The organism is Sulfitobacter sp., assembly GCF_036960155.1.
Classification (GTDB): domain Bacteria; phylum Pseudomonadota; class Alphaproteobacteria; order Rhodobacterales; family Rhodobacteraceae; genus Sulfitobacter.
In genome coordinates this window covers 1-57,671 of sequence record NZ_JBALWB010000001.1, presented here as the reverse complement: position 1 = coordinate 57,671, position 57,671 = coordinate 1, and the positions used below count along the sequence as shown (strand labels likewise).

General features: G+C 53.5%; 36 protein-coding genes (1 of these 36 running past the window's edge). 23 read left to right on the top strand and 13 right to left on the bottom strand.

The features are described from left to right. The 10 genes from V7775_RS00180 to V7775_RS00135 form a co-directional block, all read left to right on the top strand. A protein-coding gene (locus V7775_RS00180; protein WP_335749835.1) for a calcium-binding protein crosses the window boundary here: on the top strand, positions 1-17,569 show its 3' portion. Its footprint begins 12,416 nt before the window's first position; 17,569 of the gene's 29,985 nt are visible here — the last part of the coding sequence; its start codon lies off the left edge, out of view; the stop codon is at positions 17,567-17,569. A gap of 99 nt (positions 17,570-17,668) precedes the next feature. Beyond that, positions 17,669-17,965, top strand: coding sequence for a DUF3467 domain-containing protein (locus V7775_RS00175; RefSeq protein WP_335749834.1), 297 nt, complete (start codon positions 17,669-17,671; stop codon positions 17,963-17,965). Next, a complete protein-coding gene (locus tag V7775_RS00170) occupies positions 17,962-19,851 on the top strand; it encodes an efflux RND transporter periplasmic adaptor subunit (RefSeq protein WP_335749833.1) in 1,890 nt (629 codons plus the stop codon). The genes V7775_RS00175 and V7775_RS00170 overlap by 4 nt, the downstream gene beginning before the upstream one ends. 51 nt (positions 19,852-19,902) lie before the next feature. Next, positions 19,903-21,999 carry a PqqD family peptide modification chaperone gene (locus tag V7775_RS00165; protein WP_335749832.1) on the top strand — a complete coding sequence of 699 codons (2,097 nt, stop codon included), beginning with the start codon at positions 19,903-19,905 and terminating at the stop codon, positions 21,997-21,999. Continuing rightward, on the top strand, positions 21,992-24,007 hold the full coding sequence (locus tag V7775_RS00160) for a preprotein translocase subunit SecA (protein ID WP_335749831.1): 2,016 nt from the start codon (positions 21,992-21,994) through the stop codon (positions 24,005-24,007). Before V7775_RS00165 ends, V7775_RS00160 begins: the two co-directional genes overlap by 8 nt. Next, a complete protein-coding gene (locus V7775_RS00155; RefSeq protein ID WP_335749830.1) occupies positions 24,004-24,780 on the top strand; it encodes a hypothetical protein in 777 nt (258 codons plus the stop codon). Before V7775_RS00160 ends, V7775_RS00155 begins: the two co-directional genes overlap by 4 nt. Continuing rightward, entirely contained in the window at positions 24,777-25,667 is an 891-nt protein-coding gene (locus V7775_RS00150; RefSeq protein WP_335749829.1) for a hypothetical protein, read from the top strand. Before V7775_RS00155 ends, V7775_RS00150 begins: the two co-directional genes overlap by 4 nt. Beyond that, complete coding sequence (locus V7775_RS00145; RefSeq protein ID WP_335749828.1) at positions 25,654-26,667, top strand: radical SAM protein; 1,014 nt, start codon at positions 25,654-25,656, stop codon at positions 26,665-26,667. The genes V7775_RS00150 and V7775_RS00145 overlap by 14 nt, the downstream gene beginning before the upstream one ends. Before the next feature lie 103 nt (positions 26,668-26,770). Continuing rightward, a complete protein-coding gene (locus V7775_RS00140; RefSeq protein WP_335749827.1) occupies positions 26,771-27,541 on the top strand; it encodes a SapC family protein in 771 nt (256 codons plus the stop codon). 9 nt (positions 27,542-27,550) lie between these two features. Continuing rightward, positions 27,551-29,023: a tryptophan halogenase family protein gene (locus V7775_RS00135; protein WP_335749826.1), complete on the top strand. Its 1,473-nt coding sequence runs from the start codon at positions 27,551-27,553 to the stop codon at positions 29,021-29,023. A gap of 239 nt (positions 29,024-29,262) precedes the next feature. On the opposite strand, the gene V7775_RS00130 is transcribed toward V7775_RS00135, so the two are convergent. The 9 genes from V7775_RS00130 to V7775_RS00090 form a co-directional block, all read right to left on the bottom strand. Then, positions 29,263-30,036: an SDR family NAD(P)-dependent oxidoreductase gene (locus V7775_RS00130; protein ID WP_335749825.1), complete on the bottom strand. Its 774-nt coding sequence runs from the start codon at positions 30,034-30,036 to the stop codon at positions 29,263-29,265. Further along, positions 30,036-31,397, bottom strand: a complete 1,362-nt coding sequence (locus V7775_RS00125) for a TRAP transporter large permease (protein ID WP_335749824.1) — start codon at positions 31,395-31,397, stop codon at positions 30,036-30,038. The genes V7775_RS00130 and V7775_RS00125 overlap by 1 nt, the downstream gene beginning before the upstream one ends. Beyond that, the gene (locus V7775_RS00120) at positions 31,385-31,921 is read right to left on the bottom strand and encodes a TRAP transporter small permease subunit (RefSeq protein ID WP_335749823.1); all 537 of its coding nucleotides are present in this window, start codon (positions 31,919-31,921) and stop codon (positions 31,385-31,387) included. The genes V7775_RS00125 and V7775_RS00120 overlap by 13 nt, the downstream gene beginning before the upstream one ends. 50 nt (positions 31,922-31,971) lie before the next feature. Further along, positions 31,972-33,006, bottom strand: a complete 1,035-nt coding sequence (locus tag V7775_RS00115; RefSeq protein WP_335749822.1) for a TRAP transporter substrate-binding protein — start codon at positions 33,004-33,006, stop codon at positions 31,972-31,974. A gap of 28 nt (positions 33,007-33,034) precedes the next feature. Next, positions 33,035-33,880, bottom strand: coding sequence for a hypothetical protein (locus V7775_RS00110; protein WP_335749821.1), 846 nt, complete (start codon positions 33,878-33,880; stop codon positions 33,035-33,037). Further along, positions 33,880-35,448 (bottom strand): acyl-CoA synthetase, encoded by a 1,569-nt coding sequence (locus V7775_RS00105; RefSeq protein ID WP_335749820.1) that lies wholly within the window; start codon positions 35,446-35,448, stop codon positions 33,880-33,882. Before V7775_RS00105 ends, V7775_RS00110 begins: the two co-directional genes overlap by 1 nt. Next, positions 35,445-36,626, bottom strand: a complete 1,182-nt coding sequence (locus V7775_RS00100; protein ID WP_335749819.1) for an acetyl-CoA acetyltransferase — start codon at positions 36,624-36,626, stop codon at positions 35,445-35,447. The genes V7775_RS00105 and V7775_RS00100 overlap by 4 nt, the downstream gene beginning before the upstream one ends. Positions 36,627-36,630: 4 nt before the next feature. After that, positions 36,631-37,500 (bottom strand): IclR family transcriptional regulator, encoded by an 870-nt coding sequence (locus V7775_RS00095; RefSeq protein ID WP_335749818.1) that lies wholly within the window; start codon positions 37,498-37,500, stop codon positions 36,631-36,633. 474 nt (positions 37,501-37,974) lie between these two features. Further along, positions 37,975-38,898, bottom strand: a complete 924-nt coding sequence (locus V7775_RS00090; protein ID WP_335749817.1) for a LysR family transcriptional regulator — start codon at positions 38,896-38,898, stop codon at positions 37,975-37,977. A gap of 207 nt (positions 38,899-39,105) precedes the next feature. On the opposite strand from V7775_RS00090, the gene V7775_RS00085 reads away from it, so the two are divergent. The 3 genes from V7775_RS00085 to V7775_RS00075 all read left to right on the top strand — a co-directional run bounded on the left by V7775_RS00085 (position 39,106) and on the right by V7775_RS00075 (position 41,853). After that, the gene (locus tag V7775_RS00085) at positions 39,106-39,480 is read left to right on the top strand and encodes a hypothetical protein (protein ID WP_335749816.1); all 375 of its coding nucleotides are present in this window, start codon (positions 39,106-39,108) and stop codon (positions 39,478-39,480) included. Between the two features lie 51 nt (positions 39,481-39,531). Next, a complete protein-coding gene (locus V7775_RS00080; RefSeq protein ID WP_335749815.1) occupies positions 39,532-40,545 on the top strand; it encodes a zinc-binding alcohol dehydrogenase family protein in 1,014 nt (337 codons plus the stop codon). A gap of 285 nt (positions 40,546-40,830) precedes the next feature. After that, positions 40,831-41,853: a helix-turn-helix domain-containing protein gene (locus tag V7775_RS00075; protein ID WP_335749814.1), complete on the top strand. Its 1,023-nt coding sequence runs from the start codon at positions 40,831-40,833 to the stop codon at positions 41,851-41,853. Positions 41,854-41,878: 25 nt separating this feature from the next. Here V7775_RS00075 and V7775_RS00070 read toward each other — a convergent pair whose 3' ends face one another. Then, on the bottom strand, positions 41,879-42,445 hold the full coding sequence (locus V7775_RS00070; protein WP_335749813.1) for a hypothetical protein: 567 nt from the start codon (positions 42,443-42,445) through the stop codon (positions 41,879-41,881). 178 nt (positions 42,446-42,623) lie between these two features. Beyond that, on the bottom strand, positions 42,624-43,052 hold the full coding sequence (locus V7775_RS00065) for a GNAT family N-acetyltransferase (RefSeq protein ID WP_335749812.1): 429 nt from the start codon (positions 43,050-43,052) through the stop codon (positions 42,624-42,626). A 795-nt stretch (positions 43,053-43,847) separates the two neighbouring features. Between V7775_RS00065 and V7775_RS00060 the strand changes: the two genes are divergently transcribed. After that, entirely contained in the window at positions 43,848-44,360 is a 513-nt protein-coding gene (locus V7775_RS00060; RefSeq protein ID WP_335749811.1) for a hypothetical protein, read from the top strand. Positions 44,361-44,725: 365 nt separating this feature from the next. On the opposite strand, the gene V7775_RS00055 is transcribed toward V7775_RS00060, so the two are convergent. Next, the gene (locus V7775_RS00055; protein WP_335749810.1) at positions 44,726-45,703 is read right to left on the bottom strand and encodes a GlxA family transcriptional regulator; all 978 of its coding nucleotides are present in this window, start codon (positions 45,701-45,703) and stop codon (positions 44,726-44,728) included. An 81-nt stretch (positions 45,704-45,784) separates the two neighbouring features. Here V7775_RS00055 and V7775_RS00050 point away from each other — a divergent pair, with 81 nt between their 5' ends. From V7775_RS00050 to V7775_RS00030, 5 genes are read left to right on the top strand one after another with little or no spacing between them, the layout of a single operon-like run. After that, positions 45,785-46,483, top strand: a complete 699-nt coding sequence (locus tag V7775_RS00050) for a GntR family transcriptional regulator (RefSeq protein WP_335749809.1) — start codon at positions 45,785-45,787, stop codon at positions 46,481-46,483. Continuing rightward, entirely contained in the window at positions 46,473-47,381 is a 909-nt protein-coding gene (locus V7775_RS00045) for a dihydrodipicolinate synthase family protein (protein WP_335749808.1), read from the top strand. The genes V7775_RS00050 and V7775_RS00045 overlap by 11 nt, the downstream gene beginning before the upstream one ends. Continuing rightward, positions 47,378-48,850: an aldehyde dehydrogenase gene (locus V7775_RS00040; protein WP_335749807.1), complete on the top strand. Its 1,473-nt coding sequence runs from the start codon at positions 47,378-47,380 to the stop codon at positions 48,848-48,850. The genes V7775_RS00045 and V7775_RS00040 overlap by 4 nt, the downstream gene beginning before the upstream one ends. Continuing rightward, entirely contained in the window at positions 48,847-50,397 is a 1,551-nt protein-coding gene (locus V7775_RS00035; RefSeq protein WP_335749806.1) for a trimethylamine methyltransferase family protein, read from the top strand. Before V7775_RS00040 ends, V7775_RS00035 begins: the two co-directional genes overlap by 4 nt. A gap of 1 nt (position 50,398) precedes the next feature. Further along, complete coding sequence (locus V7775_RS00030) at positions 50,399-51,736, top strand: NAD(P)/FAD-dependent oxidoreductase (protein ID WP_335749805.1); 1,338 nt, start codon at positions 50,399-50,401, stop codon at positions 51,734-51,736. A 25-nt stretch (positions 51,737-51,761) separates the two neighbouring features. Here V7775_RS00030 and V7775_RS00025 read toward each other — a convergent pair whose 3' ends face one another. Beyond that, positions 51,762-52,613 (bottom strand): LysR substrate-binding domain-containing protein, encoded by an 852-nt coding sequence (locus V7775_RS00025; RefSeq protein WP_335751034.1) that lies wholly within the window; start codon positions 52,611-52,613, stop codon positions 51,762-51,764. A 144-nt stretch (positions 52,614-52,757) separates the two neighbouring features. Between V7775_RS00025 and proX the strand changes: the two genes are divergently transcribed. From proX to betC, 4 genes are all read left to right on the top strand, one after another. Then, entirely contained in the window at positions 52,758-53,714 is a 957-nt protein-coding gene (proX, locus tag V7775_RS00020; RefSeq protein ID WP_335749804.1) for a glycine betaine/L-proline ABC transporter substrate-binding protein ProX, read from the top strand. 66 nt (positions 53,715-53,780) lie between these two features. Then, complete coding sequence (locus V7775_RS00015) at positions 53,781-54,800, top strand: quaternary amine ABC transporter ATP-binding protein (protein WP_335749803.1); 1,020 nt, start codon at positions 53,781-53,783, stop codon at positions 54,798-54,800. A 9-nt stretch (positions 54,801-54,809) separates the two neighbouring features. Next, positions 54,810-55,727 (top strand): ABC transporter permease, encoded by a 918-nt coding sequence (locus V7775_RS00010; RefSeq protein WP_335749802.1) that lies wholly within the window; start codon positions 54,810-54,812, stop codon positions 55,725-55,727. Positions 55,728-55,733: 6 nt separating this feature from the next. Then, a complete protein-coding gene (gene betC / locus V7775_RS00005) occupies positions 55,734-57,254 on the top strand; it encodes a choline-sulfatase (protein ID WP_335749801.1) in 1,521 nt (506 codons plus the stop codon). The last annotated feature ends 417 nt before the right edge of the window (positions 57,255-57,671 follow it).

Below are 57,671 nucleotides of genomic sequence, written 5' to 3'. Positions count from 1 at the left end.
CGGAATTTCCGTGGCGATCAACAACATCGCAAATAATGTTGCGGCCTTTGCCGATACCGGAGCCCAGATTACGACTTCGGGTGCTGACGGCATGACCATCAGCGCTTCGACGCCTGAATTGCTGCTGGGCGGTTCCAACGCTCCCGCAGTTATCTCGGCTGTCAACGCCACGCAGTTGGATGATGCGGGCACCGAAGACATGACCGAGGACAGCAATGACAACGAGATTCCAGATGCTGGTGACGCTTTGGCCGATGCTGCGATCCTTCTGAGCCTCAAGTCCAATCTGAATGCGCAAGGCTTTGGCCTGAGTGGGAACATTCGGGTCAGCACCGTGGAAGAATCCGGCAGCTGGACGGTTATTGACGCCGAAGGCACAGTTGTTGCTTTGCAAAAGAACGGTGGATCGATCAACGCGACACGGGCCAATATCAACGCCGTGTCGGGCGCTGCGGCACTTGCCGTTGCTGCGGGTCAAATCGGTGTCGGGATTGCTGGTGCCGGTGCGGTGGCACTGAATGCGATCCAGACCAACGTGCAAGCCTATGCCGACAGTGCGACACTGGTCGCAAACGGTGACGGGGATGTAGTCATTGATGCACGCTCTGAAAGCGAAATTAACGCCTCGGTTCTGGCTGTTGCAGCTTCGGTTGCTGTGGGTCAGGTTGGCGTGGGTGTTGGGATCGGTATTTCGGTCGCGCGTAACTTTATCGGGCGCGATCTGACGGGTGATCCGGTCACCGATGCGGGGAAGGTTTCTGCCTTTGCGCGTAATAGTAGTATTGATGCGCAAGGTGATCTGAGCATTACGGCTGATAGCGCGCAATCCATTCGCGCGCTGACCTTTGCTGGTGCAGTTGCAATTGCGGGCGGCCAAGTGGGCGTAGGCGTTGCTGGTGCGGGCGTTTACGCCGAGAACGTGATTGACGCCACGACCGAAGCATTTATCGACGGTGACGGTGCAACAGGCGTGCGCGCAGATTCAATTCTGGTAGCCGCCACAGACACCTCGCGGATCGATGCAGTAGGTGCCGCAGTGGCCATCTCTGCCGGGTTTGGCATGGTGGGTGTTGCCGTATCGGCAGGTATTTCAATCGGCTTCAACGCAATTGGCAGCGACGTGCATGCCTATATCGCCAATGCCAATACAGAAGTTGAATCGCGGGCTGGTGATATCAGCGTGCAGGCAGACAACACAGCAACCATTCAGGCCGCCAGCGCGGCCGCAGCAGTAGCGATATCGGCCGGTTTGGTCGGGGTTAGCTTTGCTGGCGCAGGGGCGTTTGCAGAAAACGAAATTACCAGCAGCACCAAAGCAGAAATCAACAACAGTCAGATTGATGCCAATGGCGGCGGCGACGTGTTTGTACAAGCGGACGGCAGTGTCACCATCGACGCATTGATCCTTTCAACTGCGGTTGCATTTGGCGCTGGCGCAGTTGGTTTGGGTGTCTCGGTTGGTGTCTCTCTGGCTGAAAACCGGATTGGCAACGGGGATGGATCGGGCGTATTTGCCCTGATCACAGGCAGCACTGTGAACGCCGAAGGCGTTGTTACTGTCGAAGCAACCATGGAGCAATCCAACATCACGGCCAATGTCATTGCTTTGTCAGTGGCGATTGCAGGTGGCGTCGTTGGTGGCGCTGCGGCGGGCAGCGGTTCAGACGCGCTCAATGTCATTGATTACGCGGTCATTGCCGATATCAGTGATAGCAACATTACTGCGGTAGGGGATCAGGTCAGGGTTGCTGCAGAGGATAACTCGGTCATCAATGCCTATGTTGGTGCTGCTAGTGTCGCAGGGTCAGTCGGCTTTGTCGGTGGCTCGGTTGCTATCGCGATTTCACTGTCAGAGAACACAGTAGACAACACAATCTCGGCGACCGTCACCAACAGCACTGTGACAGCAGGCAGCTTGATTGTGGACGCGGATGATCAAAGCTCGATCAATGGTACGTCAGAGGCAGCAGCAGTTGCTGTGTCGATCAGCCTTGGTTTCGCCATTGCCGGATCCGGTGCCTCGGTCCAAGCGTCCAACACCAGCCGGACCAGCGCCAAAATCTTGGGCGTTGGCAATAACGACTTGATCAACCTAAGCGGCGACCTCACGGTTAATGCAATGGCGCGCCCACAGGTGAGTGGCACTGCTGGTACTGCCTCTGTGTCCATCGGGCTTGCCGCTTTGGCAGCGTCTGGCGGGGTGGTCAATGTAACGGCAGCCCCAACAGTTGAAGCCAGTATCAGCGCCATCACAGTTCAGGCTGACGACGTGTTCGTCGTCGCCGAAGGCAAGCCACACGCCAAGGGCTACGCCTACGGCATGTCTGTTTCTACCGGTTTATCTATGGGTGCCAACGATGTACGCGCCATCAGCACGCCGATTGTCACGGCATCTGCGGGCGGGACATATATCGTTGATGATCTGACCGTTCAGGCCAAGACGTCTCAAAATGGTGGCCTGCGCAACGCAGATTCCTACGCAGAATCCTCTGCGGGCGGTTTGCTCTTGGGTGCGACATCTACCTACACAAGCACCACCGCACGCGATGACGTTTCGGCGACGTTGGGCGACAACACACAGGTTACATCAACGGGCCACGTTACCATCGACGCAGGCAGCGCGCTGACCCAGTATTCTGAAGCGAATTCTGCGGCGATCGGGCTTGTCGGGGCAGGGGCATCGACATCTTTGGCGATCTCAGAGACCACCATCGCTGCCCGTGTTGGCGCAGGTGCAAATGTTGTGGCTGAGCGTCTGTCGGTTCTGTCCACCGGAACGGCGAATAACACTGCTGATACCACCGCCGGTTCTGGAGGTTTGGTTGCAGGGTCAGCCGCTGCACCAACAACCACAACACGAGCAAATGTGTCGTCTATTATTGGCGATGGGGCTCAGGTGACGCTTGGTACAGGGCTAGGTTTACTGACTGTAAGTGCGGCGCATACCGCCAATCCCAACACTTTTGTTGTGACGGATTCATTTGGCTTGATTGGCGGCTCGGGCGCAAAATCGGACAATACGATAGATGTTGATGTGACAACCCGTTTGGGGGATCAAGACGGCGACGCAACGGGAGCCAACGTGACGGCCAAATCGGCGAATTTGGCGGCGACGAGCACAGTTGTGAAAGCTGCAGCACCCGTGAACAACATCGACGGTGATGCTGGCGGTCTTGCAAGTGGTGCGGAAGCGCGCAGCCTTATCACCATCGATTTGGCGACCATCGTCGACATCGACAGCTATTCACAGCTGATCACCACCGATGCGGGTGGCACGCTCAAGGCTAAAGCCTTTAATGCACTTGATGTGACCGACGATGTGGCGCTGTTCACAGCAGGTGCTGTGTCGGGGGCAGGAGCCTATATTGATCTGGTGACGCCACAACTTTTGGCTCAGGTCGAAGTTGGCACAGGTGCGCTGGTTGATGCGGGTGGCGAACTGGTACTGGAATCGAACGGTGAGTTTATCGCCGATTTGCACTCAAAATCAGAAACTTACGGCATTGGTACGGTGGCTATTGGCCACGCGAAAATGAGCATCCTGCCTGATAATCTGATTGATATCCGCGGTACGGTTGTCTCAGACCGCGATGCATGGCTATCAACGGGCACGGACCGCTACCGCGACATCGCTCAGCATGAGTTGACGGCTTATGTGGACAATATTGCAGGCTCAGCAATTCCAATTGATGACTTGGAAACCGAAGTTATCATCATCGCCGACAATACAATTCATGTACATGACGGAGCGCTTTTGCAGGGCAACGCAAACATCGCGCTTATCGCTGAGGAAATCGGCACAGCGGACATTGATGTACTGGCAAAAGGGATCAACTGGGTCTCTATCGTGGGAGATGCTGTTGATGCTGCCCTTGGCGGGAATAACGCTAACTTGGGCCCTGGCGACGCAACAGCCAAGGCGCGCGGTTCTGTCATAAACGATGGTACTGTGCGGACAGGCCAAGAGCGCCAGAAGGATTTGGTTATCACTGTTGACGATGAGACCGGAACAGTTACCGGCACGTCTACGATCAGCGATGGTGCAAACGTGATAACGCAGGGTGTGATTACCTATACGCTGGATCCGTTACCAACAGTGACCGATCCTAACGATGCGCCGGATGTAAATGCGGCACGCACCTATACCCGTACGGATAACGGAGAGGAATCTTCGATCACGTTTACTGTTTCTCAGGAACTGGTAGAAACAGCGCGTCTGACACAATACAATCTCGCGCAGAATAATCTGACCGAGTACGGTATCAAAGTCGGAGCAGACAATCCCGATGCAAGAGCTCAACTGATTGCCGCTGATCCGACCAATACAGAATATTACGTCAACTTTGATCTGGTCAAATTCTATCAGGCACAGGTCGAAAGACTGCAGACCGAAATGTTGGCCGCGGGCGAAGCCAAGTGGTACGATGTAAACAATAATGGCACCATCGATGATGGTGAACTGCTGCCGCTACTGCCAACGGTCCAATTGGTAACCGTTGATCCCGTGTTTGCCCAAGCAGGCGAAGTCGAAGTGTTGGCAGATCAGCTGTATGGCAACGGTGTCTTTGACACTCCACGAGATTCTAAGATCGAAATTACAAACAATTCAAACGCTTATTTGCGCATCTTGGGTGCCGAAATTCCAATATCCAATGGCGGCGTTTACTTTAACGGGCGCGATATGTCCGTCGAAGCCGATCCACTGGCGCGCATCTATCAAGAAAACCAGTTAGTTGAAGAATTCGATAACGGTGTGTTCTTTATCTGGGCACCGATTACACCGAATGTCAGCTTTACTGACGCGTCGTTGGCGGTGTCTGGTGGAGTGCCAGAAATCAAGATCGTTCTTGACTATGATGCGGTTCTTGCGACCCTCGGAACAAGTAATCTGCCGAAATGGCCCGACATCATCGTCGATGGTCCTGTGACCAACGAACGCGGCAGCGTGCTGATTGACAATAACTCGGCCAACGGGTCTTCAACCGGGTCGGTCTTTTTGAACGCCACTGTTACTGGTGAAGACGTCACCGTCCTGAGCGGCGATACAATCTATATCAATGGCACGCAGCCCAATACGGCCGGCGATCCATTTGCCAAGTGGAAGACGCCCTTCCTGACCGGTGACAACTTTGCCAACCGCACGGCGGGGACGCAGGACGCGAGGGCTACTGAAGACGCAATCGAGGACTTCCTTGAAGTTGGGCCATCACAGCCAAGTGTTCAGGCCAACCGCGTTATTGTTGATGCAGAGTATTTCAACGTCAACGGCCTGATTCAGGCTGGTAAGGCCGATTTTGTCGTCAATCTGAATGCTGAAACACAGGCCGAAATAGAACGCCTTCGTAAAAGCAATACGGGCAGCATCACCAAATTACCGAGCACGAATGATGACTACCAGATCTACTATGATCCAGCTGCGAATAACGGCAAAGGTGCGGTGCTTGTCACACCACTGACACCGGGCGGCGGTTACGTCGATATCAGGGCAAATGTTGTCAACACCCGCAACGGCAAGATTGTTGTTTACGGCGGCTATCCGGAAATCGAGATTAACAACCTAATGACGTTCTCCGATGCAGACGCACCGGAGTTGATCATTCAGGGCCTTGACGCCACCACGCGCGGTGAGGGGGAATTGATCATCAAGGATCTGGCCAAGCCAGAAGTCTTGGGTGTGCCCTATACGACGATTTATCAGGTTAACGCAGCCGGCAATGTAGAGCTGAGCGATAACGGTGGCGGCTTTGAAGAGCAGGACGGTAAGACCTTTGAGTACAAACCACTTGATGGGCTGCGCTATGGTTGGATCATTGCGCAGGGCAACCGCGCGACACTGATAGAGGAATGGACCGAAAGCGACTGGCTGGGTATTGATGCCTTCAGCCCGGACTCACGTGCTCCGGACAAAAACCGTAGTACGCCTGGTACACCTACATTGGTAAAGGATTCCAACTACTTCTACCTTGATGTTGCCAGAGACGGCACCGCGTATACCTTCAACGACGTCGAAGTTATTGGCAACGTAGATGGCCCCAAACTGAGCGATAAAAAAGAATGGTCCACTTGGTACGGGAGCAACCATGCATGGTTCCAGTACACAACGATCACGGACTCCGTCACCTACTACAGCCACACAATCGAAGCTGATCGTGAAATCGACATTGAGTTTATCGGATACGACACGGGCTCAATCGTTGTCGAAGGCGGCAATTCTGACGTTCTGGTTCAGGGCAGCATTTCGAACGCCTTTGGTGACACCGAGATCAACACGACAGGAACGCTGAGAACCAGCTCTACTGGGTTGATCGGACAGATCGGCGGTAGGGCCATTGACCTTACGGCATCCAGCATCGGTAAGACGATTGATCCGTTGCGGATTAATCTATCCGGCGTTGAGGGTGTGACAGGTCAACGTTTTGATGCAACTGCGACCAGTGGCACAGTAAGTGTTATCGAATTGCTCGGTGATCTGGCTGTTGGTACTGTTATCGCCAATTCCGGCGGTAGCGATATCTCTCTCACCGCCGAAGGCAGCATCACACGCGCTGCTGGGGCACATGTGGTTCAAGGCGATGCCATTACGTTGACTTCGGAATCCGGACGTATCGGCAGCAGCGCTCGTAGCAGTACTGGTGAATACATCGACGTGATTTCAATCGACACTGGCGATCGGGCGCGCTCGACGATCAGCGCCTATGCTGAAAGTGGTGGCGTTTACCTGTCCGAAGCTGCCGGTAATTTGCGGGTCTATGAAATACTTGCGGGCGGTGATGTTACAGTTCAGGTTCTGGCGGGCGATTTGCTGGACGGCAATACCATCGAGATCAAAGATGAACGTGCCATATCAGCGCTGCGCGATTCAGTTTGGGGGGCATTGAACCTCACGGATGAAGCGAACGGCGTTTCAACGGGTGCTGCTTCGCAAAAAGTGCAAGATACCAAAGATGCATTGAGCCAAGCCAAGACCGATGAATATGCAGCCTATTGGAGCGTGCGGACATCACAACTGGCCGAACGCGAAGCAGACCTGCGTGCTGCGGTTCCTGCGGGAACAGAGGCTGAAATACAGGCTGATTTGGCGACTTGGCATCTGACCTTCCGCACAGCGGACACTATGTTCGATGCTGATGTTTTGTTGACTTTCTCAGCCGAAGAACAAACCTACTACGAGGAATTCTACAGCGCACAGGCTGCAACAGATACAGCCGTGATTGCGGGCACAACCACAACCCAGCAATATGTAGAAGCGGCCATTCTGACGCTCAAGACGAGCAGGACTGTTCAGTACCGCGCCCTTGATGCGGTTTGGGGTGCCGACGGTGGTATTGACGGTAACGTCGATACATTTGACAGCACATATGAGGTCGCGTTGTCGGATGATGAAATTGCCAATGTCGACGCTTCGATCAAGATTTGGACCGAAGATGAACTGATCAACGCGATTGGCGGTGGTCTGCTCAAGCCGGTGACTGATACGGACGTTGTGATCGAGAATGAAAACATTATCGGCTCAAGCGTCACGTTGGATGTGTCCGGTAAGATCGGGCGCAGCACCGGCCAGGTTCTGATCGAGATTAATCCGGATGTAGATCTGACTTCTGATGAGCGACTAACTCTCGCAGCAGCAGAGCGGGACGATGTGTTCTTCCTGACGACAGATCTTTTTGTGGCAACTGTTGATTTTAACGCAGCGGCTGGCACGATCACGCGTACCGATGGCGGCACGTGGAGCGCCAATCTGGATGGTCAGGTCATTCAGGTCGAAGGCACCAGCACCAATGCGACTGAAGAAGGCCCATTCTATACGGTGCTTTCGGTTGTAGGGGGCGTGATCACGCTGGATCAATCCGATGTCGCGCTGAGCGGCACTGAGACGATGCAATCTGTTACGATTTCGGGCATCGCCTTGGATCCGAAGGGCGTTTCTGTCGAAGATGTGGTCGCTACGATTACTGGCGGCAATACGATCACCCGCACAAGTGGTTCCGTTGACTTTAGTGACTTCAGAAACGGCATGAAAATCCTGCTTGGTGGGGCTGATACGGTAAACGGAAACGACGCGGCTACGCTTTATACGATCCTGTCGGCTACTAATGATACCATCGTCCTGAGTGGCGCACCGGGTCTCACGGGGGAAACCGGTATCACGCTTGATGTGAACCAATTTGTTGAATTGTTTGCTGTGCAGGTCCAATTGCGCGAAGATTTTGACATCATTTCAACGGGTACTCTGACGGCTACAGCTGGTGGTCAAAGCTTTATCGGGACAGAAGAAGCGCTGGCGCTGGACCTCATTAATGTGGACGGCGATCTGCGTATCCGTGCGCAGGGCGACATCACCGATAATAGGTCTACAACAACCGATCCTAACATCTCTTCTGATGATCTGCTTCTTGAGGCAGGCGATGGCGGTATCGGTGGAACCGGACGCATCTATATAGATCAATCTTTCGGAAGCGGGCTAACTGCGCGTGGTGCTGGCGCCATTTCGATCACCGAGACAGCTGGCGATATGCGCGTCTCGACGATCTTCTCGCGCAATGACATCGACCTTGTTGCGCAGGGCTCAATCCTTGATCACATCGGTACGGACTTTGTGAATATTCAGGGGGATTCCCTCTTCTTGACCGCACAAACTGGCAGCATTGGGACCACGGGTGATGCGCTCGAAATCCAGCTGGATGATGACGGAGCTGATGCCAAAGGGCTGCTCACCGCGACCGCCGTTGGCAATATTGTGGTGACCGAAGAATTTGGCGACTTGAACGTCCGCAACGTGCTGTCTACGGCTGGCAATGTCGTGTTGGAGGCCGCTGTATCTATCTTTGATGCGGTTGACTTGATCGATCCAACAGCGCCGTCCACCAGTGCCGAAGCGGCAATTGGTACAGCGCAATTGGCCGCCGACGTGTTGGCCTATGGTGACGTCACACTGACGGCACGGCTTGGCTTTATCGGGGCGTTTGGCAACGAACTGGACATCGACAGTCGTCGCAGCGGAACCGCCGGTCTTGTGACTACGCAAAGCGAAGAGAACACTTTCCTGATCGAACAGGCGGGCGACCTTTATCTTAATGCTGTGGGCGTCAATTCTGCGGATGCGATGACAACGGCCTATCTGACTGCAACAGTTGGTGGCATCTTTAACGGTGCTCCTGTTGGTGCGTCGAACGTCACTGGCGGGCGGGCGTATCTGATTGCGCAAACCAACATCGGCACCGCGCTGAAACCGTTGTTTACAGAAATCGGCACGATTCAGACACTCTCGACAACTGGATCAACCTACGTGACAAACGACGGCGCGCTTGAAGTGGCCGTATTGGACAGTCCTGCTGGCTACGGTCAGGATTCTGGCGGCGAAGTCATAACGAGGGCAAGCAGCCCGATCACGGTAGAGAGCGATATTCGCAGTGCGGGCAACATCACGCTAACGGCCACGGAATCCGCGCCAGAAGATTATGATATCATCACGGTGAATTCGGGTATTTCGGTCGTTTCCTCATCCGGCGACATCGCCTTTAGGGCAGGGGATCACATCGTGGTCACGGCCACGGCCTTAGTAGATGCCGAGCAGGGGAATGTTTCCTTGACCAGTGATTTCAACGATATCGGTACAGGCGGCGGGGACATCACTGTCGACGGTACAGTCAATGCTGATGGACAAATTTCGTTGGTCACAGGCTCGGATAATGACGTAGTGACGATCACCGGGCTTGTGTCTGCGGGCACAGACTTCCTTGTGCAGACAAATAATGGCGATAACAGCGTTACGATCTCGGGTGATATCTTGGCGGGTCAGGACATCGGTGTCGTAACAGGAACAGGCGAAGACCGCCTGAATGTTCTGGGCACACTCACCGCAGGTCAGGACATAACGATCAACACTGGTGGGACGCGCGATTTTGTTTCCATCAGCGGCGATTTGATCGCGGCTGGGAACATCGCTGTCGACCTTGAAGGCGGCAATGATGTGTTCACGCTTACGGGCGGTTTTGATGCTGGCGACACGATCCGTATCGCTGGTGGCACTGGTTCAGATACGATCCTGTTAAACGACGCTACGACCTTCACCGGACTTGCCGAAATCCTTGGGGGAGCCGATGATGATATCATCACAGTGGTGCGCCTGTTGGATCAGGACCGTGCAGACGACAGCCTATTGATCGATGGTGGCGCTGGTTCGGATGATATCTTTATTCAAACACATGGTTCCATCAGTGGCATACCAACTGATTATATCATCGATGTCTTTGACAGCGGTCTACCCGGTCAGGGTGCAGATACGATGGTTGTGACGGGTACGTCGGAGGATGATAATTTCCTTAGCCGTGCTGGTTTTGTTGCTTTGCTGCATGGCACTGACGCCCAAATCAGGGGTGTTGATGCAGGCAGACCTGATACGGTTGAGCGGATCAATTACAACCGTTCCATCAATGGCCGTGTCACCCTTGTAGGGCTTGATGGCGATGATGGGTTTGTCTCGGATGATAACGCGGCGATTATGACAATGGATGGCGGTGCCGGAAACGACAGCTTCCAGTTCGGTCAGATCTTCGGGATTGAACCTGTTGCAGGCAACGGCAACGGTATTGCTGCGGGTGATGACATCGATGCGGTCCTCACCACGCGTGGCTGGTTGTCCAATGGCGCCAGCTTTGCCACAGTTGCCTTTGGCGGAACAGGCAACGACAGCTTCACCGTTTACGCCAACCGCGCTGAGGTGAAGCTAGAGGGTGAGGCGGGCAATGATGATTTCATCGTGCGTGCCTTCTTGCTCGAAGCGGGTGGCAATACCATTCAGGGCGATACAGAAGTTCTGGCTGGTGATGGCGACGACACCATCACCTACAATATTAATGCGCCGGTCAATATTGATGGCGGTGCAGGCTTTGACACGGTGATCGTGTTGGGTACTGAGGGTGATGACCAGTTCGTCGTCAGCGAAGATGGCATCTTTGGCGCAGGGCTGAATGTCCGGATTTCCAATACCGAAGAGAGCATTGAAGTTGATGGTCTGGAAGGCAACGATACCTTCTATATCCTGTCCACAGCCGCTGGCGCTGTTACCAACGTAATTGGCGGACTTGGTTCTGATACCTTTGATGTTACAGGCGATGTTACCGGCCGGATTATTTCGGCAGACCTCGAAGGGCGCTCTGGGCTTGTGAACCATCAGGTGGCCAGCGACGACGATGATTACGATCAGACCTTTGCGGCAGGGCTTGGCACGACGATTGCTGACCCAGTCCAAGGCGCTGTTATCATTGGTCAGTCTGCAGGCGCTGACCTCACCCCTGGCAAAACCAGTGTGAGTGAACAGGAAGGCCAACGCAGCGACATATACACTGTGGTTCTGGCGACAGCACCAGTGAGCGGCACAGTATACATCACGGTCTCGGCCAACCGCGCGTCAACCGAAGATAAAGCGCTGACAGTACCACAAATGGGCGCAGGAACTGGCCTTAGCTTTGCGGCCGGAGGCAACAGCCTATCCCGTGATGCTGGTAGTTGGATCGATGAGGGCTTTGATATTTATCAGTCCATCACCGTGACCGATGCTGGTGATGACAATGGCACCTATGAGATCGCAGGTGTCACGGCCAATACTTTGACGCTGGTACAGACGTTCGTCACATCGCAGGTGGGCCTTACAACCGCGACCGTGACAGGCCAACAGGCTGATTCCGTCTTGGTTTCCGCGGATGGAGCAACTTTTGCGGATGCAATCGTGTTGGAATTCACAGCCGCTAACTGGGATGTTGAGCAAAACGTGACGATCCTTGCGGTGGATGACGCCGCCTCAGAGGGCAACCGCGACGTTGTGATCAGTCACTCGGTCATTGCAGAGGATGCGGCCTTTGACGGTGCGCAGGTCAACAACATTGAAGTCACGGTTGAAGACAATGATCTAGCCGGTGTGCGTATCATTCAAAGCGATCTGGACACCTTCCTGCTCGAAGGTGCCTCCGGCATCACCGATACATGGGATGTGGTTCTGACACGGGCTCCTGACGCGGGCGAAACCGTCACAGTAACGCTGAGCGACAACAGCAACTCTGGCGATTTGTCCTTTAGCGAAACTGCGCTGACCTTCACTGCTGCAAACTGGAATGATGCCCAGACCGTGACCGTGACCGCCACTGCGAATGATGGCGACGAGAACGAGGAACGCATTCAGGTTACTCATACGCTCAGTTCTGATGGTGTGCGCTATGCCGCTGCTGCTGAGGGCGAATTGGATGTGACTGTTATTGATGGCGATACGGCTGGGGTGGTTATCCGCGAAACGGATGGCAATACGCTGATTGTGGACCGTGCGGGCGAAACTGACACCTATACGATGCGCCTGACCAAGGCGCCGACAGATGATGTTACGATCAACATCTCTGAAGATGGCCAAACACGGATCGTCGCAGGTGGGCGGGTTACCCTTGCAACTCTCGCTGCGGAAAATGTGGCTGTTGAGTTTGTCCGCAATCCAGATGGCCCGGATTATATCCAGCGGTCTTCCGGCACATGGGCCGCAGCCGGTTTTGCATCTGGTCAAACCGTGGATGTTTCGGGCAGTGTCAGCAATAATGGGGCGGTACTTATCGGAGCTGTCTCTGAGGATGGTACAATTCTCTATCTCTCTGGCGGCTTAACCGTGACGGCCGAAACCGTTACCGCCGATCTGAACGTGACAGTGGGGCAGGTTACCTTTACCTCCGGCAATTGGGCGGATGAGGTCACAATTGTGCTCGAAGCCGATCCTGACTTTGAGCCAAATGCAATGAGTTACGTGACCAAAGTCTTCCCAGCCGAAGAGCATACAACCTCGAAAATCCGTGGTTCATTGATGATCCAAGGTGGACCAGCCGAGGACCGTCTGATTTCCAACGCAGTTATGCTGCCAACGGAAAGTGATCCCGGACCAATCGCGCTGGATATCGGCACAGACGAGACAATCCAGAACGACCGGGTCAATATCTTCAATGATGGCGACGTGACAGGTGCGCCAGGTCGTATGACCACTACCAACCTTCCAGGTGGTGAAGAGGCTTTGCTAATTGACGGTTTGGGCATGGGCAGTGGTGTTAACACCTTCGATGAAGGTGATATTTTGACTGGTCCGATCCTCGTTGATTATGCCAAAGGCATCACGATCCAAACCGTTGAGATCGTCGACCTGTTGCTTGGCTCTGGTGATGACGTGTTTGAGGTGCTCGACACTAACCGCTTCTCGGACAATCTTGTTGATCTGCCTGTTACAGCCATTCATGGCGGAGCGGGCGCCGACCACATTACAATTACAGGCGGCGCAGGACCAGAATCCCTTTTAGTGGTCTACGGTGATACGACAACAGATGGTCAGCGCTACAACTACCTTGGTGGCGCACCTACAGGTGGCGGGCTGGTCTTTGACGGCTATGAGGAACCAGAAAACCACGGAGATATCATCGATGCATCCGGCCTAGTACTGGCGGTGGGTGCTTCTGTTGGATTGGTGATTGACGGCGGCATCGGTGCGGATGTGATCTATGGCAGCACTGCTGGTGATCATATCGCTGGCGGCAGTGGAAATGACACCATCTTTGGTGGCGACGGCGTAGATCACATTTATGGTGACAGCGGGTTCATTGTTGAGCTGGCGACACGCACGCTCACGGTAGTGGACAGCATCATCGCAACACCATCACTCGATAGCGCCGACACTCGCACGCCGGGCGAAGACAGTATCGATGGCGGCGGTGGTAATGACATCATCATCGGCGACCACGGTGTAATCGAACAGGTTGCAGGCACATTGCGCATGGCTACAACGGGTATGGTCAGCCAGATCCGGACCAGCCAATTCGCAGCAGGTCAGAGTGATATTATCGAAGGCGGCACCGGCAATGACATAGTGTTGGCGGGCCTTGGTTCAGATCAAATCACGGATAGTGCGGGCGATAACGTGCTGTTTGGGGACCATGGGATCGTTGACTATGTCTCAGCTGATGGTGACATCTCGGACATCGATGTGATCCGCAGCACGGCGACCAATCTGGGCGGCAACGATACGATCACTACCGCTGATGGGACCAACGTGGTCTTGGGCGGTTGGGGCTCGGATGTACTCAACGCGCAAACCGGTACCAACATCATCTTTGGCGATGCAGGTGAGATAGTCGCGGCAATTACGGCGGCACCACAAATTGCTGGTCTTGCAATGACGTTGAGCGCAGTACGTACAATTGACCCAACCATGGGCGCTTCCGACACGATCATAACCGGCGATGGAGCAAGCGTAATTCTTGCCGGCGTTGGTGGCGACACGGTGACCACCGGAAATGGTACAAATGTTGTTGTTGGTGACAGTGGCGCGCTGACCGTTGGGACCGGTGCAGGTAATTTGGGCAGCATTCCGCTGGAATTATTGACACTTACAACCAGCGATATCGAAATTGGATCAGGCGATACGATCACTACTGGGCTGGGCGAGGACATTGTTCTTGGCGGCGCGGGCGGTGACACAATCAATACTGGTGGGGCAGGTGGCAATAGCGTCTCGGATATTATTCTGGGCGACCACGGCTTTATCAATTGGGTTAATGTCAGTGATGGAACCACCGATTTTGCACGAGAAATCGAAGCGACAGACGTAACTACCGGTGGCGACGACACAATCACCAGCGGCGCAGGCAATGATCTGATCATGGGTGGCACAGGGGCTGACCGTATTCTGAGCGGTGCTGGGAATGACCTTGTTCTGGGTGATCACGGCAGACTGGCTGGCGATATAGATGAGACCGCGCTGCCACTGCACACTGGCACGTTGCCCTTTGATGTTACTGCGATCTGGACGGGTACCAATGATGGCGGTGCGGCAGACTGGATTGATGCAGGCGCAGGCGATGATCTCATCCTTGGTCAACAAGGTGGCGATGTTATCTTTGGTCGCGGCGGCGATGATGACCTGATTGGGGGTCATAATGTCGATCTGGATCAAAATGGTGCACTGGCGACAGATGGCGACGATGCCATTGATGGCGGTAGCGGCGATGATGTGATCCTCGGCGACAACGGGCGCATTTACCGCTCGGGCACGTTGCTGGACGCACGTATGCAGGCACTTGCAGGCAACAACCTTTATGGCACAACTGGCGCAGATGATGGTGCGGCTTTGAATGATGGCCAACGTCAAAATAATGTAGATGGCACTGTGCAGCGCGACATCGAGATCTTTGATCACTCGGATACTGAAGATGCCCGCGAATACGGGAACGACTATATCGCAGGTGGTGCAGATAACGACCTGATCTTTGGCCAACTTGGTATGGATACAATTCAGGGCGACAGCAGCATAGATTTGAACGCAAACGGTTTGGCGGATAACGATATCGCTGATGCGGACCAAGTTGCAGTTGATGCTGCACGCGATGCGTTGTTTGGATTGCTGAATGTCATGCCATCTACGGATGATTACGATGGCGCGGACACGGACGGAGATGACTACATCGAAGGTAATGGCGGTGAAGATGTCATCTTTGGTAACCTTGGTCAGGACGACATTGTGGGCGGGTCTTCTTCGCTCTATCTCGGGCTGTCAGGAGGCGAAACATTGCGGCCTGACGGCGCCGACCTGTTGTTCGGTGGATCGGGTACTGCAATCGCACGCAACGATCTGGGTGACGAAGGAATTGACGGGCATGCCCGTGATGCTGATGTAATCGTTGGTGATAACGGTAATATCCTACGGATCGTAGGCACTGATGGTATCAGCAGCGGCGCATACCTTGGCTTTGAATACGACATCTACGGTGGTGAAAAGATCATCGTCCGTGCCGTTGATCTGATAGATTACACCGAGGGTGGAGCAGATTTTGATGCCGCAGCTCTGAATGATAATGGCGCTGGCGACGAAATCCACGGTGAAGCCGGGGATGATTCAATCTACGGCATGACCGGTTCTGACGTAATTTATGGTGACGGCCAGAACGACGATATCATTGGTGGCTGGGGCCATGAGTGGATTTCTGGTGGAACTGGAACGGATGGGATTATCGGCGATGATGGCCGCGTCATGACCAGTCGCAACAGCACCACAATCGGCGAAAGCCTGCACGGCATTGCCGCGCTGACGTCTGTTGATGATCTGATCACCGCGCCGAATGCGAATACTTTGCGCTACACCATCAACGTTGATCAGCAATTGAAAAAGTCAGTAAACCTAACGCCCTTTAATGTTGATCCATCTGCCACCCAAGATAAGCTCTTTGTGCCCACACAGGCTGATGACATTATCTATGGTGGCTGGGGTGACGATTTCTTGCATGGCGGGGCAGGTGATGATGCGATCTCAGGTGCAGAAGCCCTGCCGTTGACTTCCTTGCCGCAAGCGATGGACGGCACAGTGATCAGTTGGGACACTCCGTTCAATCCGGGGGGCATGTTAGCCTATGACGCTTCGGTTGAGGAGTTTGCGCATTACGATGAGAACGCACCACGCACCCGCGTTGATCTGAACGGCGGAACCTTCTTCTTGAACTTTGATGCAACAGAGGGTCCTGTTGACGTTCGGTCACAGAATGGTCTGGCAACAGATGGCGATGATGTGATCTTTGGCGATCTGGGCAATGATGCTCTGATGGGGGGTACGGGCCGGGACAGGCTCTATGGCGGTTACGGCTCTGATTGGCTGAACCTTGATGATGATCTGGGCACCACTGGTGGCACAAACGATGATTCTGATACCGATGCCAGCTATGAGGATTATGCCCTCGGCGGCGCAGGCCGAGACGTGTTGATTGCGAATACTGGCGGCGACCGGATGCACGACTGGAATGGTGAGTTCAACAGTTTTATTATCCCGTTCAAGCCCTTCGGTGCGCCGACTGTGCTGCGCAGTAATGCCCCATCTATGATCGAATTTTGGTATGATCTGGGTGCAAGCGATGGTGCTGATCCAACCCGTGCTGCTGATACTGGTAGCGATCCAGCACGCAATGGCGAACCTGATGGTGAAATGGGTATTGTGCGCCAGTCAGATGCGGATTGGGGTGACCAGAGTGGTGGTCCTGCTGATCCACAGCCGGGTAATGGCCCAGCCAGCCGCGATGTCAGAGTTTCCTCGGCACCAGGTGCTCAGAATGACGCGGCCTCTGGAACCGCAGACTATGGTTTGATCTCGGCGACTACATTGCCTCCAAGTGCTGGCGGCGGCGGTGATACTGGCGGCGGTGTTATTACACCACCGACCCCGACAACCGCAGCACGTCCTACGGTGAGCAACTTTATCAACGCCATCGAGAATTCTGAAATTCAGATCAGCTTCCACCCGAAAAAGGCAAGCAACAACATCGGCAAAGCTTCCTATGTCTATAATGCAGATTTGGGCGAGTTCGTGCAGCAAAGCTTTACGAGCACGGCGGATGCACCTGCGGATGCTGCTTATACTATGCTGGACGATGATGGCGCATTGTTTGCTTATGTTGACAGCATGGGCGCGCTTTGGATGATTGATGACTTGACCGAAAATCCTGGTGGATATGCCGATGATGATCCTGACGATTGGATCTTTCAGGCGGATTATCAATCAGCATATTGAAGCTATTGAAGATTTTGACTTTAGGAGGGGCAGTCGGCTAGGCTGCCCCTGATGCGTCAGTCGTAAGGCAGACACAGACTGGAACCTTCAGGAGATATAATGGCCGAAACGAATGATGAACCAAAGAAAGTCGATACCTCGGTAGTATGGAATGACAGTGACATGCAGACGAGCTTTGCAAATGTTGTGAACGTGCAGGGCACCCGTGAACAGATCGAATTTTTCTTTGGTACGAATAAGACTTGGAATGCGGGTGCTACGGAGCCTGTTCAGGTTGATCTGAACAATCGTGTTATCATGACACCCTATGCCACCAAGCGGCTGCATCAAATTCTAACAGGTGTCCTGCGGGAATATGAATCGCGACATGGTGTGCTAAAAGTAGACGACAAATGAACGACATAGGCGGCAGTGACACAATCAAGCCTGCTGCTGAAGCAGGCCGTGTGACGCTGCCTGAACAGGGCCTTTGGAAAAATCTTGGTCAGGCTGATGGCTTGGAGAGTGCTGCACAGGCATGGACGCCACTTATGTTCGGCCAGCTTGACTGTGCTGAGGCTGTTTGTGTGTTTCTGGTTGATCCGGAGGGTGGGCGACTAAGGGCCACCTCTCATTGGCCGAGGACGCGGATGCCCGCGGGGGCGCTGATCGGCGCCGCAGAAGCGGCGATGGAGAACAACCGTGGTGTTGTTCGCGGTGGTGTTGGTGACGGGGGACAGCTGACTGGTGGCCTTGTCAGTGTGGCAACGCCGCTTGTTGTTGACGGCATTGTTCTGGGTGCGGTTGGCGCCGAGATATTGCCTCAGGACCAGACAGACCTCAGAGTCGAAATGCGGCGACTGCAATGGGGTGCTGCTTGGATGCGCGATGTCTTGCGGCGCGATGCGTCGATGGCCGACAAGCGGCGCTATTCCAATGCAATAGAGGCGCTGAACTCGGTTGTGAATGTGGCCGAGCAAAAGGACATCGCTACTGCCACTCGTTCTGCGACGACCGCCCTTGCGACCCGATTTGACTGCGATAGGGTCACGATTGGATTTCAGCGGTTTTTTCGTACCCGAGTGTCAGCAATTTCTCATTCGGCGCAGTTTAACAAACAAATGAATCTGGTGCGGCTTTTGGGGGCCGCAATGGATGAAGCGATTGACCAACGCGGCGTCGTGATCTGGCCCGAAACCCAGAGCGATGATCCGCGTGCCACGCATCGGCATCAAAAACTGGCTCAGGCGCAGGCCGTAGGGCACATCATGACGACGCCGCTGTACAGTCGCGGCCATTTCATTGGCGCGGTGACGTTTGAGCGGCCCACGGATCAGCCGTTTTCACAAGATGAGATAGAGATTTTGGAAGCCGTCAGTACGGTTTTGGCCCCGGTTTTGGATGAGAAACGCCGCAACGACAGATGGTTGTTGAGCAAGCTGGGCGAGAGCCTTGGTGGACATTTTATCAGGCTCGCAGGTCCGGGCTATTTGGGGCGCAAGGCTTTGTTGGTGTGTGTCGCCGCGTTGACTGCGTTTTTTTGGTTCACTATGGGCGAGGATCGCATCGCTGCGGATGCTGTTGTTGAAGGTGCCGTGCAGCGTACCATCGCCGCATCTGCGGACGGGTTTATCGCCGAAAGCTTTGCCCGCGCGGGTGATGTCGTCAGCAAAGACGCGGTACTAGTGCGACTGGATGACCGCGAATTGACGCTGGAACGGCTACGCTTGCTGACAGAGCTGCAACGCGGCCAGATTGAATATGACCGCGCGCTTGCTGCACGTGATCGCGCCGAAACACAGGTGCGCCGCAGCCAGATCGACCAAATCGAGGCGCAGATAAACCTGATCGACAAGCAGATCGAACGCACCGAGCTGGTCTCACCTTATGAAGGCATTATCACCTCGGGAGACCTGTCGCAGTCTATTGGTGCTGCAGTGGCGCGCGGCGAGGCGTTGCTGACCGTAACCCCCATAGATGCGTACCGCGTGACCCTGCGTGTGGATGAAAGACGTATCGCTGATGTGGTCGAAGGCCAGACAGGTACGCTGGTTGTGACCTCGTTGCCTGACACCAGCTTTCCCTTTGCGGTTCGCAAAATTACGCCTGTGGCTGAATATGCAGACGGCGCAACCAGTTTTCGTGTCGAGGCAGAGCTTACCGATGGCTTTGATAATATTCTGCCGGGCATGGAGGGCGTCGGCAAGATTGACGTGACCGAAGCTCGCTTGATCGCAATCTGGACCAGGCCGATGGTTGACTGGATGCGGCTGTGGGCTTGGCGCTGGTTGAGCTTGGATTAAACAAAGATGGCGCAGTCATTCCTCAGTCAAGACTGGTACAGGGTCGGGCCAATGCGCCCGCGCTTGCGCAGCCATGTCGAAATTCACCGTCAAAGGTTTCGGGGCGATACGTGGTTCATCGTTCAAGATCTACACTCGGGAAAGTACTTTCGATTAAGCCCTGCTGCCAACCTTATCGCCAGCCTGATGGATGGGCGCCGCAGCTTGCAAGTTCTATGGGAGACAGCCTGCACCCAATACCCAGATGATCCACCCACACAAGCCGAGGTGATACGCCTGCTGTCTCAGTTGCACCACGCAGACCTGATCGCAGGCGATATGCCCCCCGACATCGCGGAAATGGGTCAAAGGCACCATGATCAAACGCGCAAATCGTTGATGTCACGCCTGCGCAACCCATTGGCGTTGCGTTTTCCGCTGTTTGACCCTGACCGATTTTTGGGGGCGACATTGTGGATGGTTCGCTGGCTGTTCACGGTCTGGGGATTTATGCTGTGGGCAGCGCTAATTTTCACGGGCGTTACGCTTGTTGCGCTAAACTGGGGCGGGCTGACCGGAGGGTTGAGCGACCGGATTCTGTCGGCAGAGAATATTGCACTAATTGCACTAGCTTATCCGCTGATCAAAGCCATTCATGAGCTGGGACATGCCTATGCCACCAAGGTCTGGGGAGGTGAGGTGCATGAAATCGGATTGATGTTCCTTGTATTCATTCCAGTGCCCTATGTGGATGCGTCATCTTCTGCGGCTTTTCCCGAGAAATGGCGTCGGGTTATTGTCGGTGGCGCAGGTATCATGGTGGAATTGGCGTTGGCTGCCATCGCGATGATCGTCTGGATCAACGTAGAACCAGGGTTAGTGCGCGCGTTTGCATTCAATGTGATGTTGATAGGCGGCGTCTCTACGCTGCTTTTCAATGGGAATCCGCTGCTGCGGTTTGACGGTTATTTTGTGCTGGCGGATGCGTTGGAGATACCGAACCTCGGCCAACGCTCAAGCAAGTATTTCTGGTACATCGTGCAGCGGTATCTGTTTGGCCTCAAAGACGCGGCCAACCCTGTGACTGCGCGCGGCGAAAGGCTGTGGTTTCTATTCTATTCCATAGCGGCGTTTTTCTACCGCATGTCTGTGTCCATCGCGATCTCTCTTTTTGTGGCGCAGAAGTTCTTTGTGATCGGCACAATCCTCGCAATTTGGGCCATATCAAACGTGCTTGTTGTGCCCATTTTCAAAGGCCTGAAATTTCTCGTCATCGGGCCTAACCTGCGCGAAAAAAGGGGCCGTGCGTTAACGCTGAGTGCTGCATTATTTATCAGTGTCATGGCTGTGATTTTTGCCGTTCCAGTGCCTCATAGGACGCTGGCGATTGGGGTGGTTTGGTTGGATGAAGGTGAAGTTCTGCGCGCATCCACTGATGGATTTGTGGCGATCGCGTCACTGGAAAATAGGCCAGTGGTCACAGATGAGGTCATCGTGACAATGGCTGATCCAAATCTGGTTTCGCAGACACAGCTTGCGCGTGCGCGGCTGCAAGAAATCAAGCTACGCCTTCAGGGGGTGAGTGGATCAAACGTGGTTCAAGCCAATCTTTTGCGCGAACAGGTGCGCCATCTAGAAGGGCGGCTTGCGCTATTTGAGGAACGTAGTGCTGCACTGGTTGTCAAAGCGGCTTATCCAGGGCGTGCCTTGATCCCTAACGCCGATGACCTGCCGGGGCGGCATGTAAAAAAGGGTGCCGTGCTGGGGTATCTGATGAAGGATGAGGGGCTTCGCCTACGGGTTGCGGTGCCTCAAGATATGGCGGAACTGGTGCGCGGTAGTATCGGTGTTGAGGTCAGGATGCATCGCGCGCTGGCGACAGTATTGCCGGCGCAAATCATCGGCGCGGCCCCTGAAAGCCGCCCCATCCTTCCATCACCTGCATTGTCCTCGGACGCAGGGGGAGCCTTCGCAAGCGATCCCTCCGACCCTACAGGACGGCGCAGCCTACAAAGCCTTTTTGTCTTTGATATCAGCCCCAGCGTTGCTGTTGGTCCCGCAATGGTTGGTGAGCGCGCGATTGTGCGCTTTGATCACGGTGATACACCTTTGGGATTTAGGATCGGACGTAGCCTGCGACAGCTTTTCTTGGCACGGTTCAATGTCTGATCATGCGGTTTCCCCCCATGGCCGCAGGCTGCACCTGCCGGATGTCATCACCTACGATGAACGGCCGGATGTAAAAGAGGAAGCGCTGGACCGGATTGGACGCAAAATTCTGGGCGCTGTTATCTCTCGTGGATCGGCGGGGCGCAGTAGGAGGTTGAAACCCATCTTACGCGCGGTGCGCCGTCATGCGGGCACATTTGAAAAACTCGATGATGCAGCGCTTACGGCGCATGCTCAGTCTTTTCGTGCAGAATTGCGGCAGGCGTTGTTGTCGGGAAAACCACGTACTGCCGTGTTGGGGCAGTCATTTGCGCTGGTGCGTGAAGTCGCTCATCGTACCTTGGGTATGCGCCACTATGATGTACAAATCATGGGTGCCTACGCGATGATGCAGGGCCAGATAGCCGAGATGCGGACGGGGGAGGGCAAGACGCTATGTGCGACGCTGGCCGTCGCAACCATGGCGCTGGGGGGCGTGCCGGTGCATGTCATTACCGTCAACGATTATCTTGCCGAACGCGACGCCGAGCTGATGCAGCCCGTCTACGCGTTTCTGGGTCTGGACGTTGGCGTGATCCTTGAAGGGCAATCTGAAGAAGAACGTCAACAGATATACAAGCGCGCGGTTGTGCATGGCGCCAACAAAGAGATCGCGTTTGACTATCTGCGTGACAGAATGGTTTTGCGTCGCCAGCCAGGTAACCTGCACCGAAAAATTGAGCGAATTTCTGGAAAACAGATCGGCGGCGCATTGCGGATGAACGGCCTGCACTTTGCGTTGATCGATGAAGCCGACAGCGTTCTGGTGGATGAGGCGCGCACACCGCTGGTGATTTCTGGCGCGGTGTCACAGGGGCAGGGACATGACGTTGAAATGTTCCAAAATGCGATGGCCGCCGCAAAGCACCTTCAAGAGGGCCCTGACTATAAGGTCTTGGCCAACGAACGCCGTGTGGTGGTGTCAAAACGAGGGTTGAATCAGCTCGACGAGATCGCAGCTGACAGCGAAGGCGCGTTTGGCGTGCCAGTCATTCGTGAACAGGCAGTGGTGCAAGCGCTGACCGCCCTGCATCTGTTTCATCGTGATGAGGACTACATTATAAAAGATGATGCCGTGCAGATCGTGGATGAAAATACAGGCCGGGTGCAGGAGGATCGAAGCTGGTCAGAGGGCCTGCACCAGATGATCGAATTAAAAGAAGGACTGGAACTGTCGGACCTGCGTGAGACCCTGTCACGCATCACGTATCAGCGGTTTTTTCGCCGCTACGGTCGAGTTGCGGGGATGACAGGGACAGCGCGTGATGCCGCGTGGGAACTTTACTCGGTTTACGGATTGAAGGTTGCGCGTATACCCACCAACCGTCCAGACATCCGACGGTTTGCGCGTGATCGCGTCATGAAAACAGAACAATCTAAGTGGCAGGCCATTGCTGCACGGGCGCGCGATTTGAACCACAAGGGCGTGCCTGTCCTGATTGGCACCCGCTCTGTTGCTGCGTCAGAAGCGGCAAGTGTTGCGCTGGAGCAGCTGGGGGTGGCGCATGACGTACTCAATGCGCGTCAGGATGCGGACGAGGCAGCACTGATCACGCGTGCCGGCCAATCCGGGGCCGTAACTGTCGCGACTAACATGGCTGGGCGAGGTACTGACATAAAATTGGGGGCAGGGGTGACTAAACTTGGTGGTTTGCACGTTATCCTGAGCGAGCGGCACGACAGTCGCAGGGTCGATCGCCAACTTGAAGGGCGCTGCGGCAGGCAGGGTGATCCGGGTCAGGTTGAGGTGTTTTTGTCCCTTGGTGACGAATTGATGCGTTCGAATTCCGCGCGGTATGCCAGACGCGCAGCAAGGTTTGTTAGACTGGCAAGCCCGCGGTTAGCAGGTTTCTTTTTCCGATTACGCCAACGCAAGATCGAAAAGATCCATGCACGCATGCGACTGGATTTACTGGAGGCGGACCGCTCACTTGGTGACCTTTTGGCTGTTTCAGGGCAGTTGGAATGAGAAGCTCGATGCCGCATTGCGAGCTTGATGCCCGCCTAAGAACGACGCTTGAACAGGTTGAACACCCGTTGCTTTGTGAGCCTTCGGTCAAGGTTGTGGAAGGAAAGTTGGTCAACGAGCGCTATCTTGTCAGTTTTCCACGCGCAGCACTGGGGCCTGGACCTAAAGGCAAGTTGCGCCAGATGTTGATTGATCTAGATGTGCCACCAGAAGGGTTGGCGCGGCTTGACCGCATACAATCGGGCTCTCGTTCTGTACATTTTGGCTATGAGCCAGATCCACGTGGTGCCTTGATCAAGTGCTATCTTGAATTTGATGTCGACAGGCGGCCGCAACCAGACTTGACCTTTCTTGCGATCAAGTGGCGGCGAGGCGGAACTTTTGCAGAGACATTGTATCTTGACCGCGATGAATTGAAACCGAAGGCACAGGACGATCTGCTGTGCGAAGTCGTCCCCGAGGGCCGTGTACGCAGTGCGATGTTACGCTTGGCCGATCTGACGCGCATCCACATGGCGTTGCGTTTTCTAGAAGTTGTGGAGCCTGGCAGCCCGCGTCGTTCCATTGATATCAACCTGTCCGAAAGTGGTGCGACCCTTGGGGAACATCATGATCTCCTGTCTGATTTTTTAGGCGGGGGCGATGACGTGGTTACCTATCTGCGCTCGCGCGCTAACGACAAGCTGGGCCATGTCGCAGCAGGCACAACACGGGATGGCACGCCGTTTGGCACCCTTTATCACGGCGCACACCGCTTGATGGGTGCGCTATGACAGACCGCAGTTGGACCCTTGCTGATCGGATTAAACCTGCACGGCGGTCTGATCCCTCGTTAGATTATTGTCTGTGGCCCTATGATCCTCCGGCGCTGTCCAACGCGGATAGTTGGCAGTCGTCTGCGTTACTTTATCACTCTTTCGAGGTGGCGGGTGCCTCTGACCGGATGATTGCCTTTTGTGACGCGTTGCAAGCAGCCAGTGGGCCGTTCAAAACGGTTTGGGGGATCAAACATGCAGGTGGCAAACTTAGCTGGGAATTCTATTTCTATGATTATGCGCGTTTGGATCGTGGGTTTGATACAAGGGCCCTTGCACGCGCCACGCAGGGTATCGTGCCCATCACGGCCCCGCTGGACGCAGATCAGATACCCTACTTTATGTATTCTGTAGAGCTGACAGCACAACATGTGAACGCAGATGCGCCAATTGATCAGATCGACATCTATGTTGGTAACCCTGGAAGTGCCGTGTCGTCAGGCATTTGCTACGGCGTGTCAGAAAAGGGTAGAGAATTGCGTAATTTCTACTTTTTCTTCAACGCAAAAGATCATGCTGAAGATATTCGAGCAAAGATCGCCTCTACTGCTTTTCTTGGGGCACCCGATTTGCGGATGGAGGACATTTTGTGGCCTCAGATGACAGCACAGACGATTGTTGTGGCCAACAAGCGTCATAGTGACTCGCTATATTTTTCGCGGATACCCGTCGCCGAAGTTGTCGATTTTTTGGATGTTTTAGACTTTCCAGATCCGTTGCAGCATTTTTTGAACGAAAATCAGCATCGTTTCGCGCATCTGCTTTTTGATGTAGGGTACGATTGGATCGCTGACCCCGCTGGTGGGCTGCGCTATGTGAAAGGCAGCTACTATGGGCTTATCTGACAAGCCACCTGTTGATCGTGCCTTGAGGGCGCGACAAGCTGTGGATGTTGCTGGCGTACGGGCAGGTGTCACCACGCCGCCACAGATGGAGCATACGCGCCCGCGAATGTCCCTGCGTGATCATGATAAATATGTCTCCCTCACGATGGAGTTTCGCTGTAACCTGAAGTGCGTGCATTGCATGATTGAGGGGACAATGGACCGCCTGCAACCCACACCGGACGGGTTGTTCCAACATGTTCTGGATCAACAAAAAAATGAGGGCCTTTGGGAAGGCTTGGTCCTGACGGGATCAGAAATCACGTTGAACCGTGATCTGCCAAATTTGGCAACCAGAGCACGCGAGGCTGGGTTCAAGCGTGTGCGCATTCAAACTCACGGCGTCCACCTGTCGCGCCCTAAATATGCAGACAGATTGCTGGACGCTGGCGTCAATGAATTTTTTGTTTCCGTTGCAGGGGGCAACCGTGACAGCCACGACGCCATCACGCAGGTACCACGCGCTTGGGACAAGATGATGGCAGGGCTTACCTATCTCGACACCAAGGATGATGTCCGTTTGCTGACGAATTCTGTTGTAACAGCACTTAGTTATCGCGAATTACCGCAGATGGTCTCGGCGTTGTCACATTTGAAAAAACTGGTGCAAATGGAGTTTTGGAACTTTTGGCCGATGGCCGAGAGCGATGAGAAACAGCTTTGCGCGCCCCACAGTGACATTCTGCCCTACCTGCGCGATGCAATCCTTGCCGCGCGTGCCCAAGGTCGATTTGTTGAAGTGAAAAACTTTCCCGAGTGTCTGTTGACTGATCTAGGTGACGCCCTCGTTAATGCGCAACCAATGCTCGTCATTGACCCCGCCTTTTGGACCGAGTTTGACCGCAACGGGTTCAACAACTGCCGCCACCGCGATAGCTGTGGATCGACCGAATGCCTTGGTTTGAATAACGCATATATAGACCGCTTTGGCTGGGAAGAAGATCTTCTTTCCCCGCTCTAAAACAAACCTAGAAAAGGTTAGGTGCCATGCGGTCTGTGCTATAGGTTGATGATAGTACAAAGAAATAACGTTATAAAGATTTTAACACAGGAAAAATATTCACATGTCACGACAGCTGATGATTTATGAACGTGCGGTGCCAATCTCTTCGGAGCGGCATAGGGACTGGTCAGTGCGCACTGGTGGAGATTTTAGCTTTGCGCGGGAGGTGAACTCTGTACCGCTTCTTGCGGCAGAGTTCATTGCAGCGGCCACAGACCATGCCATTGTTTTTGCTGGTGACGAGAACACTGTATTCCCGAGTGTTATTCTAGGCATGCACGACAATGCTAATGGCAATGTTGGAGAAGACGGCAGCTGGACCGGTGGCTATATACCGGCCTTTCTACGCCGCTATCCCTTTGTCTTTTCGCGCTCTGAAGATGGTAAAACGTTTACGCTTTGCATGGACGAAGAGTTCGATGGTTTTAACAAGGATGGCAAGGGCGAACGCCTGTTTGACGCAGACGGCAACCGGACACAGTATCTCGAGTCTATGCTGACCTTTGCGCGTGAATACCAAGCACTGTTCGATCGGACGCAAATATTCTGTAACCGGCTGAAAGAACTTGGTTTGCTGGACGCCGGACAGGCGCAATTCAACTTGCCAGGCGGCGAGTCCTCTCAACTTGGCGGCTTTTTCACTATCAATCGCGCTAAGCTTAAGGCTCTGCCACCCGAGACGCTTGCTCAGATGGCATCAACCGACGAGTTGGAGCTTTGCTATGTCCACCTCCAGTCCCTCAATAACCTGACACCGATGGCGCGCAGGCTTGCTGAAGGTGCCGCTGCACCCAAAGGCAAAGCAGCCAAGAAGGTTAAGTCTGACGCATAAGGTCATCTGATGCGAGTACTTGTCGTCGGCGGTGGTTCAGCTGGTTGGATCGCCGCCGCAACGCTTCAAAGCCGTTTGAACGGGGCGGGCCGCGGGCCTGTAAGTATTACCGTTCTTGAATCGCCCCAGACACCGCCGATTGGTGTTGGCGAAGCAACAATCCCAACTTTTCGCACGATGCTAAAAAACTTTGGCGTTTCTGAGCCGGGGTTCCTGCGCGCGTGTAATGCAACGTTTAAGCAGGGTATCCGGTTTGACGGCTGGTCTGGTGAAGGTAGTTCGTATCTCCATCCCTTTCACCGTATGCAGGGGCCGGATTTGCGCAGTGTTGTACCGGATTGGCTCGCCTCGGATGGGGAAATGGCCTTTGCTGAGACTGTCTCCGCCCAGCCTACGCTTATTGCGGCGAACAAGGCGCCCCGCCAGCGGACAGACCCGGATTTTGAGTGCGCAGTTCCATATGCCTATCACTTGGATGCGGACGCATTTGCACAATTTATGGCGGATCACTTAACGCCACAGGGCGTTGTCCGCCGCGCAGCGCACGTCACAAAAGTGATGCGGGACGAACAAGGGTATGTGAGTGGGTTGATCACGGATGCGGAGGTCATGACAGCTGACCTATACATTGATTGCACTGGCCAGCGTGGGTTGTTGTTTGAGACCTCGGATTGGGTGAGCTATGCGGACAGGTTGCTGTGCGATGCTGCCGTTACATTTCGCGTCCCACATACTGAAAAAAGCCCATCACCCGCAAACTTCACAAGCGCAAAGGCACTGCCAGCTGGTTGGGCATGGGACATTGGATTACGCAATCGTCGTGGCCGCGGTTATGTATATTCCTCGCGACATTGCTCTGCTGAAGAAGCGGAGGCAACGCTGAGGCGTGACGAAGGATTGGCCGCTCAGGGCATTGAAGCCCGCCATATCACGTTCAAAAGTGGCCACCGCGCTGCGCAGTGGCAGGGAAATGTTGTTGCCATTGGTTTGTCGGGCGGATTTTTAGAACCACTTGAATCAACAGGGCTTTTTCTTGCAGATTTTGCATCCCGCTTACTGGTGGAAATGTTTCCGCCTGGGCCTGATGCTGCGCTCATGTTACCGCTTGCACAACGCTACAATGATTTGTTGGCCGAAATGTATGATGATCTCGGGGATTTCCTATCGCTTCATTACCAAATTTCAGGCCGGACAGACACCGCTTTTTGGCGAGATGCCAGCGCCCCTGAGCGGGCGTCACCCCGTTTGCGGCATTTGCTTTCTATGTGGGATTTGCGGCCGCCATCTTTTGCAGATTTCTCTTTCCGTTACTCACCGTTTTCCCATCAAAGTTATGAGTTTGTGCTCCTAGGTTCGGGCTGGCGTCCCAGTGGATCAGTGCAAGGCGCGGACGGAGTTGTTCTTTCGCCAGATGTTTCGACACTGCGTCGCAGGCTTTTGATGTCCCTGCCAGACCATTGCGCTTCTCTGCCTGAAAATTGACCTCACTCGACATATGTTGGTCTGACGTGATCGACTTTTGCTGGACTATAACGCGATAGGATGATGGGCCGAGAAAGACAGCGACATGGAGTGGGGCACCGCTTTTCTCAAGTTGCTTACCGCTTTTAAGATCGGCTCGACTAAAGGGCGAAATCGTAATGAAACGGCTGGGAACAAGAAGGTCCAAGGCGAGGTGCGGGTTTCCGTATCAGTTTGGTTTTGGACCCGTTGCTTGCGGATTATGCGCCAAGCCCACCGTCAACAGGTAGACTGATGCCTGTGATATAGTTGGACGCATCTGAGGACAGGAAAAGTGCAGCCTCTGCGATGTCCCATGCGGTTCCTTGCCGCCCCATGGGGACTGATGCTGCGCGATCCGCACTTGACGCGCGTTGGGCATCGCTGATGAAAGCTGTGACATGAGGAGTGTCGATCATGCCCGGCATGATGATGTTTGCGCGGATATTATCAGGTGCATGTGCCCGCGCGATTGAACGACCCATCCGGTTCACCCCAGCCTTAGAAGCTTCATAAGCTACGTAAGAATATGGCCCTGAATAGGTGGCGACCAATGATGAAAGGAACACAATTGCGCCGCCACCTTGCTGCTTCATCCCTGGAATGACGGCGCGGGCGGCAAGATATGCGCTCTTGAGGTTAACATCAAAAACGCGGTCCCAGTCGTCCGGGTCTGTTTCACAAACGCCTCCGGGCAGGCTCATGCCAACAACATGTACAAGAATATCAATCCCGCCCCAAAGCGCGTTCGCGCGGGCCACAAGGGCATCCACATCCTTGGGGTCAGTTGCATCCATGGCAAAGGCCTGCGCGGTACCGTCATCCTGTGTGATCCGCGATACAGTGTTCTGAGCTGCGCCAAGGTCACGATCCGCTGCCAGCACTTGTGCGCCTTCACGCGCAAACAGCATGGCAATCGCGCGGCCGTTGCCAATGCCGTCCCCTACGGACCCAGCCCCAATGATCGCGACACGTTTGTTTTTCAATCGATCCATCACAACACCGTATTGGGCAACCAAAGCACAAGCCAAGGCTGCCAAGTAATTAAAGCAAGTACCAGAATTTGGATAATTATGAACGGGATGATCCCGCGATACACTTGGCCCATTTTGATCTGATCGCCCGCAGCCCCTTTAAGGAAGAACAAGGCAAAACCGAATGGCGGTGTCAGAAACGACGTTTGCAAATTCACGGCCATGAGGATCGCAAACCAGTAGATCATATCGTTCTTGGCCACATGATCGCCAAGGTCCATCAACCCAACAATGGGGGCTACGATGGGCAACATGATCAGTGTGATTTCGATCCAGTCAAAGAAAAAACCCAAAAGAAAGATCATCAGCATCAGCATCGCTAGAATGCCCCAATCGCCCATATCCAGACTGCGGGCCGTTTCGACTATGAAATGTTCCCCCCCGATCAAGCGAAACACATAGGCAAAGCCCGTGGCTGCGATGAAGATAAAGAACAACATCGCCAACGTGCGGATAGAGCCGTCCATTGCTTCGCCCAAAACAGTGAAGTTCATGCGCCCGCGCAAAATACCTAATGTTAGCGCGCCGCAAGCGCCTACGCCTGCCGCCTCAGTAGGGGTGGCGATCCCGCCAAGGATTGACCCCAGCACAGAGATGATCAGGATCAAAGGCAATGCAAAAGATAAAACAGCTTCGCGCCACATGCCGCTACGCTCATCTGGGCTAAGCGGCGGTAAGGTCGGTGCAATGCTGGGGCGTAGGGACGCCGCGATCACGATGTAAACCATGTAAGCCAACGCCAATGTCAGCCCCGGCACCAGCGCGGCCACAAACAACTTTGCCAGATTGACCGTTAGGATATCGCCCATAAAGACCAACATCACAGAGGGCGGGATCAAGATACCCAAAGTCCCAGCTGAGACAATTGTGCCGCTAGCAAGTTCCGGAGAATAGCCGCGCTTTAGCATAGTGGGCAGGGCCATGACCGTCAGCATCACGACGGATGCGCCGATAATTCCCGTGGCCGCAGCCAAGATGGTTCCCATGGCCGTTACGGCAAGGGCCAACCCGCCCGGTACAACCCGCAACATTTTTTGCAACGTGATCAATAGGTCTTCGGCGATGCGGCTCTTTTCCAACAGGATGCCCATAAAGATGAACATCGGTGCGGCGATCAGAACTTGGTTTTGAATGGAGCCGCCGAAAATTCGGTTGGGCAAAAGCGAGGCTTGCACCAGACGCATTTCGCCCAAAGCTACTGCAATTGCAGCAAAGATCACTGTGACGCCACCAAGGACCGCAGCGACAGGCAGTCCTGTGAACATTGCAAGGATCAGGGCCAAAAACATAAAAGCCGGCAGAAGTTCGATCAGGAATTCCATAGACCCGCCGTTTCATAAGGGGAGGTGCGCACACCGCGTAAAGTCGCGATGGCGCGGATCAACACAGACCACGCCCCAAAGAGCGCAAGCAAAGCGGACAACGGCACAGCAGATTTGATGATCCAGCGATGATCAAGCCCAAGTCCGCCAGAAGATCCTTCGCCGCGGATAAAAGACCGGTGGGCAAAGTCAAAGCCGTACCAAAGAATGGCCAGCAGGAAAGGTGTCAGAAACAGTAAGATGCCTGCGATTTCAAGCCGCAGCTTTAAACGGTCTGAGAAATTTTGATGAAAAATATCAATGCGGACATGGGCATTGCGCGTATAGGCATACCCAAACCCAAGCACAGCAATTGCGCCGTGCAGGTGCCACTCCAGTTCTTGCAGCGCCACAGAACCTGTGTTGAAGAACCGACGGCCTATGACGTCGTATAATATAACCGCTGTCAGCCCGAGTAGCAAAAGCCCCGCGATGCGCGCAGCATAGACGCAAATGCGGTCAAGAATATGTGCAAGTTTGAGCATAATAATTATGTGAAGGGCCGGATGCGCGAAACACCTCCGGCCCGATCCCCTTAATCTACGTAAGCCAGATCACCCCATGTGGCATAGTCTGCCCGGAATGCTTGAACATGTTCCCAAACCCGTTTGAAATCAGCGTCCGAAGCTGTGCGCTCAGCGACAACTTCATCCCATGCACCGCTAAAGGCTGCGAGCATATCATCAGACCACTTGTGTACGGTAACGCCTTGTTCTTCGAGGCTGGCCAATGGCGCAAGCTGGATAGACTCGCCCTCAGCGATGGTTTGCGCGACATTGGCGGCGCATACTTCTTCGATGGCTGCACGGTGCTGATCTTCCAAACCATCCCAAACGTCTTTGTTGACGATAAAGGTGACCAAAGACGACTGCTGATGCCAACCGGGAAAGTAATAGTGTTTCGCGTGTTCTTGCATGCCAAGCATCAAATCAATCGCAGGAAAGCTGATCTCAGCCGCGTCAAGTGTACCAAGGTTCAGGCCTGTCATCGTGTCGCCAACACCCATGGATTGCGCCTGTGCGCCCAATTTTTCCATGACTGATGCGCCAAGGCCGAAGATCCGCATTTTTAGGCCTGCCAGATCGGCAGGAGAATTGATTTCATTGTTGAACCAGCCCGAAGCTTCGGGGGCCAGCATCGCACATAATTCCGAGTGGATGTTGTAGGGCGCGGACAGTTCTGCCCATAGCTGCTCACCGCCACCATTGTACCACCACGCAGTATATTCCACAGCACCGGGTCCAAAAGGAAACGCCGTAAACAACGGGGCTGCCGGGATAATACCTTCAGCAAGGCCCGGTGTGTACCAACCAGCAGTGATTGCACCAGTCGAAACACCGTCCCAGATTTCATTCGTTGGGGCCAACTCGCCGGGGTTGTGATAGATGATTTCGACTTCGCCGCCTGTCAGGCGCTTGACCCGTTCGCCCAGATCGACACCGGCTGATCCCAGCACAGGCAGTGAATTGGGCACATAGGCCTGCATATCTAGCGTTTCCGCCTGTGCCACAGCCGCGCTCATGCTCATGGCCAGTGCGGATGCACCGATCGAGAATTTTGAAAGCTTCATAATATTTCCTCCCTAATTTATTTTGGCTTCAGACGTCTAATCGACTGAGAACCAGTTCCGCCGTCACAAGGACTGCGTTTGTTCCACGGGACAGACGCCCCGATAGGATTTTCGTACCGTCTGTGCCGACGATAACGATCTCCGGCCCCGATTTTGCATCTGGCCCGCCAGTTCCGGCAATGGCATCGGTGATCAGAAATTCGGTTGGCAGACTGTTCAGTACCTGCCCATTTTCAAAATGGGCCGTATTCACACTGCCGATCCCATGTACACGGGCGGCAGCCCAACCAAGAGCGGCGCAGGCATCATCCAGTCCCATGGTGAAATCCTGATTGGGCAGCAACCGCACAGCTGCATACTCACCACCTCCGAGGGCCACTTGATCGACATGGAACAAGTCAAAATTGGTCTCTTCGTCAGCTCGGCGATCAAACCGCGCGCCAACCAGACCGATACCACGGGCTGTGGCCGGAGTTGCCAAATAGGTCTGTGGAGCAAGTATATGACCCATTGCACCTAAGCCACCATCAGGTGTCCATGTGCCGTGCCCATGCAGAAACGACACGTCGCCATGACGCCCCACGATCATCCCAAGATGATCGATCCTGCCCTTTGCGAATTCACGTTTGTCGGAATACCACGCCACGTGCGTGTCGTCCGGTGCTTCTGCTGGTATGACGTAGTTCAGTTTTTCAACATCTGCATCGAATATTTCCAACCACGCACTGTCTAACCCTAGTGGGCCCAAAGCCTGTGCCACAGCATCTTCTAACGGAATACCCGCAGCCAAGGTCACCTCGACGGGGCGCCCGTCACATGGAGCCAAATCCATGCGCGTGCGGCGCACTGGCCCCGGATGGAGGACGCTACGCATTATGCAGCATCCTCAGCCAAGCGACGTTCAAGCTCTGCCCGTACCAGACGTTTGGCCATTTTGCCGTACCCGGATTTAGGGATCTCATCCCAGACGTAGAACGCTTTGGGCATTTTGTAGGATGCTATCTTGTCTTGTAGAAATACTTCCACTTCGGCGGCAGGCAAATCGACCCCTGCACGTGGTGAGACAACAGCTATACCAATTTCGCCCCATTTCTCATCAGGAATCCCAAAAACTGCGGCCTCAGAGATGTCCGGACATAGCAGCAGTTTTTCTTCGATTTCCCGCGGATAGATATTAGACCCACCCGAGATATACATGTCGGATTCGCGGCCTGTGATGTACAAATACCCTTGGTCATCCATGTGCCCAAGATCGCCCGTCCGAAACATGCCATTGCGAAAGCTCTTTTCGTTCGCGTCCGCGTTCTGCCAATACCCTGCAAAGACGGCGGGGCCTGTTACACATATCTCGCCCGTCGCACCAAGCGCGCAAGGGGTCCCGTCTTCAGCTTGAATTTCAACCTGCATGCCAGTGCGCGGGAACCCGCATGTGCCAATGCGCGCATCCTCGCCGCTTGAGTGCTCAGAGGGCGGCAAAACGGTGATGTTGCCCGTGACTTCGCCCAAGCCGAAATATTGTACAAGAACCGGACCTAATACATTCAGTGCTTTGATCTGATCGGTACGGTACATTGGCGCGCCTGCATAAATCACATAGCGCAGCGAGCTATGGTCATGCGCTGAAACCTCTGGTGCCTCAACCAGCATTTTCAGGATGGTCGGCACCGTAAAGATGTTGGTGATCTGCCATTTCTCGACAAGCGACCAGATCTCGCCGGTGTCAAATTTGGAGGCCGAGGTCAGGATGGTCGGTACACCGCGCGCAGCCATCATCAACTGATGCATACCCGCCCCGTGTGACAGGGGTGCCACGACTAACGACGCATCTTCGTGTGTTGTGCCCGGCACTAGATCACATAGGTGATTGTTGATCACAAAACCAACTTGCCCATGCGTGAGGATCGACGCTTTGGGCCGTCCGGACGTTCCAGAGGTAAAGAAGAACCAACAAGGATCATCACGATCGACAGGCGCAAGGGGAGGGGACTGCATCCCTTCTTGTGCCATCAATTCATCAATGTCCGGGGCGAAGTCCGCCTTGCCAATGGCAAGACATGTGGTGGGCCCTTTTATCGCTGCGTGATCCGGGAAGCCAGCGTCACAAAGCAACAGTTTGGCTCCAGATAATTCTGCCATCCAGGTCAAATCATCCGGCGCGCCGCGAAAATTGGCAGGCACCCAAACAGCGCCAAGCCTAAAGCACGCAAACATGCTTTCAAAGAGCTGGTTGTTGTTGCGCGACTGGATAAGGACCCGGTCGCCTTTCGCAATCCCGTGTGCTGCAAAGACTGCCGCCATCGCCTTGATACGTGCGTCCAGTGAGGCCCATGTCCAACTTTGGTCACCCCACACAAAAGCAGGTTTGTCCGCCAGCCGCCGCGCGTTCTGTTCGACCAGATGTGCAAGGTTCATGGTGCGTGTTGAAACAGGGGTGACGGTCATTTTACGCGTTCCAGAATTGAGACGTAATTGGTTACCGCAGCACCACCCATATTGAACACACCGGCAAGGTTGGCGTCTGCGATCTGCATATCACCCGCTTCACCCATAAGTTGCATTGACGCCAAAACATGCATCGATACACCCGTCGCCCCAATGGGGTGACCTTTTGATTTCAATCCCCCAGACGGGTTCATCGGCAGCTTGCCGTCTTTTTGGGTCACGCCCTCGCGGATGGCCTTCCAGCCCTCGCCGGGTTTGGTCAGGCCCATGGCCTCATATTCGATCATCTCGGCCATGGTGAAGCAGTCATGCGTCTCAACCAAAGCTAGATCATCCAACGTAATACCAGCTGTTTCCTTTGCACTATCCCAAGCACGCCGTGCGCCGTCAAAGGCGGTCATATCCCGACGCGAAAGTGGGAAGATATCATTTTGATGCGCACGGGCACGGAAAGCGATAGCGCGTGCTAATCCCTCTGCCGTGGCACGGTCTGTCACCACCAATGCCGCTGCGCCATCCGATACAAGGCTGCAATCAGTGCGCCGCAATGGGCCTGCAACGCGGGGGTTCTTTTCGGAGATGGTATTGCAGAAATCGACACCGAAATCCTTGCGCATATGGGCAAATGGGTTGCCCATGCCGTTGGCATGGTTTTTTGCAGCGATCATCGCCAGTTCTTTAGATTTGTCGCCGTATTTCTGGAAATAACTGTCCGCGATCTGGCCGAATATCCCAGCAAAACCAGCGGGCAAACCGTCCTCTTCCTTGCGATAAGCACCTGCAAGCAAGATGTCTCCGACTTCTGCCGTAGGGGTGGCTGTCATCTTTTCCGCGCCGATGACCAAAGCGATGCGCGCGCGTCCCGCTTCTATCGCATCAATCGCAGTATAAAGCGCGGCCGTTCCCGTGGCGCAGGCGTTTTCAACACGCACAGCAGGGGTGTTCTCCAATCCCGGCACTGCGACGGACACAAGGCCCGCGTCAAATCCCTGTTTTGAAAACCCAGCGTTCAGAACGCCGACAGTAACAAAATCTACGTCCGCGGCCTCCACGCCTGCGTGGATCAATGCATCTGTGCCAACACTTGCAAACAGCGCTTCGATGTCTTCGGCGTCCAGTTTGCCAAAAGGGCCATGGGCCCAGCCGACAATAACTGCATCTCCTTGATCTCGTGTCATGGCGTTATCCCTTTTTTCCTAAACTCAGTCCGCCGGACCCAAACTTGGCGAGAAGTTTTTCAATGCGTTGGACTTCGTCCAGCAATGGTCCGGTTAACTCTTTTTGACGCTCTGGCGTCATGCGGCTTTCGATCGCAGCAATTGTGAGAGCACCTAAAATTTCACCCGACGGAGCGCGGATCGCTGCAGCAATGGCCCAAGAGCCGGGGAACACCAGCCCCGGATTAAGTGCCACACCCGTTGCGCGCGCGTCTGCGACCTGTTGCAAAAGTGCGGGCACATCAAGTTCGGCACGTGTCTTACGAATGCTCTCGGCATTCGCGTTCAAGATATCCTCTACCTCGGCGTCGGGCAGGATGCTTAGGATTGCCAGTGCCGCCGCACCCAAACCCAATGGATGCCTGTCCCCAACGTTCAGAACATGGGTGCGGATTGGGTACTGGCCTTCTTCCCTATGGAGGCAAACCGTGGATAAACCCTCCAACGCGGACAAAAACGCGCAATCCCCTGACAACACAGCCAATCTCGCTAAGCTATCTCGTGCCAAGTCATGGAAGCCGAAATCAGGTCGCGCAAGCTGACCCAAAACATAAGCCTCCGAGCCAAGACGGTATCGGGCTTGCTCTTTATCATGATGTACCAATTGTGCCTCGATCAGTGAGACAAGCAAACGCCGTAAGGTTGGATTTGGAAGCCCTGACTCACGCGCTAAATCCGAAAACCGAGCCGACCGGAGGCGGCCAACCAAGCGCAGCACATCTGCGGCACGCAGTACGGTTTGCGCACCATCCCCACGTTTCGGCGATATCTGAGGCTCTATGTCCATGTAAGTCAGTTTAAGTCCGTATAGCGGATTAAGTATTTCATGAATCATACCATAATGGCCCATTTCCCATCAGGCAATCATAAATGAGTGAATTGTTTAGTGAAGTAAGTCCGTTATTAGGACCATTGCTTTGCTAAGAGCGTAAAAGTGAAGATATGGCGGACTCTTAGAGTGCTCTCAGATCAGTATTTTTATTTGAACCGATGGGTGCTCGCACATGATATTATGAACCGACAAAACAATATCAATTTCATTGATTTAACGCTTGGCACTAGGTCACGTCAGAATGGCTAAGCCAGCCAAAAAGAATGATCTTCCGCCTCAAAATGAGATGGGGGCTAACATTTAAAAGTGCGTCTCATTGATGAGACGGGTCTAATCCCAAATTTGAGACACTAACCTTGCCGTCAATGACAGAGAGTTCGTGCCGCTGCAAAGCGGAGAGCGGCAGAAAGGAGAGCCCTCTACCTTATCGCCACGTCCCAACAGATGTCAGCTTTTGCGATTTGTGGTCTGAAACATCTAACGGGCATTTGTCGATGAGTTGATGGATGAAAGAGTGCTCCCAACTTCTTCCACCAGAAAATCGATAAAGACCCGTACTTTCGCGGTCAGAACATTTGACTTTGGGTAAACAAGCCAAAGCGCAGTCTCATCATGCACAACATACTCAGGCAATATGCGTTGCAAAGTACCGTTTTTCAGCTCCTGGTGTACACTCCACACTGAGTTTTCAGAGATACCAGCACCCGCAATAGTTGCGATTTTCTGGCTGAGTCCATCATCGAACGTTAATCTTGTACCTGACAGCTTCGGATCAAATTCCCCAATCTGACCGTCTCTATCGATAAAGCGTTTCACGGCCTCACAGTTAAATGTCATCACTTGATGTTTTTTTAGATCATTTGGGTGTTGCGGAGCGCCGTGGTCCGCGGTGTAGGCGGGGGAAGCGCACAGAATACGTGTATCATCAGCCAGCTTTCGAGCCTTGAGGCTGCTATCCTCCACGGCCATATTTCGAAGTGCGAGATCAAAGCCGCCATCGAATAGATCCATTTGGGTGTCTGAAAGTTTGAGATCGAGGTTGATGCCAGGATGTAGCTTTAGAAACTTTGGCAATATCGGAGCGATGTAGAGCTGAGCGAATGTACTTGGGGCCGCAAATCGCAGCTTGCCAGTAACAATGGGATTGCCCAGACCCAATGCCGCCAACGCAGCATCTTTTTGTGCCAGCATTTCCTTTGCATACGGCAGGAACTCTGCCCCTTCCAATGATAAGGTCACTTTGCGCGTTGAGCGATGTAACAGTTCCGCCCCCATAGTTTTTTCCAACTTGGCAAGCCGTGAACTGGCCACTGCGGGCGCAAACCCCAGTTCCCGCCCTGCGGAACTGATGTTCAACTTTTCTGCAGCCAAGATGAACAAACGTACGCTTTCGGTATTCATATGATTATATCCATTTCGCGAATTTTGAATTCTATTTGTGCCATATTACTCGTGTTTTAAATATAATATACAAAAAGCTTAACAGAAGTTTGGGGTGATACTTGTGGGCTGTGCGATTGCAACGCCCCAGTCGGATGCCACAGTAATTCCCAGAAGTAGGCGCGGTGAAGTGACCTTTTCTTGGGATAAAGAAAAAGGAAAAATATGATGTTCGAACACATTGGTTGGATCGTTGAAGCCAAAATCAAAGAAGGACGTCGCGAAGAGTTTGCGGCCATTGTTTCAGAGATCGTTGCTGAAACCCGCAAAGATGGGCCTGTTATTGTTGCATTGAACCCTGGTTCATTACTGGCAAGCAAGATGGTGAAAGAAGGCTTTGGTATTGCAGGTAATGATTTGAGAATTGGTGCAGAAATCATCCATAAAGCAGCTTTGTCGGACGAGTTTTCGGGTGCGTCTGGAAAGTACTTTGATAACGACATTGGCGCCTTCGGAATGCTCCACGCTGACGCGCAGAACGCAGGGACATGTCAGAGTGTCATAACCGCTATTGAGGCCGCGCTTGCCAAACTTAAGAACTAAGTCTCAACAAAAACCGCTTGTAGAAAAACAAATTAAACCAAGGAGAAAACCATGAAAGCTGTTGGATATAAAGTCGCTGGTATACTCGATCGTGACAACGCTCTTATTGATATCGAAATGGATAGACCAACTGCACATGGACGTGATCTATTAGTGCGTGTACAAGCCATTTCGGTAAATCCCGTTGACTGTAAAATCCGCAAAAGCCGCGCGCCGGAAGGTGATGAACCTGTCATTTTGGGTTGGGATGCAGTGGGAGAAGTGGTGGAAGTCGGTGATGAAACATCGATGTTCAAAGCTGGAGACACTGTCTGGTATGCAGGCGCGATCAATCGCCCGGGCACCAACGCTGAATACCATTTGGTTGATGAGCGCATAGTCGGACGTAAGCCAAAATCCATCTCGGATTCCGCGGCAGCAGCTCTGCCGCTAACGTCATTAACGGCCTATGAGATGTTGTTTGATCGTCTGCGTGTGGATGATCAAGTACCCGGAGCTGCGCCCGCAGTTGTAATTATCGGTGGCTCAGGTGGGGTAGGGTCCATCGCGATCCAATTATTGCGCGCAAAAACTGATCTGACTGTCATCGCTACTGCGTCACGACCTGATACTCAGGCTTGGGTCAAAGAGCTAGGTGCGCATCATGTTATCGATCACAGCAAACCTCTGACGGCGCAAATCGAAGCACTTGGGATGGGCCAACCCGGATACGTGTTTTCGACGACACACAGTCATCAGTACATCGAGCAGATAGCCGAGTTCATCGCCCCTCAGGGACGTTTTGGGCTGATTGATGATCCGGAATCTCTGAATATCATGCCGTTTAAGGTGAAAGCCGTTTCGACACATTGGGAGCTGATGTTCACACGTTCACTGTTTGAAACTGCTGACATCACACGTCAACACGACATTCTTAACGACGTAGCAGACATGCTTGACGCAGGGAAAATCCGATCAACGGCCACTGAAACACTGGGCAAGATTGATGCGGCGACGCTGAAACGCGCGCATGCAATCCTTGAAAGCAACAAGTCAAAAGGTAAATTGGTTCTCGAAGGTTTCTGAAAGGGCAGGGTGGCACGCGTAAAATTGTGCCACCCATCGGGTTTCCAATCTATTTTATTGGTTCTTACTGACCTAGTTTTATAAAGTACCGTCGTACAAAAATACCCTCGTGTAAAAATACCGCATATAAATGTCGGCGTTTATGGAAAATCGCTCAAACGGGCTTGCGATCAATCTCAATGGGATGTTCGTGCAGAACCCAGTGTTACTGTTGACCCAATGTTCTTTTTCAAAGAGACCTCAATGGGGGCTACTTGGATTGCCCCATCAAGATCGGGAAGCATGATGACCACTTTGCCCCTAGCATGGATTGTCAGTGTTTTGACTTCAATTGCCGCGTTTGCATTGTCTCAAGACACACGCATTCCTTTCCCTGTACGGCTCTTCTTTTGCACGTTTCTTCTAACGCTGGCCGCGGCTGGCTTGTTGTTGGGGCTTAGACTTTCATTTGACACGAGGTGGGCCGCACAACTTCAGCCACTGGTCGCAGTGATGGTCGCGCCATCGGCATATCTAGGTTTCCACGCATTGACCCAAAACGGCATGCTCGATTGGCAAAAACTGTTGCTGGTGAACGGTGCTCCAGTTGCTTTAACCCAAGTTGCGATACTATCGGGGCTCCCCGTGTCAGCGGATGTGTTTGTCTTGGGCATTACCAGTATCTACCTTTTTCGCCTTGCGCGGATGTTGCCCTGCAATGCGGATGACTTCGTGCATGTTGCGCCACACGCCATGCGTATTTTGCGCTCGGCGATTTATGCCACAATTATCTTGCTTGGTATGATGGTTGCCTCAGACCTTTTAGTCTTGGCCGCCAGTCTATTGGCGGGAGATGCCATCGTTTTGAGTTTCTTGACTGGAATTTCGGGGGTGTTTACTGCGTTTATCTTTGTTGTTGCACTTATCGGTGCTCCGATGTTGTTGCGGCCGTCAAAAGGCACCTTGGCCAGCCCTGAGAACCCGACTGACAGCGACCGCGAAATGTTGGCCACGCTCGATGCGTTCATGAATGACAAACACGTTTACACCGACAGCAACTTGACGCTTGCGCGGGTAGCGCGACGGTTATCGGTTCCAGTTCGAGATGTCTCAACCGCGATTAACCGAATAACGGGTGAAAATTTTTCCCGGTACATTAATGGCTTTCGTGTTCGCCATGCTCAGGATGCTTTGCGCAAAAACGAACTGCCGATCACAGAGGTGATGTTTGACGCCGGGTTTGTCAGTAAATCAAGTTTCAATACTGAATTTCGCAGGATTACTGGGCGGACGCCGTCGCAGTTTCGGTCGGGCAGGGAAGACGTTTAGCGGCATCTACCCTGCCTGTTTGTTTCTACAGTTTCGAGCAACTCAGGCGGTTTGTCGTTGAACCAAATACATCCGCAACAACAGAAGTCCCCGGATTAAGCACGAAGCCGTGGCTTTCACTCAATCCGCTTTCAATGATGATATCCGCGTCAGGGTCATTCATTTGGCTGCTGATGGTGTACATGTCGCTTACGACATCTTCACCGCGCGCGAGCGCGTTTGAAACGCGTGCGGACTGAAGGATTAGATGAATTGGGTGCGCTTTATGGGTCGAGACGCCGTTGCCCCCAAAATCCCCAGCAACGAACCGTAACCGCAGGCTTAGGCAGTCTTGTCTATTATCACTTCGTATGACGGCGGTGCCACGTCCCGTGACGCCTCGCAACTGCAAAAGATTTGCAACGCGTGGCGTTTGAATTTGGACAATCCCATAAGCACCAGCGGGTATTTTTTGCCCCGTTTCGGTTTGGATTGCCTTGCTTGTTGGCCAAATTACCTGCGGGTCGGTTTCTTGTGCGTTTGATGCGAAGGGGGTGAAAAGTACAACCGCAAGCGTGATTAAACGGGTGAACGGGTTGAGGTGAATTAACATTTGGAAAGTCCTTTTGTGCAGAGTTGGCTGAGTTCCCGCAAGCAGCGACAACATCTTGCACTTAGGAAATCGCGGCGTGCGAAACGCCCAGATACACGATCTAGAACGTCCGAAATCGCCATTGCGAACTTGGTCTACGATAGGAAGGCTTCAATCTGTGACACCTTCCCAACGGTTGTTATACCGCTGGCATAGCCATCTTGAAGGTTTCGTCTCCACTGGCTTCGAACTTTCCTTCCCCAGTTACTGTAAAACCGTATCGCTCATAGAATGGCAGGCCAATTCTGTTGTCCTTGAAGACTTCGACAGTCAGCGGCCCTTTGATGGCAACAACATGATCGACCATCTGGCGCCCCAAACCCTTGCCTTGCTGAGAGGGGGCAAGGAATAGGCCGCCAATTTCGGTGTCGATCATTGCGATGAAACCAACCGGTAACCCATCACCTTCCAGCACCCAAATTTCGGCATTGGGGAGATACATGTTGCGCATGTCTTTTCGGACTTGGTCTCTGACTTCGGTAGACAGAAATGGATGCGCAAGCGGTTCTGCGTGGTCCCAAATACGGATCAAGGCTTCTGTGTCTTCAGTTTTGTATTTACGGATCATTGTCTTTCTTTCTGTTGGATGTAATTGATCATTTTGCGAGGCGATTTATCCACGGTTTTGCGTTCAGTCAATTTGGAGGAGTTGAACCCGAATTGACCTGTTAAAGCGACCATAACTTTTATACGGCTCAAGATCCTGTAACTGCTGCAATGCCCAACAGTACGAGTGACTGAAACACGGATGGAACAATCCCGGCGCGCACCGAAATTTGCATTTTTCGGGCACCTCCATTCAGGGGGCGGGGCGCTAAACCAGTCATGTTAGGCAATACCGCGCTGAGGCTAAGGCTTGATGCCAGCCACAGGATCATCGCCGGGCGTGGGGTTGTCTTTGAAATTTTCCTCAACTTGGAAAGATCTGTCCTTTCGCTTTAACGTAACACGGATTTCATTCAATGGCCTCACATGCCGTCAAGATATGGGCATCGTAATTGAAGGATTGGCATGCTGGTTTCGGACCCGAAGGCAGTGGTGATAGGATGACACACTCTAAGTCGAGCCAAGCCCCAGCTCGCGTTTTAGAACGTTCGAAATCGCGAGTTCAAACATCGTAGGCGCGTGGGATCTCTCACATGGGTACCATTACCTGCCTATTGTTGGGGCTCGAGCAAGCAATAACTTCCCAGGAAAATAGGAAAGTGGGGCCGATTTTTCCGAATGCTTCAATCACCCACGACCGCTTTGGTGATTGTAGCTATAGTCAAATACGCAGTTTTATCGCCACCAAGTTGCGATCCCAATTTCATATGTTGAGGAGCTGACTTATAATTAAATTAATGAGCGCAAATTAATAGGAATGACAACAAACCTAACATCAAAACGCGGCCGCCCACCACACTCTGACCAGCGAGCAACACAAGACTGTATTCTTGACGCAGCCCTTGAGGCCCTCATGCGAGAGGCTGGCCCTGACCTCCTTGGTACCGTTGCTGGGGGCGTGGAATTGGACCAATTTTCAGCACAAACTGCGATCCCAGAAATGGTTGGTTCCATTGTCGAGGCTTGGACCGCACCAGGTGCCAGAGCCTTTACATCACTGATCTTGCGCATGGGACCCGACGGGATCGGCAACTCATTGAAAGAAATGTCAGCACGATTGCGGCCTGTTTTCGACGCATGGCAGGTACGCGGCGAGTTACGAGCTGACATCACGGTCGATGTCGCCATTTGGCAGGTGTTCGGCCCGCTCTCTGCGCTCCGATTGGCTAACCAAAATGGCAGCTCAACCGCGGGCTGTCATCGCTCATCGCGTGATCGTTTTGCCCGATCATCATCGCCAGTGTGTTCTCTGTCATATTCGGGATTTTGAACTGGCTTCAAGCCGCCATTGGCGATGCCGCGAGGTCGTAACAATTGGCGTCGCGATGCCGTTCTTGGCGATGGTTTTTCTGTCGTTGGTATTGATTAGCTTCATTCCCGCCATCGTTCGCACTCTCTCAGGCGACATCAACTCAGGTCTCGCAGGGTCAGTGACAGGCGGGATCGGGCGGTGAGCCTATCAGCAGACGTTGGGACTTGTCTAAAGGTCGCAACCTCAGCGGTCCAGCAGGCGTTACCGGAACCCCGCGATCTGCGGCAAAACCCCACTGCACTACCGCCAAGACCGGACACAGCACGTCGCTCTTTTGTAAACGATCCGGGGCATAGATCCGATTACGGCATCAGCCATCGTGGTTATCCCTTTTTGTCTCGATAAGAGCCGTAGGGCGTTTCGCCATATTCTGCTCGAAACGTTTTAGAGAAATGAGACGGCGATGTGAAACCGGTGGCCAAAGCAATTTGTATGATTGCCAGATCAGTCGTTGCGAGTAGGTTCTTAGCGTGTTCCAAACGTAAGAACTTGTAGTGTCGCCCCGGTGACCGCCCAATGTATTTTCTAAATAATCGTTCAATTTGACGTCCTGAAATTCCCAAATTATCGGCGATCTCTCTTGTTGAAATTGGTTCCTCTAAGTTTGCGCTCATATATGCAAGTGACTGAAGAAGGATGTGATTTCTTGTTCCAAAGCGTATGTGGTCTGGCATCCTTTGCACGTCATCTTCGTGTCGAACCTTTGGTAAAACAAGTTGATCTGCGATTTCGACTGCAAAATCTCGCCCGTGGGCTTTAGAAATTATGTGCAACATGAGTTCAGCACCTGCGACGCCACCAGACGCCGTGAAGGGCCTTGATTGGGCATGGAATGCGTTCGGCGAAACCTTTATGTCAGGGAATTTTTCGTTAAACATTGGGTAGTACTGCCAATGAACCGCACAAGTATTGCCGTTCAAAAGACCAGCTTCGGCTAGAACGTAAGCCCCAGAACACAATGCCCCAAGATTTACTCCATGTCTGTATTGGGCACGCAGGAAAGCACTTAATTTTTTTGTAACCTTATCCTCCGCCGCCAGTCCGGACACGACATACAGTGAGGTGCCAGCCTTGAGGCTTCTCAGGTCAGATTGAACCACCGTTTCCAACCCGTTCGAGCTAAGCTGGCTGCCGCCACCTACTTTCATCAAACTCCAAGCATACAGGTCTTTTTTGCTGAGGAGGTTCGCCACGCGCAGCACTTCGATACTTGATGAAAGCGCAAGGTGTGTGAAGCCATCCAAGAGAAGGAAGACGAACTCTTCTGGGTCTGTTGGGGTAGCGAAGTTTGGGCGACCCATAGGTACCCTTTCTACGAATTTCTTGTGTTGACCTAAGTTGTATTTCGAATGTATACATATTGTGTATAGGAATTATTGAACATGAACAAGAAGTCGAATTGCCTGTCTGATTTGCGTGAGCGAATTTTATCACAAGATATTGCGCCGGGATCGGGCATGGATGAGGTCAGCTTATCGGCCCATTATGAAATTTCCCGAACGCCCCTTCGAGAAATCCTGCACCGGCTTGCAGGAGACGGTTATGTCGAGATTGAGGAGAACCGGGGCGCAAGAGTTTCCTCGATGGACCTTTCCGTGATGCGAGTGTTTTTCCAAACCGCCCCATTGGTCTATTCCACAATCGCACGATTGGCCGCTGAGAACCGAACAGGTCAGCAAGTTGATGTTCTTAAATCCACGCAAGTTAGCTTTGCTGCAGCTGCGCGGGCAGGGGATACAGCGGACGCAGCGCTCCTTAATCATCAATTTCACGAGCAAATTGGCCAGATGGCTCAGAACCCGTATCTACTCATTAGTTTGAAGCGGATGTTGATCGATCATACACGCCTCAGCCAGACCTTCTTTCGCCCGCAATCGGAGGCTGACAGTGCCCGTATTGCCAAATCCATCGACCAACACGATGCGATGATAGCCGCCATTGACGCCCGCGAACCTGCGCTCGCAATCGATCTTACGTTGCGGCATTGGGATCTGTCCCGCGATCAGATGGAAAAATACGTGCGTCCCGACCCGCTTCCCCTTGATGTCATTTCAATGAAGGACCGCCGCAATGCAATTTGAAGGTATCTACACACCAGTCATTACGCCCTATTTTGAGGACTTTTCAGTTAATGAAGAAGCGCTTGCTCAGACGATTGAGTACCTAATTTTAGCGAGCGTAAACGGTCTTATCATTGCGGGTTCTACGGGCGAATATTATGCCCAAACCGAAGAAGAACGCCTTTGGATGATGCAGCGCTGTGCCGAGCTGATCGCGGGTCGCGTGCCGATGATCATTGGAACAGGCGCAATTCGTACAGAAGATTCAATACGCTACGCCCTTGCAGCAAAAGAGGTAGGGGCGGATGCATTGCTGGTTGCCACGCCACCCTACGCTTATCCAACGGGTCGCGAAATTGCGCTGCATGCGTTGGCGATTGATCGCGCGGCAAACCTGCCTGTGATGCTATATAATTACCCGGGCCGCATGTCGGTGAACATGGACGAGGAAACGTTGGATCGTCTGGGAAGGTCCCCGAATTTCTGCGCGATCAAGGAAAGCAGCGGCGACATTAACCGGGTGCATATGTTGGCACGCGATTACCCCCATATTGCGCTGTCTTGCGGGATGGACGATCAGGCGTTGGAATTTTTTGCTTGGGGGGCGCGCTCGTGGGTTTGTGCGGGATCCAACTTTGCCCCCGAAGCGCATATTGCGATGTATCGCGCCTGCGCTGTTGAGGGTGATTTCACCAAAGGCCGCGCCATCATGTCAGCTATGTTGCCGCTGATGAGCGTGTTGGAGCAAGGCGGCAAGTTTGTCCAATGCATCAAATACGGCCTGACCCTGCGCGGCATTGATGCGGGACCGCCACGCAAGCCGCTGCAACCCCTGAACAAAGACGACAAACGTCAGTTGGCCGAGGTCATCCGCACTATGAACACCGCAATTTCGAGCATCACCGGAGAGCAGATATGAGCGATCTTCTAACCCACGCAGAATACCTTGCCATCGCCAAGGACATTGATTTCCCACGCACCGCGTTTATCGACGGGAAATACCGAGCAGGAACAGGGGCGGTGTTTGCAACTACGAATCCCGCGTCAGGTGAAGAACTGGCGCAAATTTCCGGCTGTGGCGCTGAAGATGTGGATTTCGCTGTTGGCAAAGCGCGGGGCGCGTTCGACCAAGGCCATTGGTCCAAGCTGCACCCATCCGAGCGGAAGGACGTGCTGATTAAGCTGTGCAAATTGCTGACCCGCAACCGCCGTGAATTGGCGGTGATGGAAAGCTTGGAAAGCGGCAAACCTATCCTCGATTGCGAAACAGTTGACGTACCCGAAACGATCCATTGCATCAAATGGCACGCCGAGGCGGCAGATAAAATCTACGATCAAACCAGCCCGACTGGTGATGACGCGATTTCGATGATTGTACGCGAGCCGATTGGCGTGGTTGGTGCGGTTTTGCCATGGAACTTCCCATTGATGATGTTGGCATGGAAGATCGGCCCTGCGCTTGCTGCCGGCTGCAGCGTAATCGTCAAACCTGCCGAGCAGACCTCAATGACTGCGCTACGGGTTGCGGAACTTGCGGCTGAAGCGGGTGTGCCGCGCGGTGTTTTTCAGGTGTTGCCGGGTGACGGTCCAAGCGTTGGTGAACCTTTGGGCAAACACATGGACGTCGATATGGTTAGCTTTACCGGATCAACAGAAACGGGGCGACGGTTCTTGCGTTATGCGGCAGACAGCAACCTCAAAAAGGTGGTGTTGGAATGCGGTGGCAAGAACCCTGCGGTGGTGTTTGATGACGCCGAAAACCTTGATCACGTGGCCGAGCATGTGGTGAATGCCGCGTTCTGGAATGGTGGGCAGAACTGTTCTGCGACCTCTCGCCTGATCGTGCATAAGGCCGTGGCAGAGACGTTGCTTGAAAAGATAGCCGCCCGTTTGCGAGATTGGAAAATGGGCGATCCGCTTGATCCAGCCAATCACATCGGGTGCCTAATCGACAGTGAGCACGCCGCAAAAGTGCGCGGATACATTGACGATAAAGGCAAAGACAATTTCGTAGCACCACAGGTCATCCACGCCAAAGTGGGCGACACGCTGGCAACGGATGAAGTATTTGGCCCAGTGTTGGCAGTCATAACCGTTGCTACAAATGACGAAGCGATTGAGGTCGCAAATGATACGCAATACGGCCTCGCGGCATCCGTGTTCACGGCCAACACACGGCGCGCCATCCGCGCGGCCCGCGACATCAAAGCGGGCACAGTGACCGTCAATTGTTACGGTGAGGGCGATATCGCCACGCCATTTGGGGGCTACAAACAATCCGGTTTTGGCGGGCGCGACAACGGGGTGCATGCCCACGATCAGTTCACTGAGCTTAAGACAATCTGGATTGATTTGACGGACCCTACTGAAGGGGACAACGTAGGATGAGTATTGCTGCAGTTGGATCGGTCCGCCGAGGACGTGGAGCGCGAAGGGCCTTGCGACAGACGCGTGATGTGAAAATGTTGCCTGCCCTGAAGCGCGGTATTCCGTTGATGGAACCGATGGATGCGGAGCAAGTTGAAAAAATCGACAACGCATCGATGGCGATCCTTGAAGACGTCGGCGTAGTGTTCCGTGATCCAATTGCACTGGAAGACTGGAAACGGGTTGGCGCCGATGTGCGTGGTGAAACCGTGCATCTGGACCGCGCCTTGGTGCGCGAATTGATAGCGACCATTCCGTCGTCGTTCACCTATCACGCGCGCAACCCGGCCAATAATCTGCCGTTTGGCAATGACCATTCGATCTTTGTACCCATGACGGGGGCTCCTTTTGTGCGCGGGCTAGACGACGTACGGCGTAACCCGACGCTGGAGGATCTGGCGAATTTCCACAAACTCAGCCACATGCTTCCTGCGATGCACTCTACCGCGCATCATATCGTCGAACCCTATGACCATCCGATTAGTCAGCGGCATTTGCGCATCACATACAGCTCGATGAAACACTCGGACAAAACGTTCATGGGCATGACCACCAGCCCCAAGAACGCCGAGGACGTGTTGGAAATGTGCGCAATCCTATTTGGGCGTGAGTTCATGGAAACCCATCCGGTTGTTACCGGAAATTGCAACGGCAACTCGCCGTTGGTTTGGGATGAAACCATGCTCGGCGCGTTGCGGGCGTTTGCAAAGTACAATCAACCGATCCTGTGTTCTCCCTTTGTGCTGGGCGGCGCAAATACGCCAGCGGGCGTTGCGCCAACGGTGGCGCAGCTGAACGCCGAGGCGCTAAGTGCGCTGGCCTATACGCAGGTTGTGCGCAAAGGCACGCCTGCGATTTACGGGCACTACCTTGCGACAGTGTCGATGAAGTCTGGGGCGCCGATGGCTGGCACACCAGAGATCAGTTTGATGAATATGATGATTGGGCAGATGGCACGGCATTACGATGTACCGTGGCGCACGTCTAATACGCTGGGTGGGTCCAAGACGTTTGACGCGCAGGCGGGTTATGAAAGCGCCACGACGCTGATGGCGGTGATGATGTCAGGGGCAAATTACGTTTGGCATTCCGCAGGCTGGAACGAGGCAGGGATGCACTGCTCTATGGCCAAATTTGTGGTCGATGCAGAACAATGTGCAATGGCACATCGCATGGCGTCGGGCATTAAATGGGACGATTTTGATGTCGCTTTGGGTGCGGTGCGCGACGTTGGTCCAGGGGGCCATTATCTGGGCCATCCACACACGCTTGAGAACTTTCAAGAGGCGTTCTTTATGCCGGAAATGTTTGATAACAATTCAATCGAGCAATGGCAGGCCGATGGGTCTGTCGAGATCAACGAACGCGCCACGACCCGTGCCCGTGATCTGTTGAACGAATACGTTGAGCCAACTTTAGACGCTGGCGTAAACGACGCGTTGCTTGACTATATCGCGCGACGGGAGCGTGATATTCCAGCGGCTGACGCCCTTAATCAGGACCTCTAATGTGACGATCACGGTGACCAAATTGCCCGTTGATCCGGGGCCTGCAGCGTGGAATAGGCTGTTGCCTGATCCTTCCTCGGCACAAACTGTTGAAGGGGACATCACTGCCGATTTCATTGTGATTGGCGCTGGTTTTGCCGGACTGGCTGCGGCACGGCGGCTTGCGCAATTGCAGCCAAGCGCACGCATTGTTGTGCTCGAAGCATGCCGCGTGGCCGATGGTCCTGCAGGTCGCAATTCAGGTTTCATGATTGATCTTCCTCATGACCTTGCCTCCTCTGATTATGGCGGCGGTCTGGCTGAAGACAAAGCGTTGACCGATGAAAATCGCCATGCAATCAACTTTGCGGCCGATATGGCGGCGGATTTCGGGCTTGGGCGCGACGCGTTTAATCAATGCGGCAAGATCAATGCCGCTGCGACGTTAAAAGGCGATCAACACAATCGCGATTACGCAGCCCACTTGTCCCAAATGGGTGAGCCTTCACAGATGTTGGACGCCAATGCGATGGCTGCGATCACTGGCACGTCCTATTATCGCAGCGGGTTGTTTACTGCAGGGACGGCAGTGATCCAACCAGCAGCTTTTGTGCGCGGTTTGGCGGATGGCCTGAGCAAGCAAGGCGTGCAAATTTTTGAGGATAGCCCAGTAACCGCGCTTGGGCGATCTGGTGACTGGGTGGCAACCACCCCGCGTGGACGTGTCACGGCGCCAAAGGTTATTCTTGCGGTGAACGGCCATCTTAACAGTTTTGGCTTTTTGCGGGGTCGCTTGATGCATGTTTTCACCTATGCCTCAATGACGCGACCTTTAAGCGATGCCGAGGCTTTGACCTTGGGCGGTCACGAGATTTGGGGTCTCACTCCAGCCGATCCAATGGGCACAACCGTGCGCAAGTTTCGCGCGATGGATGGCTTGCGCATCGTTGTGCGCAACCGCTTTACTTACGATCCGTCGATGGAAGTTGGCCAGCGTGGCATCGAAAATGTGGCACGCGATCACGACCGTGCTTTCGCAGCGCGGTTCCCAATGTTGAGTGGCGTATCGATGGACTATCGTTGGGGTGGACGGCTTTGCCTAAGTCGCAACAACGTCAGCAGTGTACGCGAGGTTGAAACCGATCTGTATTCGGCCTGCTGTCAGAACGGGTTGGGCACGGTACGGGGTACTTTGTCGGGGATGTTGGCGGCGGAATTGGCAACAGGTACGCCATCCACGCGGTTGGATCGCGCCTTAGCGAGCAAGGAGCCCAGCAAGCTGCCCCCTCAGTTGATCGCGACCTTGGGGGCTAAGGCCGTATTGAAATGGAAAGAATGGCAAGCAGGCGCAGAACTGTAGAGTTTGATGATTTTCAACTGCTACTTCAGTTAAACTGCGCCTCGATCCACGTACCGAATGTAATTGCATGTTCATGTTTGGGCCGTTGATACAGATAATAGAAATCCCTTTGAAGGTGCGGAATCTCTGGTATTGTTTTGAGTGACCCATCCGCAAGAAACGTATCAACCAGAGGATGTCCGGCTAGCGCAATTCCTTGACCTTCGATCGCGGCCTGCAGCATGTTGATATACGTGTTGACATAAACGCCGGACCGCTCCTCTGGCGGGCTAAGCTCGCGTTGAGAAAACCAGTGATCCCATCTGGTTTCCGCGCGGTACCTACCAGACAGAAACAAGAGCCGCTCTTGGCGCAAGTCCTCTACGGTTTTTAAAGCTGTGTGCGCTTTGTAGCGAGGGCTGTAGATGGGGAATATCGTTTCTTGTATCAGAGGGCTCCAGCCTGCATCGGTCAGCGCATCGGGGCTGTAGCGGACGGCAACGTCGATGCCTTCCGCCTCAATGTCGATGTATCTGTCTGAAACAATGAGATTAACCTCGATGTCAGGGTGGCGGGAACCAAATTCGATCAGACGCGGCATCAGCCAATAGGTTGCGAATGCGGATGTGACAGTTACAGACAGCCGCGAGTCCGATGCATCAGCGCGTTGTCGCGCCAATGCTTGGGTAATCGTGTCCAGTGCTGGATTGATCCCCTTCGCAAATGCCTCACCGTTTCGGGTTAACGCAACCGTGCGGTGGTTGCGTGAAAATAGCTTTTGACCAAGAGCATGTTCCAATTCAGCGATCTGGCGGCTGACCGCAACGCGCGATACCCCAAGATCAGCTGCGGCTTTTGTAAAGTTTTCAGCACGTGACGCCGCCTGAAACGTCACCATATTTCTCAATAAGTGAACATCTTTTCTGAGATTTGCCATAACGTATTAGTTAACACAGTGATGCCTTATCAGCAACTACACGCGATCATTAGATAGGTTAGGCTTTGATCAGGAATAAGCCGACTACATCAGGGGACAGAATTAATGATAAAACTAACACTGACGACAGCGATTGCAGCGATCACCATTGCAGGGGCAGCTTTTGCACAAGACATGCCTGGTAAGGGCGTTACGGTCGAACCCATCAAAGGATCGCCAGCAAACGCATGGTTTCAGCATATGGTGGTGCAGTTAGGACTTGAGGCGCTTGGTTATGAGGTTGAAGAAACCCGTGAGGCGGACTTCCCAGCATTGCACCTTGCCGTGTCCTCTGGCGATGCATCCTACACGGTCAACCACTGGCAACCTTTGCATAATCAGTTCTATGACAAGTCTGGTGGCGACAGTGTAATGGTGCGTGACCACGCGGTTATCACTGGCGCGGGTCAAGGCTACTACATCGACAAAGCGACCGCCGAGGCGAATGGCATCACCAGCATCACTCAGCTATCCGACCCGGCCATTGCGGCCTTGTTCGATAGCGATGGTGACGGAAAGGCGAACCTGTCCGGCTGTAACCCTGGTTGGGGCTGCGAGCTAAAGATCGAAGAGCATCTAGATACCTTCGAATTGCGCGACACCGTGCAGCACGATCAGGGTAGCTATTTCGCCATTATGGCCGATACAATCACGCGCTATAACGAAGGCACTGCAATTCTGTATTACACTTGGACACCCAACTGGATCAGTGACGTGCTCGTGCCTGGAACGGATGTTGTGCAAATCGGCGTGCAATTAGGCGATGCTGCGATCGACCCCGGCTTTGCGGTCAATGACGTTTATGTCGTTGCGAACAAGAAATTCATGGAAGCCAATCCGGCCGCTGCGACCTTCCTAAGTACTGTTGAAATCCCAATCGCTGCGGTTAACGCCGCCCAGGTCAAGCTGCGCGATGGTGAAGACACCGTTGAGGATTTCCGCCGCCACGCTGAAGACTGGGTTGCTGCAAATCAAGACCAGTTTGACGCATGGGTCGCTGAAGCGGCGGCTGCTGGTAACTAAAACCTCCCTGTAACTTGGGGCATCGGAAAAACCGATGCCTCTTTTTTCTAAAAAGAGAGGCGCAGTATGGCCGAAGTTGAGATTGAATGCCGTAACCTTTGGAAGATTTACGGCGCACGTGAAAAAGAAGCGTTGCAAGCAGTTCAGGCAGAGGGCCTTTCTAAGGACGAAGTTCGTGACCGCTTTGATTGTGTTCTGGGGGTGCGAGACGCAAGTTTCAGTGTCAACAAAGGTGAGATATTTTGCATCATGGGCCTGTCTGGGTCTGGCAAGTCTACTTTGGTCCGTCACATCAACCGTCTCATTGAACCTACATCAGGTGAAATCCATGTAGCCGGCCACCGAGTGGATACAATGGGCGAAGTAGAGCTTCGCCAACTGCGGGCTGAAGCCATCGGTATGGTGTTTCAACACATGGCGCTGTGGCCGCACCGCACGCTGGCCGAAAACGTAGGCTTTGGTCTTGAGGTCCGCGACGTGCCGCTGCCCAAACGTCGTAAAGCCGCTGAAGAAGCGCTTGCGGCTATGGATCTGCAGGGGTGGGAAGATCACTATCCCGATCAATTATCGGGCGGAATGCAGCAGCGTGTCGGCCTTGCCCGCGCCTTGGCGGCTGATCCAGAAATTCTGCTGATGGATGAGCCGTTCTCGGCCCTTGATCCGTTGATCCGGCGACAACTGCAGGACCAGTTTTTAGAGCTGTCCAAAAAATTGAAAAAGACGACAGTGTTCATCACCCACGACTTGGACGAAGCGATCCGCATGGGTGATAAAATCGCGATTATGAACGACGGGGTCATCGTTCAAACGGGTACCCCAGAAGAAATCGTAACCAACCCCAAAGACGCCTATGTCGCTGAATTTGTCAAAGGCATCAGTCGCGTCACTCTGGTACGTGCGCAAACCATTATGGCACCCTTGGATGGACAAAAAACAACACCCAAAACGGTGCCGTTGGACAGTGAATTGGGTGACATCATGGACCAGTTTATGGACGATCAAACACCGGTCACTGTGCATGATGCCGAAAACAACGCCGTAGGGATCATTACGATCACTGACGCATTGCGCGCCTTGCGCGGATAGGGGCAAAACATGGATATCTGGAATATCTTTGACAAAGAATGGGTGCCTGTTGGCACTTGGGTCGAAACCGCCTTGCAATGGGTTGTCGATAACTTTCGCTTCGTTTTCCAAGCGATCAAGGTGCCGTTTGACATTGTACTGACTGGTCTTGAGGATGGTTTGACAGGCGCACCTGATCTGTTGATGTTAGCTATCATCGTGGTGATTGGTTGGCAGGCAGGTGGTCGGAAACTCGCACTTGTCACGGCAGCATCGATGATCTCAATCGGATTGATGGGCGCGTGGGAAGAAAGCATGGTTACGCTATCCATCGTGCTAACTTGTGTTATTTTCTGTTCGCTGATCGGGATCCCTCTAGGGATCATGGCGGCACGAAATGACAGGTTCTGGACAGTCCTGCGACCGCTGTTGGATTTGATGCAAACTATCCCGTCATTCGTTTACCTCGTTCCAATCGTAATGCTGTTTTCCATTGGCAATGTCTCAGGGGTGATCGTCACGTTCATCTATGCGCTTCCGCCAGTTGTGCGCCTTACCAATCTGGGTATCCGTCAAGTGCGGAGCGACATGGTCGAGGCCGCGCGCGCGTTCGGTGCCAGCAAGCGACAAACCTTAATAAAAATCGAGCTACCTCTCGCAATGCCAACAATCATGGCGGGGGTGAACCAGACCATTATGATGGCGTTGTCGATGGTTGTTGTCGCTTCGATGATTTCGGTCACGGGTCTTGGCCAGATGGTGCTGCGTGGCATTGGACGTCTGGACATGGGTATCGCGACGGTTGGTGGTTTAGGCATCGTGTTTCTTGCCATTGTTATCGACCGCATCAGCCAAAGCTTCGGCGTCTCAGCCCGCGATCGTGGGCATAAAAAGTGGTATCAGACGGGCCCTATCGGCGCGCTTCGTAAACTTGCTGGTAAGGAATAAATTACCATGACTTCACCTAACATTCTTTTCATTCAAGTAGATCAATTAACGGCAACGGCATTGCGGGCTTACGGGGATACCGTTTGCCATGCACCTAACCTTGATCGTCTTGCTGAAACCGGCACGGTATTCGAGACCGCATATTGCAATTTCCCACTGTGTGCGCCGTCACGATTTTCGATGGCCGCAGGTCAGCTGTGTTCCACCATTGGGGCCTACGACAATGCCGCGGAAATGCCCGCATCCATCCCGACCTATGCGCATTATTTGCGCGCTGAAGGCTACCAAACTGCGCTTTCAGGCAAAATGCACTTTATCGGCCCAGACCAATATCACGGGTTTGAAAAACGCCTGACGCCTGACCTGTATCCCGCGGACTTCAGTTGGGTGCCGTATTGGGGGGACGAGGGCGAGCGAGACACCAATGATCAACGCTCTGTTTTGGTATCGGGTGTCTGTGAACGTTCGGTCCAGATTGATTTTGACGAAATGGTGACGGCCCAAGCCGTGCAGCATCTCTACAACCTTGCCCGCTCTGACGACAAACGGCCCTTCTTCCTTCAGGTGTCCTACACCCATCCCCACGAACCCTATTTGTGCCGGAAAGAGTACTGGGACCTGTATGGGGATGTTGATATTCCGTTGCCAATGGTTCCGGCACTCTCTGCAAATGAACATGACGCCCATTCGCGTCGTTTGCTAGCAGATTTCTCAATGCTCGACATGCAATTCGCCGACGAAGACATCGCGCGCGCGCGCCGTGCCTATTACGGGTCAATCAGTTATATCGACGAGATGATAGGTCAGTTGTTCAGAACCTTGGATGCGATTGGCAAGACTGAAGAAACAGCAATCATCTTTACGTCAGATCACGGTGAAATGCTGGGCGAGCGGGGGATGTGGTTCAAGAAACATTTCTATGAACGTGCGCTTCAAGTCCCACTGTTGATGAAATTACCGGGGCAAACTCCGACACGGGTATCCACGCCTGCGTCCCTCGTGGACTTGCTGCCTACATTCATGGGGATCGCTACTGGGGATGCTTGGCAAAGCGAGATTGAAAACCTCGAAGGGCATGATTTGACACAGACCTTGGGCGCGCCACCAGAGCCCGACAGGCCCGTTTTCGCAGAATATCTCGCAGAAGCGACGCCCACGCCGATCCTGATGATCCGCAAAGGCGATTATAAGTTCATCTATTCCCAGTTTGATCCTATTTTATTGTTCGATCTCAAAAATGATCCGAATGAGCGCACAAATATTGCCGATGATGCCGATCAAGCCGATCGAGTGGCAGAGTTGAAAAACCTCGTGTCGGAAAAGTGGGATATCGACACGCTGACCGCAGAAATTGTCGAAAGCCAAAAACGCCGTCGATTGATTGTCGAGGGCTACAAAGGCGGTGTCAAACCGCGCTGGAACCATGCTGAAGAAGCCCACGACGAGGTCATTTGGTATCGCGGTGAAGGTGGCTACAATGAATGGGCATTTTCGTTTCTTCCGGTAAAGATAGATGCCGCAAACTGAGCTACTATTGCGCAGATCCTCATGTCGAGGTCAGGTTGGGGGACCATCGTATTCTATTGGCCGAAAACTGTGGACCGTCGCTTGACCGCTATTTCACTTGAATCTGCTCTGGGCTGTTCAAGTCTGTTTAGGGCACCCGATGGACCCTACTTTGCATAGCCCGCTGCCTGCGCATCGCTGCCGTTGGCACGGGACGCAGCAAAGTTCTGGTTTCCGCCCAATGTGTCAAACGGCTATGTCCGTTTTGGGCTGGGAGCGATCATCGCTCCCAATGAGGTGAACGATAGCTTCGTCTACATAACCGCCTCTCGCCTTCCAATTTGGCGTTGATCTCCTGTGTAAACGCAGAGAAAGCCAGCAAAGAGCTGATATTATTGAAAACCTATTCCTTGATTGAAGCGTGATCTACTGTCTCAA

Bases quoted from the DNA above. Each gene is read 5' to 3' on its own strand.
- V7775_RS00175 (WP_335749834.1), top strand. From the start codon at position 17,669: ATGGCCGAAACGAATGATGAACCAAAGAAAGTCGATACCTCGGTAGTA.
- V7775_RS00170 (WP_335749833.1), top strand. From the start codon at position 17,962: ATGAACGACATAGGCGGCAGTGACACAATCAAGCCTGCTGCTGAAGCA.
- V7775_RS00165 (WP_335749832.1), top strand. From the start codon at position 19,903: ATGCGCCCGCGCTTGCGCAGCCATGTCGAAATTCACCGTCAAAGGTTT.
- V7775_RS00160 (WP_335749831.1), top strand. From the start codon at position 21,992: ATGTCTGATCATGCGGTTTCCCCCCATGGCCGCAGGCTGCACCTGCCG.
- V7775_RS00155 (WP_335749830.1), top strand. From the start codon at position 24,004: ATGAGAAGCTCGATGCCGCATTGCGAGCTTGATGCCCGCCTAAGAACG.
- V7775_RS00150 (WP_335749829.1), top strand. From the start codon at position 24,777: ATGACAGACCGCAGTTGGACCCTTGCTGATCGGATTAAACCTGCACGG.
- V7775_RS00145 (WP_335749828.1), top strand. From the start codon at position 25,654: ATGGGCTTATCTGACAAGCCACCTGTTGATCGTGCCTTGAGGGCGCGA.
- V7775_RS00140 (WP_335749827.1), top strand. From the start codon at position 26,771: ATGTCACGACAGCTGATGATTTATGAACGTGCGGTGCCAATCTCTTCG.
- V7775_RS00135 (WP_335749826.1), top strand. From the start codon at position 27,551: ATGCGAGTACTTGTCGTCGGCGGTGGTTCAGCTGGTTGGATCGCCGCC.
- V7775_RS00130 (WP_335749825.1), bottom strand. From the start codon at position 30,036: ATGGATCGATTGAAAAACAAACGTGTCGCGATCATTGGGGCTGGGTCC.
- V7775_RS00125 (WP_335749824.1), bottom strand. From the start codon at position 31,397: ATGGAATTCCTGATCGAACTTCTGCCGGCTTTTATGTTTTTGGCCCTG.
- V7775_RS00120 (WP_335749823.1), bottom strand. From the start codon at position 31,921: ATGCTCAAACTTGCACATATTCTTGACCGCATTTGCGTCTATGCTGCG.
- V7775_RS00115 (WP_335749822.1), bottom strand. From the start codon at position 33,006: ATGAAGCTTTCAAAATTCTCGATCGGTGCATCCGCACTGGCCATGAGC.
- V7775_RS00110 (WP_335749821.1), bottom strand. From the start codon at position 33,880: ATGCGTAGCGTCCTCCATCCGGGGCCAGTGCGCCGCACGCGCATGGAT.
- V7775_RS00105 (WP_335749820.1), bottom strand. From the start codon at position 35,448: ATGACCGTCACCCCTGTTTCAACACGCACCATGAACCTTGCACATCTG.
- V7775_RS00100 (WP_335749819.1), bottom strand. From the start codon at position 36,626: ATGACACGAGATCAAGGAGATGCAGTTATTGTCGGCTGGGCCCATGGC.
- V7775_RS00095 (WP_335749818.1), bottom strand. From the start codon at position 37,500: ATGATTCATGAAATACTTAATCCGCTATACGGACTTAAACTGACTTAC.
- V7775_RS00090 (WP_335749817.1), bottom strand. From the start codon at position 38,898: ATGAATACCGAAAGCGTACGTTTGTTCATCTTGGCTGCAGAAAAGTTG.
- V7775_RS00085 (WP_335749816.1), top strand. From the start codon at position 39,106: ATGTTCGAACACATTGGTTGGATCGTTGAAGCCAAAATCAAAGAAGGA.
- V7775_RS00080 (WP_335749815.1), top strand. From the start codon at position 39,532: ATGAAAGCTGTTGGATATAAAGTCGCTGGTATACTCGATCGTGACAAC.
- V7775_RS00075 (WP_335749814.1), top strand. From the start codon at position 40,831: ATGACCACTTTGCCCCTAGCATGGATTGTCAGTGTTTTGACTTCAATT.
- V7775_RS00070 (WP_335749813.1), bottom strand. From the start codon at position 42,445: ATGTTAATTCACCTCAACCCGTTCACCCGTTTAATCACGCTTGCGGTT.
- V7775_RS00065 (WP_335749812.1), bottom strand. From the start codon at position 43,052: ATGATCCGTAAATACAAAACTGAAGACACAGAAGCCTTGATCCGTATT.
- V7775_RS00060 (WP_335749811.1), top strand. From the start codon at position 43,848: ATGACAACAAACCTAACATCAAAACGCGGCCGCCCACCACACTCTGAC.
- V7775_RS00055 (WP_335749810.1), bottom strand. From the start codon at position 45,703: ATGGGTCGCCCAAACTTCGCTACCCCAACAGACCCAGAAGAGTTCGTC.
- V7775_RS00050 (WP_335749809.1), top strand. From the start codon at position 45,785: ATGAACAAGAAGTCGAATTGCCTGTCTGATTTGCGTGAGCGAATTTTA.
- V7775_RS00045 (WP_335749808.1), top strand. From the start codon at position 46,473: ATGCAATTTGAAGGTATCTACACACCAGTCATTACGCCCTATTTTGAG.
- V7775_RS00040 (WP_335749807.1), top strand. From the start codon at position 47,378: ATGAGCGATCTTCTAACCCACGCAGAATACCTTGCCATCGCCAAGGAC.
- V7775_RS00035 (WP_335749806.1), top strand. From the start codon at position 48,847: ATGAGTATTGCTGCAGTTGGATCGGTCCGCCGAGGACGTGGAGCGCGA.
- V7775_RS00025 (WP_335751034.1), bottom strand. From the start codon at position 52,613: ATGGTGACGTTTCAGGCGGCGTCACGTGCTGAAAACTTTACAAAAGCC.
- proX (WP_335749804.1), top strand. From the start codon at position 52,758: ATGATAAAACTAACACTGACGACAGCGATTGCAGCGATCACCATTGCA.
- V7775_RS00015 (WP_335749803.1), top strand. From the start codon at position 53,781: ATGGCCGAAGTTGAGATTGAATGCCGTAACCTTTGGAAGATTTACGGC.
- V7775_RS00010 (WP_335749802.1), top strand. From the start codon at position 54,810: ATGGATATCTGGAATATCTTTGACAAAGAATGGGTGCCTGTTGGCACT.
- betC (WP_335749801.1), top strand. From the start codon at position 55,734: ATGACTTCACCTAACATTCTTTTCATTCAAGTAGATCAATTAACGGCA.